Origin of the sequence: Actinocatenispora sera (genome assembly GCF_018324685.1) — a bacterium.
Taxonomy (GTDB): Bacteria; Actinomycetota; Actinomycetes; order Mycobacteriales; family Micromonosporaceae; genus Actinocatenispora; species Actinocatenispora sera.
Genome location: NZ_AP023354.1, coordinates 3056913 through 3114583 on the forward strand (window position 1 = coordinate 3056913; position 57671 = coordinate 3114583).

Consider the following 57671-nt stretch of genomic DNA (forward strand, 5'->3'; position numbering starts at 1 on the left):
ACCGGCGCGCGGACCACCAGCCCGGCCGCGCCGTGCTCGCCCAGCTCGGTCAGCAGCGCGGCGACCTCGGCCGGCTCGTGCACCCCGACGCCGAGTACCAGCGCGCGCCGGGGAGGTGCCGGCTCGTCGAGCGGGTCGTGGATGACCACTCCGCCGACCTCGTCGACCGGCTCGGGGTCACCGGCGACGAGCTCGAGCAGGGTGGCGCCGAGATCCTCCAGGATCCGGCCCAGGCTGGCCCGCGGTCGTCCGGCGGTCACGGCGACAAGCACGTCCCAGACGGTAGGGCCCGCGACCGGGACAGGGTTTGGGCGAGCATGACGAAATCCTAGGGGGATTTCGTCGACTCCGACAGGACCCGAACGTGTTCGAGTCCTGTCGGGAGCCCCGGCCGACGATCAGACCGCGATCCACTCGGTACTGGTAGTGACCGCGTCGAGCGCCTCGGCGATCGGTTCCACGCCGATACCCGGCCCGGTCGGTACCGCCAACTGCCCCCGGTCGAGCCGGAACGGCTCGGTCACGTCGCGGGCGTAGTAGCGGTCCGAGGCCGACGTGTCGCCCGGCAGCGTGAAGCCGGGCAGCGCCGCGAGCGCCAGGTTCGCCGCCCGCCCGATCCCCGACTCCAGCATCCCGCCGCACCAGACCGGTACGTCGTGGGCCACGCACACGTCGTGGATGCGCCGCGCCTCCAGGAACCCGCCGACCCGGCCCGGCTTGATGTTGACGATCGAACAGGCGCCCAGTGCGATCGCGTCGGCCGCCGCTCGCGCCGACACGATGGACTCGTCCAGGCAGATCGGGGTGGTCAGCTGCCGGGCCAGCTGGGCGTGGCCCAGCACGTCCTCCTCGTCCAGCGGCTGCTCGATCAGCAGCAGGTCGAACGGGTCGAGCCGGGCCAGGTGCCGGGCGTCGGTGCGGTGGTAGGCGGTGTTCGCATCGACCTGCAGCGCCACGCCGTCGCCGAACCGCTCCCGTACCGCGCGGACCGGTTCGAGGTCCCAGCCCGGCTCGATCTTCAGCTTGATCCGCAGGTACCCGGCGTCCAGGTAGCCGGCGACCGCGTCGAGCAGCTGCGGGATGGACTCCATGATGCCGACCGACACGCCGCAGTCGACCCGGTCACGTACCGCGCCCAGCTCCCGGGACAGCGGCATCCCGCGGGCGCGCAGCTCGGCGTCGAGCACCGCGATCTCCAACGCCGCCTTCGCCATCCGGTGCCCCTTGAACGGCGCCAGCGTCGGCGCCACCCGGGTCGCATCCAGGTCCCGGATCCGGCCCAGCGCCGGGATCAGGAACCGGCGCAGCACGTCGGCGCATGCCGAGGCGTACTCCGAGGAGTACAGCGGGTCGCTCATCGCGACGCACTCACCCCAGCCCTCCGCCTCCGGCGTCACCACCCGCAGCAGCAGGATCTCGCGTACCTGCTGGGTACCGAACGACGTCCGGAACGGCGCCACCAGCGGCATCTCGACGGTGCGCAGCTCCACCCCGGTCAGCTTCATCAAAGTCCTCCTGTGTCGACGATGTAGCAGTCGCCGCGGTCGAACCCGCGGATGCGCCCGCCGGCCGCGAGCAGCCCACCGAGCACCTCGCGTACCGCGCCGCGCCAGCGGGCCGCGCACGCGGGGTCGGTGGCGCGCAGTCCCTCGATGTCGCGCGGTACCGCCACGAGCACCGTCGGCGCGTCGGCCGCCGCCGGTAGCGGCTCACCGGACGGCGAGCGGCGCAGCGCGTACCGGGCGCCCGCCGCCTCCTCGGCCGCCGCGTCGAACCGGCCCGGCGTACCGGCACAGGCGGCGACCACGCCTGGATCGTCGAGCCGCCACTCGATCAGCAGCCGGTCGGTCTCGTCGGCGCCGTTGAGTCCGTCGTGCATCGGCCCGTAGAAGTTCGTGAGGTACTCCACCGGCCGCGCGCCGAGCTTGCCGATGTTGAAGTACGCGTTGCGCCCCACCAGCGGATCGTAGGTCCAGGCGATCTCGGTGACCCCGTGCCGCAACGCCCACGCCCGCTGGTGCACCTTCAGGGCGAACCCGATGCTGCGGCCCCGGGTGCGCGGCGAGACGCCGGCGATGTGGCTGTGCAGCGACCGGTGTGCCGGCGGGGCGAAGAACCCGACGCAGGCGCCGACCAGCTCGTCGCCGTCGAACGCGCCCGCGATGTAGTTGCCCGCCTTCGACATCGCCCGCATCAGCTCCACGCTGAGCGGCATGCTGCCGTCGCCGAACCGCCAGATCCGTTCGTACAGCTCGCACATCCGGTGCAGCTCGGCCATCCCGTCCAGCGCCCGGATGTAGACCCCGGCCGACCGCGCCGCCGCCTCCGCCGCGACCACCGCGGCAGCCTCGGCCCGCGACGCCGAGTCGTCCGCCGCCGCACCGTGGTGCCGCGCGGCCTCCGCAAGATCGGTCGCCGCGCTCATCGACGTTCCTCCTTCGTCGGAACGACGATGAGGCACCAAGGCACACGATGCCCATGATTCGCTCGCTCACGCTCGCTCATCGACGTTCCTCCTTCGTCGGAACGACGATGAGGCACCAAGGCACACGATGCCCATGATTCGCTCGCTCACGCTCACTCATCGCGGACCCTCCGTACGCAGGAGGTCGGCGACCAGCTCGCGGACCAGGGCGGTGCGCCGGGGCAGCTCGTCGACGCGGACGTGCTCGTGGTCGGCGTGCGCGCCGCCGCCGACGGCACCCAGCCCATCCAGGGTCGGGGTACCGACACCGGCGGTGAAGTTGCCGTCCGAGGCGCCGCCGACCGCGGCGCAGGACAGCGGGCCGACGCCGATGCGGTCGGCGAGTGCCGCGGCCCGCGCGTACAGCTCGGCGGAGGCGTCGGCGGCGAGCGGCGGCCGGTTCGGCCCGCCGGTCACCACGATCCGCGCCCCGGCCAGCCGCGGGGTCAACGCCCGCATCGCCTTGTCGACCCGGTCCTGCTCGGCGGCGCTGCGCACCCGCACGTCGACCGCGAACCGGCCGTGCGCGGCGACGGTGTTGGTGGTGGTACCGGCCTCGATCCGGGTCGGTGTCACCGTCGTACCGGCCGCCGCGTCGCCCAGTTCGGCGACCGCGAGCACCTGGTACGCCGCCTCGATCGTCGCGTTCACCCCGCGTTCGGGTTCCAGCCCGGCGTGCGCGGCGCGCCCCTCGACGGCCACCTCGTACAGCGAGACGCCCTTGCGCTCGGTCTTCAGCGCGCCGCCGTCGGCGGAGGCCTCCAGCACCAGGGCGGCCGCGCAGCCGCGCGCCTCGTCCTCGATCAGCGACCGGGACGACGGCGAGCCCAGCTCCTCGTCCCCGGTCACCAGCAGCGTCACGCCGTCCCGGTCGGGCAGCGCGGCGAGCGCGTGGAACGCCATCACCACCCCCGCTTTCATGTCGAAGCAGCCCGGACCGCGCAGCACGCCGTCGCGCACCTCGAACGGGTGCGTGGCCAGCGATCCGTGCGGCCACACCGTGTCGTGGTGGCCGAGCACGAGTACCCGCCGGGAATCGCCGAACCGCCAGCGCAGGTGGGTACGGCCGGCCAGCACCAGCCGTTCGGGCTCGGCGCCCAGCAGCCGGGTACCCAGCGCCGCCACCAGTTCGGCGCTGCGGGCGACGGCATCGAGGTCGTCGGACGGGGATTCGCAGCGCACCAGCTGCTCGATGTCGGCGATCATCCGGACACCTTCGGGGTGGCGCGGGCACCGAAGTGCAGGTACGGCTCGCCGGTGGGCAGCTGGTAGAACACCGCCGACATCCACGTCTGGGTGCCGGGTGCGCGCAGCGCGAACAGGTCCTCGGTGACCGGCACCAGCGGGTACTCCTCGGTCTGGTCGGCGGCGAGTTCGGCCAGCGGGCCGGTGACGGTGTGCCGCAGGCGCAGCTCGCCGTCGGCCCGGCTCACCTCGAGCCGGGCACCGGCCCGTTCGTACACGCCGACGTGCCGGCCCGGGTCGTACGACGGGGGCCGCGCCGGCGGCCCGAACGGTGCGGGCAACGCCACCCCGGCCAGTTCGGCGAAGATCTCCCGGTACAGCTCCTCGTACAGGTCGCGGGTGTGGCCGCCGTTGGTGAGCAGGGTGACGGCGAGCCCCTGCTCGGGCAGCAGCCGCAGGAACGCCGACTGCCCGATGGTGTTGCCGTCGTGGCCGATCAGCCGGTGCCCGTTCCACCCGAACCGGATCCAGCCCAACCCCCACGAGTCACCCAGCGGGTACGGGTCGGGCACGTCGGTCTGGTGTTCGGTCATCGCCGCAGCCCACCGCTCGCCCAGCACCCGCGTACCGTCGGCGGCCACGCCCCCGTCGAGGTGCATCGCGGCGAACGCGAGCACGTCGGCGGCGGAGGCGGTGATCAGCCCGGCCGGGCCGAGCGCCCGCGGCAGTCCCCACACCGGCGCCGGCTGCGGATCGGCGTCGCCCTCGGCGACGTGCCCGACCGCCGCCCGGAACAGCAGGGCCTCCTCCGGCAGGGTGGTGGTGTGGGTCAGGCCCAGCGGGGTGAACAGTCGTTCCCGCAGCGCCTGGTCCCAGGTGAGTCCGGTGAGCTTCTCGATCACCCGGCCGGCGAGCACGAAGCCGGCGTTGCAGTAGGAGAACGTCACACCGAGCGGGTGGTTCTGCCCGACGGTGTCGAGCTGCTCGACGTAGCGGGCCACGCAGTCGTCGCCGCGCCCGGTGTCGGTGAACACGTCGCCGTCGATGCCGCTGGTGTGGGTGAGCAGGTGGCGCATCGTCGCCTGCTTCGCCACCTCGGGGTCGCCCAGCCGCAGCTCCGGCAGTACCTCGGCGATCGGGGCGTCGAGGTCGAGCTTGCCCTCGTCGACCAGCTGCATGACCACCGTGGCGGTCCACACCTTGCTGACCGAACCGATCTGGAACAGGGTGTCGTCGCGTACCTCGACGCCGGTGCTGAGGCTGGTGACGCCGTGGTGCGCGAGTACCGGATCCTCGCCGAGGCGCAGGATCCCCAGCGTGGCCCCCGGTACCTGGTGCGCGGTGGCCAGCTCGGTGAGCCGGCGCTGCCAGTGCGCGGCGTCCAGTGCCGGGCGGCCGCGCCGCGCCGGCGGAGCCGCGTACCGCTCGACCCAGTCGACGATGCGGCTGTTCCAGTCGGCCCGGTGCGACGGCGCGCCGTCCAGGATGAACAGGTGCGACTCGTCCGGGTAGCGCACCAGCCGGGTCGGTACGCCACGGGCGCGCAGCGCGCCGAACCACTGCTCGGCCTGCCCGACCGGGCACCGGTCGTCGTTCTCGCCCTGTACCAGCAGGGTCGGCGTCCGCACGTCGTGCACCCGGGCCAGCGGGGACAGTCGGGCGTAGCGGTCCGCGTCCTGCCACGGATCGCCGGACAGCTCCGCCGCGGCGAGATAGTGGCCCATGTCGGAGGTGCCGGTCATGCTGGTGAGGTCGGCGACCACACCACCGGCGACCGCCGCGGCGAACCGCTCGTCCCGGCTGGTCAGGTAGCAGGTCATGTAGCCGCCGTAGCTGTAGCCGGTGACCGCCAACCGGTCCGGGTCGGCCAGGCCCTCGGCGACCAGCTCGTCGATCGGGGTCAGGAAGTCCGGCGCGTCCGCCTCGCCCCAGGCGCCGAGCGCACCGGTCAGGAACGCCTCGCCGTACCCGTCGCTGCCGCGCGGGTTGAGCAGCAGCACCGCCCAGCCGCGATCGGCGAGCACCTGGTGGTACAGGTGGGCCGGGTCGGCGGCGCCGTTCCACGCGTTGTGCGGGCCACCGTGGATGTCCAGCAGCAGCGGCAGCGGGCCGGAGCGGTCCGGGTCGCGTACCAGCCAGCCGTGCAGCACAGTGCCGTCCGGTGCGGCGAACTCGCGCTCCTCGCGCGGGTAGCCGACCGCGTCGGCGGGGCAGTGCCCGGTGTGTACGGCGATCTCGCCGGTGGCGCGGTCGACGGTGCCGACCTCGCCGTACGAGCTCGGGCCGGCGAGCACCACCGCCACCGTGTCGCCGACCGCGGACATCCCGGCGACGCTGCGGTCGCCACCGACCAGCAGCCGCGGCGCTCCGCCGGCCAGCGGCACCTCGTAGAGGTGAGTGGATCCGTTGTCGCGCACGCAGAACAGCACGCCGGTGCCGTCGGCGGTCGGCTGCGGCAGCGCCCCCGGATAGCCCGGCCCGCCGGGCATCACGTTGCGATCCAGCGGCCCGGCCAGGTTCTGCGGCTCGCCGCCGTCCAGCGGGATGCGCAGCAGGCCGGCGTTGCCGACCCGGGTGTCGGTACGCCCGACCGCGAGCAGCGCGTCACCGGCCGGGGTGAAGGCGGCCGTACCCAGCTGCCAGTCGGCGCCGCCGACCAGCACCGGCTTGGCGTTGCGCGCCACCGCATCCACCACGTACGCGCCGATGCGCAGGGTCAGGTCCGCGTCGGCGTCCCGGGCGGCCGGAAACGCCAGCCGGGTACCGTCCGGCGACCAGGCCGGATCGCCGGCGTGCCAGTCGCCGCTGGTGATCCGGCGCACCTCGCGGGTCGCCACATCGACCACGTGCACGTGGGTACGCAGGGTGCGCAGCAGCCCCGCCCCGTCGGCCTTGCCGTCCAACCGATCGGTGACGATCGGCGCGCGCCGCCGCGCCGCCGCCGCGTCGGCGTCCTCGCCGGGTACCGCGTGCAGGTCGATCGGTGCGCCGAACGCGATGCGGGTACCGTCCGGGCTCCACACCGGGGTGCCGGCGCCCAGCGGCAGCGAGGTCAGCTGCTCGGCCTCCCCGCCGGCCACCGGCAGCAGCCACACCTGCGCCGGGCCGTCGGCGGCGCGCAGGAACGCCAGCCGGGTGCCGTCGGGGGAGAACACCGGCGCGGCGTCGGCCTCGCCGAACGTCAGCTGCCGGGCCGGTTGCCCCGGCCGTACCAGCCACACCGTGCGCCGGTCCCGGTCTGCGTCGCGCCGCACGGTACGCAGCACGTACGCGATGCTGCCGTCCGGCGCCACGGCCGGCTGCTCGGGTAGCGCGATCGCGTACAGGTCGTCGATGCTCGGACGTCCGGCCATCTGGTCCTCCTCGTCAGCTGGCGTCGGCGGCTGCGACCCGGGCGCCGCCCACCCACTTCCGTGCTACTCCAGCGTGTCGCCTCGCGCGCCCGGAAACCCTGTCCGGACAACCGAATTCGGTACCGGAGAGTCGGTGTGTTCGACAGCCGCGGCGAAGTGACAGGCGGCGCGGTGCTCGCGCGAGGGGGCGACGGTCGCCGGGTCGACCGTCGTGCAGATCGACCGTCCCGGGTCGACCAGCGGGCCGACCGGGCAGCGCGGATGGAACCGGCAGCCGGCCGGCGGGCGGTGCGGATCGCCGGGCTCGGCGTCGGCGACCGGCGAGTCCGGCGCCGCCAGCAGCGAACGGTGCGCCGAGGGCGCCGCGTCGACCAGCTCCCGGGTGTACGGGTGCTGCGGGTCGGCGAGCAGCCGCTCCGCCGGGCCCATCTCGACGATGCGGCCCAGGTACAGCACCGCGACATAGTCGCTGACGTAGCGCACCACGGCCAGGTTGTGCGAGATGAAAAGCATCGTCAGCCCCAGCTCGCGTTGCAGCTCGCGCACCAGGTTGAGCACCGATCCCTGGACCGACACGTCCAGCGCGGAGGTGATCTCGTCGGCGATGACCACCTCGGGCCGCGCCGCGAGCGCCCGGGCCAGCGCGATGCGCTGCCGCTGCCCGCCCGACAGCTCGCCCGGCAGTACCCCGGAGCGGCCGGCGTCCAGCCCGACCAGCTCCAGCAGCCGCGCCACCTCGCCGCGGCGCGCCGGCCGCCGCCGGAACACCTCGCGCGGCAGCGCCTCGGCTATCGATTCGCCGACCGTCATCCGCGGATCCAGCGACGAGTACGGGTCCTGGAACACCAGCTGGATCGGCCGGCGGCCGCGCGGCAGCCGGCGTACGTCGGTGCCGTCGAGCAGTACCCGCCCGCCGGTCACCGGCGCCAGCCCGACCGCGGCGCGGGCCAGCGTCGACTTGCCCGACCCGGACTCGCCGACCAGCCCGACCACGCTGCCGGACGGGACCCGCAGGTCGACGCCGTCGACGGCGGTGAGCCCGGACCGGTGCGTGCCGTACCGCACCTGCACGTCCTCGAAGGCCAGCTCGGTCATGCGGTTCCCTCCACCGGGATGCGATCGTCGGCGGTGTCGTCGGCGCCCGGGTCGGTGACTGGATGCCAGCAGGCGACCCGGTGGTCGTCGGTGACCGGCGCCAGCTGCGGGTCCGCCGAGCGGCACCGGTCGGTGGCGTACCGGCAGCGCTGCGCGAACGCGCACCCGGCCGGCAGCGCGGTCGGCTCCGGCGGCCGGCCGGCGATGACCCCCAGCGGCCGGTCCCGGTCGGCCGCGAGATCCGGTACCACCGCGAGCAGCGCCCGGGTGTAGGGATGCTGCGCCCGCTCGGCCAGCTCGGCGGCCGGCAGGTCCTCCACGATGCGTCCCGCGTACATCACCAGCACCCGCTCGCAGGTCTGGGTCACCACGGCGATGTCGTGACTGATCAGCAGGACCGCCGCGGCGGTGTCCCGGCGTACCCGGTCGAGCAGCCGCAGCACCTGGCGCTGCACCGTGACGTCCAGCGCGGTGGTCGGCTCGTCGGCGATGATCAGCCGGGGCGTACCCATCAGACCCATGCCGATCATCGCCCGCTGCCGCATCCCGCCGGAGAACTCGTGCGGGTACTGGTGGGCCCGCTTGGCCGGGGCCGGCACCCGCACCTGCGCGAGCCGCTCGATCGCCCGTACCAGCGCGCCGCGGCGGCCGAGGCCCTGGTGCTCCTGCGCCACCTCGGCCAGCTGCCGGCCGATCCGCCGGGTCGGGTTGAACGAGGTGGTCGGGTCCTGGAACACCATCGCCAGCGAGGTACCCAGCAGGGTGCGGACCTCCCGCTCCGGCACCGACAGCAGCGGCCGGCCGGCGAAGTCCAGCCGGCCCGCGGTCACCTCACCCGGGCGTTCGATCAGCCGTGCCGCCGCCAACGCGGTGAGGCTCTTGCCCGAGCCGGACTCGCCGACCACGCCGACCGCCTCGCCCGCGCCGAGCGTGAACGTCACGCCGCGCACCGGTTCGGCCCAGCCGGTCGGGGTCGGGAACCGTACCGACAGGTCCTCGACCCGCAGCACCGCATCGGGGTCGTCGGGCCCGGTGGGCGCCGCAGCGGGGCGTCCCGGCGCGCGCGACAGCAGCCGGCGCAGCGGCGTGCGGTGCCCCAGCGCCGCGGCGATCGTCTCGCCGCACAGGTTGAACGCCAACCCCGCCACCACCACCGCGACACCCGGGCCGAGCGCCGCCGCCGGGTTGGTGTAGATCCGGTTCAGCCCGTCGCCCAGCAGCCGACCCCAGTCGTACGACGGGGCCTGCACACCGATGCCCAGAAACGAAAGGCCGGCGAACGACAGCAGCGCCGCGCCGGCGCCGATCGTCGCGTTGACCACGAGCGGCTCGGCGATGTTCGGCAGCACGTGCCGCACCAGCACCCGCAGCCGGCCGGCACCGGCGATCCGGGCCGCCGCCACGTAGTCGCGTCCGGCGACCGACGCCGAGAGGGTCTGCGCCACCCGGGCGAACCCCGGCGCCGTGGCGAACCCGATCGCGAGCACCGCACCGGTGGTACCCACGCCGAACACGACCGCGAAGAACAGCGCGAGCAGCAGCCCGGGGAACGCCACCGCGATGTTGACGACCGCCACCACCACCCGGCCGGCTCGGCGGGGCAGCACGGCCGGCGCGGTACCCAGCACGGTGCCGACGGTGACGCCGATCAGCATCGCCAGCAGCGCCAGCCCGATCGACAGCCGCGTGGCGACCAGGGTGCGGGCGAACAGGTCGCGGCCCAGCGCGTCGGTGCCGAGCAGGTGCGCGCCGGAGGGGCCCTGCTGGATCGCGTCGGTGTCGACCGCGGTCGCCTGGGCGCCCCAGACGATCGGTGCCACCACGGCGAGCGCCAGTACGAACAGCAGCAGGATCGCCGCGCACGCCCCGAGCGGCGTGCGCAGGACCGCGCGAAGCCGGCGCATCACGCCTCCCGGATCGTCGAACGCGGATCGAGCACCCCGAGCAGGACGTCCACGACCAGGTTGACCAGCAGCACGCCGACCCCGTAGACCAGCACGATGCCCTGCACCATCGGATAGTCCTTGGCCAGGATCGACGACACGATCTTCGCCCCCAGCCCCGGCCAGGCGAACACGTTCTCGACCAGGATGGTGCCGGCCACCATCGAGGTCAGCATCAGCCCGGCCAGCGTCAGCGTCGCGGTCACCGCGTTCGGCAGCGCGTGCCGCAGGTAGATCCGGCGGGGCCGCAGCCGCTTCGCCCGCGCGGTACGCACGAAGTCCTGGCCGAGCACCGCGAGCATCTCCACCCGCACGATGCGCGCCAGCACCGCGGCCGGGCCGACCGCGAGCGCCACCACCGGCAGCACGAACGACAGCGGACCCTGCTGGCCGGCGACCGGGAACCAGTGCAGGTTGACCGCGAACACGTACACCAGCGCCACCGCGAGCAGGAACTCCGGGATCGCGGCCAGCACCACGGCGCCGATCGCGAACCCGAGCTCGCCGCCCCGCCGCCGACCGGCCCGGGTGGCGACCGCCATCGTCACCCCCAGCGGCACCGCGACCAGCAGCACCAGCAGGAAGGCGAGGATCGCCAGCTGCGCGGTGGCCGGCAGTCGCTGGCCGATCACGTCGGCCACCGACTCGTTGCTGGACACCGACACGCCCAGGTTGCCGTGCACGAGGCCCTGCAGGTAGTGCCAGTACTGCACCACCAGCGGGTCGTCCAGGCCGAGCAGCTCCCGCCGTGCCCGGACCACCGAGGCCGGCGCGTTCATCCCCAACGCCGCCCGTACCGGGTCGCCCGGCACCAGGTGGATCATCAGGAACGACGCGGTCACCAGTACCCACAGCGAGATCGCGAACCGGCCGAGGCGGCGCAGCGCGAACAGCAGCCAGGGGCTGCGCCACACCCGTACCGCGGTGGCCGGCAGCGCCGGTCGCAGCTCGGTGGTCATCCTCTGGACCTCACTGGTACATGCGGATCGACGCCGGGTCGATGCCGTCGTTGGAGATGAACTTCGCGTTCTTGCCGAACGTCGGCACCATGGAGTCCACATAGGACACGACGTCGACGTTGCGGTAGAGCGCCTTCTCGGCGGCCGCCCACTCGCCGCAGCCCTTGTTGCCGGCCATGGTCATGGCCTGCTGCACGTGCTTGGCGTAGTCGGCGTTGTCGATGTGGGAGAAGTTCGTGCCCTTGGGCGGCACCGCGCCGGAGACGAACGGGACGATGGTGCTCGGCAGCCCGGTGGTGATCGGCGACATCGACACGTCCCAGTTGCCGGAGCTGAACAGCACCTCGTTCAGCCCGGTACTGTCGATCGCCTTGAGCTTGACGTCGACACCGAGCTTGTGCCAGGTCTGCTGCACCAGCTCCGCCGCGGCCGCCGCGGTCGAGCCGATCCCGGTCTGGTACAGCACCGTCAGCGACAGCTTCTTGCCGCCCTTGACCCGGGTGCCGCCCGGGCCGACCGTCCAACCGGCCGCCGTGAGCCCCGCCTTCGCCGCCGCCGCGTCGAAGCCCGGCACGGTGCCCTGCACCGTGTTCACCCGGCACGGGTTCGGCGCCACCGTCACCAGCCCGGTCGCGGGCGTGCCCCGGCTGTCGGTGAGTACCTTGCCGACCCGGGCCAGGTCGAGCGCCTGCACCAGCGCCTTGCGGACCGCCTCGTCCTTGGTGGCCCGGCCGTCGGCCTGGTTGAAGAACAGCTGGCCGAACGGGGACCGTACGTCGGCGTGGAACAGCTTCTGCGCCGACAACCGCTGCTGGTCCGGGCCGTTGACCGACACCGCGTTCAGCTCGCCGGACAGCATCAGGTTCGCCGCGGTCGTCTCGTTGCTGATGACCTTGACGACGACCTTGTCCGGCAACCCCTTCTGCTTCGGGTTCCAGTCGCCCGGACCCCAGGTGAAGTCCTTGCGCCGGGTCAGCGTGTAGTGGTCGTTGGGCACGATCTCGGAGACCTTGAACATGCCGGTCCCCGCACCGCCCTTGGCGAGCAGCTTCGGATCGTGCAACCCCTTGCCGCACACGATCGACACGGTGCCGATGTTCAACAGCAGGAACGGATCCGCGCTGCCGCTCTTGACCGTCACCGTGCGGCTCGCCTCGTCCGCCGTGGCCGTGGTCCCGGGCGTGACCCACAGCCCGGTCAGCGGCGACTTGTTCTTCGCATCGCCCAGGTAGCTGATGTTGTCGGCCACGTCCTTGGCGGTCAGCGGCGACCCGTCGTCGCAGGTCAGGCCGCGGCGCAGGGTGAACGTCGCGGTATGCGTGTCGGCGGTCCACTTCGCCGCCAACCCCGACTTCACCGACCCGTCGTTCTGCACCTCGACCAGCCGGCTGTACAGGAAGCGGTCCACCCCGCGGGTCACCGACAGCACGGTCTGAATCGGGTCCAGGTTGCCCGGGTCGGTGGCGACCGACATCGTGAACGTCTTGCCGTCGACGAGCGTGCCGCCCGATCCGGCGGCACCGCCGGTCGAGCATCCGGCGAGCGCGAGCGCGCCCACCCCGAGCAGACACACGACGGTACGTGCGGGCCTCATCGGCTACCTCCAGCCAGGTCCGGAACGGGTACGGGTTGTTCCTGCCGCAGGTGCTCGACCGCGAGCCGCCCGGCGGTACCGATCGCGGCGTCGATCGCCGGTTGCCGCTGCGCCAGGCTGCTCGCCCGGGTGAACACGGCGACCGCGTACGCGCGCCCGTCGGGGTAGCTGACCACGCCGGCCTCGTTGCGGATCGCCGGCAGCGTGCCGGTCTTGGCCGCGATGCCGACGCCGTCGGGGAAGCCGCTGCTGAGCCGGTGCGGCCAGATCTGCTCGGCCATGATCGCCCGAACCTGCGCGCAGGCTTCCGGCGACGCGGCCCGGTCGGTCCAGATCGCGTCCAGCAGCGCGGTGATCTCGGCCGGCGTCGACGCCGTGGTACGGGTCGGGTCCAGCACCGTGAGCCCCCGCAGCTGCTCGGCGCTCGCCGCCGCCAGCGCCACGTCCGGATCACCGTTCGGGTCGGTGCCGAGGTCGTCGGCCACCGAGGCGAACAGGTCGGTACAGCAGCCGCACAGCCGCGTGTGCGTCAGGCCGAGGTCGGCCAGCACGGCATCGACCGCCGCCTGCCCGACCCGGTGGAACACCACGTCGGTGGCGGCGTTGTCGCTCATCGTCAGCATGTTGCGGGCCAGATCGCGCCAGCTCATCTGCACGTCGTCGCCGCACCCGGCGGTACCGATGCCACCGATCCGGTAGCCCACCGTCACCGTCGCCCGCTCACGCGGATCGAGGCGGCCGGCGGCGACCTCCCGCGCGTACGCCACCGCCACGACGATCTTGAACACCGAGGCGAGCACCACCGGTTCGTCGGCAGCCACCGCGACGCTCGGCCCGTCCGGCACCCCGATCTCGCGGGCGTGCACGAACCCGGTCGCGCCGGCAGCGGTGAACACCGAGCGGATCTCGTCCGCGATCACGACGACACCCGCGGGTCGGCCCGGCCGGTGTGCAGGTACCGGGCCGGACCAGCACCGGCACCGACGAACGCGTGCGGTGTGTGCAGGCCGTGCTCGGGTTCGCGCGGCAGCATCGTGTCCCCGCGCCAGCTCACCAGCTCCAGCTTGGTCACCGGCTCGCCCAGCTCGACGAAGATGCCCTTCGGGGTGCGCTCCAGCCAGATCCGGCCCTCGTCGTCCTGGCTGACCACCTGGTCGGCCACCGACGAGGAGTAGGTGCCGAGATACCGGCTCGCGTCCACGGCCGGAGGCTCGTCCGCCGGCACCGGCATCGCCGGCAGCTCGACCCCGGCCAGCTCCCGCAGCACGGTGCCCACGAGCTCGGTGTACAGCGGCATCGGGTTGCCGCCGTTGGTCAGCAGCGAGACCGCGACGTTCCGGTCCGGCACGATACGCAGGAACGCGTTCTGCCCGATGGTGCCGCCGTCGTGCCCGATCACCGGGCCGCCGGGGAAGTCGAACAGTTCGAAGCCCAGTCCCCACGCGTCGCCCATCAGGCCGAGCTCCGGTAGCTCCACCTGCCGCGCGCGCATCGCCCGCGCGCTCGCCGCGCTCAACACGCTCGTACCGTCCGGGCCGGCGCCGTCGGACAGGTGCATCCGGGCGAACCCGAGCAGGTCGCGCGCCCGCATCGTCAGCATGGAGCCGGCCGGCGCGTTCGACGGCGCCAGCGCCCACACCGGCGCCGGTACCGGATCGGCGTCGGGGGCGGGCGGGATGTGCCCCACCGCGGCCCGGTACATGATCGCCTCGTGCGGGCCGTGCGCGGTGTGCGTCAACCCCAGCGGCGTGATCAGCTGCTCGCGCAGGCACTGCTCGTACGGCTTGCCGCGCAGCACCTCCACCACCCGGCCCAGCACGCAGAACCCGGCGTTGTTGTACGAGAACATCTCGCCCGGCGCGAACAGCTGCGGCACGTCGGCCAGCGTCGCCACGTACTTCTCGACGCAGTCGTCGCCGCGGCCGGTGTCGGTGAAGATGTCACCCTCGAACCCGGCGACGTGGCACAGCAGCTGGCGTACGGTGATCGCCGCGGCCGCGTCCTCGTCGGCGATCCGGAACTCCGGCAGGTAGCTGCGTACGGTCGCGTCCAGCTCCAGCCGGCCCTCGTCCACCAGCTGCATGATCAACGTCGAGGTCCACAGCTTCGTGATCGACCCGACCTGGAACACCGAGTCGGTCGTCGCCTCGACCCCGGTGGCCTTGCTCAGTACGCCCGACGCGGTGTCGACGATCTCGTCGCCCGCCATGATCGCCACGGCCGCCGCGGGAACCCCGTTGTCGGCGAGCAGCTTCGGCAGCCGCTCCTCGACCCACCCGCCGACCTCTGACAGCTGGGACATGTCCGCTCCTTCGTCGCAGGATTCACCGACCCTAGGCGCGCCCAGCACGGCGGAGTTCGTGCCGCAAGACAGGAGTCGCGGATCCGTTTGGTGCCCGACGACGAGGCGCGAGCTCCACCGGTACGGCGGGGTCGGCCCCGGCCCCGACCGGGCCGGCAGGCCCGGCTCGCGGCGACCGACGCCGCCCGCCCGCGGCCCCTCGCGGCCCGCGGACGGCTCCTCCCGGGCGGCTCTGCGGGATGGCTGTGTGGTGCGGTTCAGCGGGGCTCGGCGCGCAGCGGCCGGCCCGGGTACGCGTCGGTCCGCAACGCGCCGTCGCGCACCACCGGCACCCCGCCGACCAGCAGGTGCACCACGCCCACCGATGCCCGCACCGAGTCCAGGTACGTGGCGGTGTCGGTGATCCGAGTCGGATCGAGCACCACCACGTCCGCGTCCGCGCCGACGCCCAGGTGCCCCTTGGCCCGCGCCGAGGGCGCCGTGTCGTCCAGCACCCGCGCCGGCAGGTACGCGCAGCGCCGGAACGCCTCCGCCCAGCTCCAGGTGCCCGACTCGCGCACCATGGTGCGCAGCGACCGGGCGAACGTCCCCGCGGTGCGCGGGTGCGTCGAGCCACCCGGCGGCAGCGGCCACTGTCGGGAGTCCAGCACCCCGTCGCCCCACAGCACCGGCATCGCGTCGCTCGCCACGATCGCATCCGGGTAGGCCAGGGATCGCCGCAGCAACGCCCGGTCCGTCGCGTCGCGCTCGTCCAGGAACTCCACGATGCACTCGGCGCCCGGATCGCGCTCGCGCACCTCCCGCAGCCGCGCCTCGTCCGCGATCCGCTCGCCGGTCTCGACCAGTACCAGGTTCGAGGCGGTGATGCCCCAGGCGCCCAGCCGTTCGGGCGCCAGGAAGTACGCACCCACGCCGGTGCTGCCCGCCCCGTACGGGTAGGCCTCGACGGTGACGCGCGATCCCGCGGCCCGGGCGCGGTCCAGCGTGGTGAGCACCCGGTCGATGTGCCGGCGCGAGGTGCTGTTGACGTGGCAGTGGTGCATCGCCGCACCGGTCTCCGCCGCCGCGATCGCGATCTCCTCCGACCCGTCGACCGGCGTGGACGGGTCGGCCTCGACCAGCTCCCGTACGTGCGTGTACGTCGGCACCCCGGCCGCCGCGGCCAGCCGCGCCACCGCGCGGAACTCGGCCGGGTCGGTGCGCGGCGCGTACCCGAGCAGCACGCCGATGCCGAGCGCGCCGTCGGCCAGCTCCCGCTCCAGCAGTCCCAGCCAGGTGCGCCGCTCCTCGGTCGACGAGGTGCGCTGCCAGCCCGGATCACCCAGCAGCGCCAGCTGCGTCTCCAGCCGGGCATCCGGCTCGACGCCCAGGTGCGCCTGCGCGCGGGCCGCGCCCCAGGACGCGGAGAACCCGTAGTTGAGCGGGCGGCCCGCCGCCGCGGCGTCCGCGTACGCCCGCGCCACCGGCAGCAGCCCGGCCTCCAGGTCCAGCGCGGTGGTCACGCCGTCCATCGCCTGCAGCCGCTGGCCGGCGATCGAGTGCACGTGGCTGTGCAGGTCGACGAAGCCCGGCCCGACGATCAGCCCGGTCACGTCGAGCACCGTCGCACCCTCCGGCGCGGCCAGCCCGGTCCCCACCGCGGCGACCGTGCCGTCGCGGACCAGCACGTCGGCGACCCGGTCGAGGCCGGTACCGGGATCGATCACCCGCCCGTTGCGCAACAGCGTCTGCATCGCGCCAGTCTGCCCCGATCCGGCCCCGCCACACCTCGGTGCCGCCGACGAATTCCGCCCCGCCGCTCCGTCCCGCCGGACGAACGGTTCACGTCCTCGACGTTGCGGTACGACAGCGTCGATCGCACGGTGGTGCGCACCCGGCCGGCGGAGGTGTGCACGCAGCCGACCGTCACGTCGTCGCGGGACGCCCGTACGTCGATCCGGGTTCAGTTGTCCGGCAACGTTTTCTCGGTGGTCGTGGGATGCGCGCTCGCCGCCACCCCGGTGCGTGGTCAGCGCGCCCGAGGTGCGGGCGGCGTGATGGTCGGTGTAGAGCAGGACGGTCGCCACCACGTCCCGGTCCCGCATCGGTCAGACCTGAGCCGACTCCGTGACCCCCGCATCCCCGGGCGCACTGGCCGCGGGGAACCCCTTGCGGGGCAACGGCTCCCGCCGCAGGTCGGCGACGGTGGCACCGATCGACTTGCGTGAGGTTGCCGGTGGGGTGCATCATCTGGGCATGATCTTCACCAGGAAGGGCGGCGACGCCCAGGCGCGATGAGCGCCCCCGCGCGGTTGGACGCCGCGCTTCGTTTCCCCGCCTCCCGCACCATCGCTGCCGGCCTTCGGCCGGAAACCGGCGACAGCCCGCGAGCGGGCGCCGGGAACAGCCTTCGGCTGTGGCGGGAGGCAGTCGACATCCGCCAGGAATGGCTCGGCCACGCGCTGTGCACCGATCCCGCCGACCGGCTCACCGCCGAACGGGCGCTGGCCCGGATCTACGCCAGGATCGGCCGGCCCGTACCGCGGTTTCGTTGGGTCGACTCGCCGCACGCGGCGCTGCCGTACCTCGACGGGCTGCCCACGATCGACGACCTCTACCAGGTGATTCGCCGGCCCGGTTCGGTCTCGCCACCGCTGGCCAGCGATCTGGCCATGGCCGCGTCCGGGTTACGCGGCGCGCTCAGTGCAAGCGTCGACCGGGGCGACCCCGAACTGGCACCGGCACGTCCGCCCAAGTCCAAGAACCCCTGGCCGATGTTGCCGCCACGCGATGCGCTGGCCGCCGGCACACCGCTGAACGTGGTGCTGCACCGCAGCGTGCACGGAGCGCTGCAGCGCAGCATCGCCACCGGGTTCCGGCAGCCGATCCACGCCGCGCTGGCCCCCGGCCGGCGGCTGCCGGTCTGCTGGTACGGGCAGCACGACGTGCCGTGGATCGGCTACTACGACATGCTGCGCCGGGTCGGCCTCGCCCGCTACCAGCCGGGCCCGCTCGACCAGTTCGCCGACTGGGTCGACCTGGCCCGCTCCTGCGGCTGGTGGTGGCCCGGCGAGCGGGTCTGCGTGCTCACCGAACGCCCGGAAACCCTTCGTACCGAACCGATCCCGGGCGCCTGGCACGACGAGGTGCGGCTGCGCCCCGGCGGCGTCGCCTACCGCGACGGCTGGCACCCGCTGCTGCACTGACCCGCACCCGCCGGCCGGATCCCCGATCCGGCCGGCGCAGGGTCACCCACCTTCCCGGCCGGACACACCGACGCGGGCGGCTGCTGCCCCGACCCAGTCGGTACGCGTACGGTGCTGCCGGCCATGCGCGCTGGCCGTCGTCGGGCGACAACCGTTGTGTCCCAGCAGGCTTCAGGCGGATGGTATCCACGCCACCGGCGGTGCCCCGGGGGCGCCCTAGCCTGCGGTGCGGCTGAAGACGGTGAGTACCGAGCCGTCCGGATCGCGCAGCCAGGCCACCTGAACGCCCGCGGTGTCCGCCGAGACGCCGTCGTCGTCGAGCTCGAACGGCAGCTCCGCCGGGCCGAGGAACGCAATGCCACGCGATCGCAGCTCCCGTACCGTGGCCCGTACGTCGACGACCCGGAAGCTCGCCACCGGCCAGCTGGCCGTACCGGCGTCGGAGAACCCGGCGAGCAGGTAGATCACCGTGCCATCGTCGGCGTGCAGCAGCCAACCGCCGGGCGTCGGCTCGCCGGCCAGGCCCAGCCCACCCTCGTAGAACTCGCGCGCCCGGTCCAGGTCGCTCACGGCGATGACGGGTCCTGCGTGCATGGTTGCTCCTCTCGCGCCGTCGCGGTCGTCAGTGAACGTCGTAGATCAGGTGGGTCGCGGTCGTGGTGGCGACGACGCTGCGTTGCGCCAGGCTGCGCGCCGCGCCACCGGTGAACAGCGGGGTACCGGCGCCCAGTACGACCGGGGCCAGGTGCAGCGACAGCGTGTCGACCAGGCCGGCGGCGAGCGCCGAACCGACCGTGGCGCCGCCGCCCATCACGACCACGTCGAGGTCCGCGCCGCGTTCCGCCGATGCAGCCTCGGCGCGCTGCCGGGCGGTGGCGACGGCGTCGGCCAGGCCGGTGGTGACGAACGTCCAGTCGAGGTCGGTCAGCCGTACCGACGGGGGAGGGGTGCTGGTCACGACGACGAGCGCGGGCTTGCCGACCTCGCCGGCGCCGTACCCGACCTCGTCGTTCCAGCCGCCCGGCCCGTCGACCACGTCGAACAGCCGGCGGCCGAGGACGACCGCACCGGACAGGTTGGTCGCCTCGCGCAGGATCCGCCGGTCGTCCGGGTCGTCGGAGAACGCCCAGGCGTGCAGGGCGTCGCCGCCGGTACCCATCCCGTTGTCCGGGCCGGGATCGGGGCCGGTGACGAAGCCGTCAAGCGACATCGAGATGTCCGCAACGATTCGTGTCATACCGGTACCGACGATGCCGGCGCCCCGAACTCATCGGCCGGCCGCAGGGGTACCGGCATCCGAGGGGCTCGGGACGCGGTCGTGCCGGTGTCCGACGATGCGGGCACCGGCACGGCTGGTTGTCGGGTCGCGGGTCAGACCACCGGCAGTTGCCACCGCTGCCACTGACCACCGTTGCAAGGGGCGGCCTGCAACCCCTTGCCGCTGGTGTCGTCCAGGCAGCGGCCGGTGTTGACGTTGCGCAACTCGGCCCAGGCGCCGTACCAGGTGACCTTCCACTCCTGGAAGGTTTGCCCGTTGCAGGTGACCAGCCGCAGACCCAGGTTGCTGTCATCCAGGCAGGTGGCGGTCATGGCGTTCTTGAACGTGTCCACGCCCGTGTGCACGGTGGTGGTCACCCAGGACTGGGCGCTGCCGTAGGCGCAGGTACTCGGGTACGGCGCCGTCATGCTGCTGGCCACCCCGACGCACCGCCCGGTCCACTCGTTGCGGAGCTTTCGTACCGAGGACGCGTGCGCGGCCTGGCTGGTCACCACCATCATGGCGACGAACGCGACCGCCGCCAGCATCGTGAGCCGCAGCAACCTGCCACCCATCCTGGTCGGCGCCGTCAGACGAAGCTGCATAGCTACTCCTTCGTGGTCGTACGGGATCCGTGCGCTCATCCTGTGCGCCGGCCATGCGCGACTCCAGCTGCTTCAGCCAGGCCGGAAACAGGACAAGACGCCGCCCGTACGAACGAGGGTCAGCCGCCGAACAACAGCGCATCGAGCCCGCACCGTACGCCGGGACGCTCGGCCACCCGCCGCGCGGCTACTTGACGGGGTAGGTACCGCGTCCGGGCAGGACTCGCACGAGACCCATCTTTGCTAGTTCGGCGATCGCACGTCGCACGGTGACCCGGGCCGTCCCGTACTCCTCGGCCAGCTCAAGCTCGGACGGCATCCGGCCGGGGTAGTCCCCATGGCGGATCCGCTCAGCCAGGATGTCCCGGAGCTGTGCCCACAGGTACTCCCCAGCGTCCGGATCAAGCGTCATGCATCCATCGTGATCACTCAACCCGCCTCGAGTCGACGAACTACCTCTTAATACTACCTAGGGAAGCCTAGGACCTCATAGGCCCGGAACGTATACTCAGACGCACAGAGATGAGGCTACGGTGCCGCGTGGTGGCACGTCATCCGCTCGACAGCTGGACTGATCGAGGGGCACGCCTACGTCACGGCCGGGCCGCTGGCCGCCAATGCCAATGCCGAGGCCATCAGCGGCGACTCGCATGTCTTCTACGTCCGCCTCGCGGACACCATGGTCATGGACCCCTGCTGACGCGGGCTGGCGGTGGCGTCGGGGAAAGAAGGCGCTGGGGTGCCGTTCGGGCCTGTCGACGCAAGCAGGCACGGTCAGAGGTGGATGCCGATGCCGCCGCGGCGGGGGTCGCCGCCGGCGCCGGTGCGGCCCACGGCGGAGGCGCCGCCGAAGTAGTGGTCCAGGTCGGGCCAGCGGTGGATCTGGTAGCCGGCGTCGGCGAGGGCGGCGAGTTCGTCGTCGGGTACGCCGGGTTCGGCGTGCGCGGTGCCGGCGACGACGTGGAAGCGGGCGCGGGCGATCGCGGTCTCCGGGTCGAGCCCGTCGACGAGCACCCCGAGCAGGGTGTGCGCCAGCGCTGTCCGGATCCGGGACGCGCCGGCGGCGCCCACGGCGAGCAGCAGGTCCCCGTGCGGCCCGGGAGCGGGCGACGACTCGGCTGCTGACCCGGCCCCGGTACCGCTGCCGGGTACCGGGACCGGGGCGGTGACGTCGCCCAGCTCGGCGACCGATTCGCGGGCGGTGGGCTGGTCGGGGCCGAGCACCGTACTGACCTCGACCCGGGTGTCGTCGGGCAGCCCGGCGCCGGGCTGGCCGGCGCTGCCGGTACCGGTGGGTACCTCGGCGGCGGCGCCGGTGTGCGCCCGGCCGGCCTCGGTGGCGGTGACCACCAGCGGGCACATCATGCTGTTCATCCGGGCGCCCGGCGGCAGCGCGCCGATGATCAGTTCGCCCTCGCCGAGCATCGAGTTGAGGTGGACGCCGAGGCCGGGCAGCCAGACGGCGGAGCCGAGGCCGAGGGTGGTGGTGACGACGCAGGCGTTGCCGTCCGGGTCGACCACGGAGATGTTGGTGGTGTCGCCGAGCCGTTGCAGCGCATGGTCGCGCAGCGCGTCGGCGAGCAGCACCGCCCGGCGGGTACGGTCGGCGCCGAGCACCGCGCCGTCGAGGGCGGCGAGGGTGTCGATGGTGTGGTTGAGGTCGTCGCCCCGCCCGTACACGTGCGCGTCGGCGAACCCGGCGTGCCCGACCGGCAGCTCCAGCACCCGGTACTCGGCCAGGTCGGCGGGGCCGAGCGCGCCGCCGCCGGCGCGTACCGCGTCGATCATGGTGTGTCCGAGGGGGCCGGTGTAGAAGGCGTCGGGTCCCTCGTCTCGCAGGATGGCCATCGCCTTGTCCAGGCCGGGGTGGTGCAGCACCTCGCCGCCGTCGAGCAGCCGGCCGCGCGGCGCGTACGCCTGGGCGCCGTCGGCGGGCAGCATCGCCGGGGCGAGCGCGCGCAGCGTGTGTGCCTGCGCGGCGGGCAGTTCGGTGCCGTGCCGGGCCAGGTCGACGGCCGGTGCCACGACGCTGGACCACGGCAGCCGCCCCCACCGGGAGTGCAGCGCGCCGCAGCCGGCGGTCACGCCCGGGACGGCGACGCTGGAGGCGCCGATCTCGTACGGGATGGGCACACTGCCGAGCGTGATCGACACCGGTGTCATCGGCGTCGGGGTCACGTCACCGTCCAGCCCAGGTACCGCGACGAAGAAGTCCAGGCAGGTCACGGTGCGGTGTTCGGCGTCGTAGTAGGTGGCGAAGCCGCCGCCGGCGAGGCCGGTCAGCACGGTCTCGGCGGCGCAGCTGGCCAGCACCGCGGCAACCGCCGCGTCGGCGGCCGAGCCGCCCGCGGCCAGGATGGACAGGCCGGCCTGCGCGGTGGCCGGATGCCCGGCGGCGATCCCGGCTGGCGTCGCTGTCACCCCCTCGAGGTGCGGCGGCCGGCGAGGCGGTGCGATCGCCGCACCGCCCTCGGGGCGCGGTCGCGCCGGCAGGCGTGGCTGCCGATGATTCCCGATCGGGGCACGCCCGGTCTCCGGAGGAGACATTGCGTGCCCTGGCAAGCACGATACGTGCAGTGGATGGCGCGCGCGGCCTGGTGGCCATAACATCGGCGGCCGGACGCGAAGCATGAAGAATTCTCACGAACGAGCGAGCCAGCGAGCAGCGGGAGGTGACGGTGGTCGACGATCGGCTGCCCACCCGGGTACGGGTCGGCTACGCGCTCGGCTCCCTCGCCACCGGCGCGTTCGGCACCGTGCCCGGGCTGCTCCTGCTGCCGTACCTGACCGACAGCCTCGGCGTCGCCGCCGGCCTCGGCGGCATCCTCGTCCTGCTGCCCAAGGCGTGGGACATCGTCGCCAACCCGCTGGCCGGCCGGCTCTCCGACCGCACCGTGACCCGCCTCGGCGCGCGCCGGCCGTACCTGATCGGCGGCGGGCTCACCGTCGCCGTGCTGTTCGCGGCGCTGTTCGCCGGGCCGGCCAGCGGCGCCGCCGGCGCCGGCTACGTCACCGTGATCTTCCTGCTCACCGCCACCGCCTACGCCGCCTACCAGGTGCCGTACGTGGCGATGCCGGCCGAGCTGACCGAGAGCGCCACCGAACGCACCCGGCTGGCCGGCGCCCGCATCGTGGTCCTGGCGCTGGCGATCCTGGTCAGCGGCGCGCTCGCGCCGGCCCTGGTCGACGCGGTCGGCGGGCTCGCCGGGTACCGGGTGATGGGGGTCGGGGTCGGTGCGCTGATCGCGGTCGGCGCGCTGGCGGCGTTCGCGCTCACCGCCGGCGCACCGACCGGCCGGATCGCCACCGCCGCCGGTACGCTGCGCGCCCAGCTGAAGGTCGCCGCGGCGCACCCGCCGTTCGTGCGGCTGCTCGCCTGCTTCGTGATCCAGGCGGTCGCGATCGGCACGATGCTCGCCGGCGTCAGGTACTTCGCCGACCACGTGCTCGACCGGCCCGGCGCGAACTCCATCCTGTTCGCCTGCTTCGTCGGGCCGGCCCTGGTGGTCATGCCCCTGTGGACCCGGCTCGGCCGCCACCTCGGCAAACGCGCCGGGTACCTGCTCGCCAGCGTGCTGTTCGCCGCCGGCGGGTTGCTGCTCGCCGCGGCCGGCGCGCTCGGCGCCGGCTGGGCGTACGGGTGCACCGCGCTGGTGGGCATCGGCTACGCCGGGCAGCAGACGTTCGCGCTGTCGATGCTGCCGGACACCATCGCCGCCGCCTCCGCCCGTACCGGCCGGCGCCAGGCCGGCGTGTTCACCGGCCTGTGGACCGCCGGCGAGACGCTCGGCCTCGCGCTGGGGCCCGGTGTGTTCGGCCTGCTGCTGTCGGCGACCGGGTACGTGTCGTCCACCGGCGGCGGCGTGCCGCAACCGGCCAGTGCCCGTACCGGGATCCTGTTCGGCTTCACCGTGCTGCCCGCCGCGGTGATGCTGCTCGGCCTGCTGACGCTTCGCCGGTACCCACCGGGCGGCGGCGCCGAGCTCGACGGCCGCGCGCCGGGAGGCGGACGCGTTTCCCGCGGCACCGCGCCCGGCGGGGGACCGGATCGCGATCCGACCAGTACGAGTGATCAGGAGGAACACCGATGACGGCGTTACCGGACCGGGGCGTACCGGCCGAGCAGGTGCTCGCGGAGCTGGGCGCGTTGCGCGGCCGCGACCTGCCCACGCACGGCGGCCGGCTGTTCGCATACGTGTACGACGCGGCGGTGCCCGGCCTGGACCAGCTGACCGCCTCGGCGTACGCGCTCGCCGCCCACGTCAACGGGCTGGACCCGACCGCGTTCCCGAGCCTGCTCGCGATGGAGAACGACCTGGTCGCCGCCGCCGCGCAGGTCACCTCCGGCGCCGAGGCCGCGGCCGGGGTGGTCGGCAACGTAACCTCCGGGGGTACCGAGTCGCTGCTGCTCGCGGTCAAGGCCGCCCGGGACGCGCACCCCGACCTCGCCACGCCGCGACTGGTCGTACCCGCCAGCGCGCACGCCGCGTTCGCCAAGGCCGCGCAGTACCTGCGGGTGGCGCTGGACGTGGTGGAAATCGACCCGGCCACGCTGCTTCCCGATCCGGCCGCGATGGCCGCGGCGATCACCGCCGACACGGTGCTGGTCGCGTGCTCGGCGCCGGCCTACCCGTACGGGGTGATCGACCCGGTCGCCGAGATCGCCGCGGTCGCCGCCGACGCCGGGGTGCGCTGCCACGTCGACGCGTGCTTCGGTGGCTGGCTGCTGCCGTACCTGCGGCGGCTCGGCCGGCCGATCCCGCCGTTCGGCTTCGAGCTGCCCGGCGTCACCAGCGTCTCGGTCGACCTGCACAAGTACGCGTACGCGCCGAAGGGGGTGTCGGTGCTGCTGCACCGGGACGCGTCGCTGCGCCGCCCGCAGTACTTCGGGTTCGCCGGCTGGCCAGGCTACCCGTTGCTGAACGCCACGGTCGCCTCGACCCGCTCCGGTGGTCCGGTCGCCGGCGCCTGGGCGACGCTGCGCCACCTCGGCGACGACGGGTACCTGCGCCTGGCGGAGCGCACGTGGTCCGCGGTCACCGGCCTGGCCGCCGCGGTGTCCACTGTAGACGGTCTGCGGTTGCTGGCCGAGCCGCAGACCTCGGTGGTCGTGTTTACCTGCACCGACCCCGACCCGTACGTGCTGGCCGACCAGCTCGCCGCGCGCGGCTGGCACACCCAGCCGCAGCTGCCGTACCCGCCGCTGCCGGCGAGCATCCACCTGTCGGTCACCGCCGCCGTCGCCGACCAGGTCGCCGAGTTCGGCCCGGCGCTGCACGACGCCGTCGCCGCGGCCCGTGCCGCGCCGATCCAGGTACCGCCGGAGCTCGCCGCCGCGGTCGCCGACCTCGACCCGGCGACGCTGGGCCCGGAGACGATGGCCGGGCTCGCCGCCGCGGCCGGCTTCGGCCCGGACGGGCTGCCCGAGTCGATGGCGATCGTCAACACGCTGCTCGCCACGCTGCCGCCGGAGCGCCGCGCCGCCCTGCTCGTCGAGTTCCTCAGCCTGCTGCAGACCCCGGCGCACCGGCCGGCGTGATCCGCCTGGCGCGCCCTACGAAGACGTCACCGCCCAGCCGTGTGAACTGACGCGGCCCGGGTCGCGCCCGGTTTCGGGGTCCGCAGCCAGCAGCCGGGTGGAACCTCCGGGGCGTTTGCCGGCGAGCGGTCCGCGGCGTTTGGCGGCGAGCGGATCGCGTCGCCTGGCGGCGACCGGCCACGAGACCGGTCGCCTCCCGGTCCCGGGACCGGTCGCCTCCCGGTTCCGGCCCGCCCGCGTGCCTCGCGGTCCCTGCCCGCTCGGCGTTGCGTTGCGTCTGGCGCGATGCTGCGTTGGATGGGTGTGGCGCTTGGCGGCGCCGGCGGGCGGCAGGTCGTACCGCTGCGGCGGCGTATGATCGCCGGCGCGGTGTCCGGTTCGCCCGGGTATCGTCGACGGGACCCCTCGGGCCGGCGCGCGCCGGTCTTCCCGTCGCGCCACCTCTCCCGGCGGCCGTCGACCGGTCGCCGGAGCCGACACCGGGGCTGCGCCGCGTGCCTGCGCGGCGCGACGAAGGGGGACGACAGGGTGGCGGACACGACGGCGAGGCCGCGACACCGGGCCGCAGTCTGGTGGATACCGGCGATGCTCGCCGGGCTGATCATCGGCGTGCTGCTCGCCGGCGCCGGGCTCGCCGTGACCGGCCACATCGACCAGGACAGGTACGGCTGGCGGTGGCCCGCCGGCATCGGCGCGGGCGCGCTGCTCGCGGCCATCCTGCTGGTACTGGCCGCCACGCTGCACGAGCCGCGGCGCGCGCCGCGCCCGGTGCCGACCTCGGCCGACCCGGCCGCGAGCCGGCCACCAGCCTCCGCCGAAGGCCCTACCGGCCGCCGGGACCGGGCCGAAGCCGGCGCAGACCGGAGCCGCCCCGGCTCGCACCGCGCGCACCCCGGTACGCCCGGATCGCACGCCGCCGGTGCCGACACAACTCCCGACTCCGCCCGGCCCGACGCCATCCGGTCCGCCGGGTCTGACGGTTGGGCCGGCTCCGCCACGCAGGGCTCCGCCGGTACCGATCCGGTCGGCCGCGACGCAGCGGGACACGGTGGCGCCGGGGCCGGGACGGCGGCCGGTGCACCGGCCGGCGACGCCGGGCCGCGCGGCTCCAGCGGTCCCGATGTGGGTGCCGACGGCGACGGGCGTGGCGCCGGCCTGGTGGGTGACGCCGGTCCGTTCCGGCAGCTCGCCGCGGTCGAACCGGCGGAACTCGACGCGGCCTGGCTGGGCCGGCCGCCGGGCAGCACCGGCGCGGGCCGCCCCGGCGTCGCCCGGGACGGCGCGTCGTTCTTCGGCGGTACCGTGCCGGCCGACGCGATCACCAGCTCGGTTGCCGGCGACACGGATCGGGGTGTCGGTGCCGAGCCGGGCGGGACCGACGTACCCGCCGTACCCCGTCATCCCGCCGCGACCGCTGAGTCCGGCGTGACCGACGAGCCCGCGGCAACCGACGAGCCCGCCGAAACGGGTGGGTCGGCACAGGACGCCGCGCCTGCCGGGATCGGGTCGGTGGACTCGATGGCCTCGTTGGACGCGGCGCCGGAGCGGGCCGCCCGCCACATCGCCCGCTCCGCCGGCCGCGGCGGCGGGGAGGCCCGGCCCGGTGACTCGCGCGGGAGTGGCGTGGACAGGCACCTGACGCCGTTGGCCGCCTCGGGCGCCGCGCCGGGTGGCCGGGCCGCGCGCCCGGCGAGGCCTGCGGAGTCGGCTCGACGTGACGCGGTACCGGGGCCACGCGACGGGGCCGCCCGGCCGGTCTCCGCGATACCCGTACCTGCCTGGGCGGCGGCCGACGCCGAGCACCCCGAACCCGTACCGGCGTCGCCGGCCGCCACCGATGCCGAGCACCGCGGCCCCGTAGCGGCCGGGTACGCCGCCGAGGCCGAGTGTTCCGAGGCTGTGCCGGGCCGGTTGGTGACCAGTGTTGAGCACCGCGGCCCCGTAGCGGCCCGGTACGCGGCCGACGCCGAGCATCCCGAGACTGTGCCGGCCGGGTCCGTGATTGATGGCGAGCACCGCGAGTCTGTGGCGGCCCGGGACGCAGCCAACGCCGAGCGTTCCGACGCTGTGCCAGGCCGGTCGGTGACCGAGGGCGAGCCCGAGTCCGCGGCGGCGTCGGCGGGCGCGGGCCGCCGCCCCTCGTCGTCCGCACGAGGCGAACCGGCGGCGGCCGAGGGCGGCCGGTACGAGGCACCGGCCGGGGCGGACGAGGCGACGGTACCGGGGCTGCTCCCGGACGAGGCCGAGCGCATCGCCGCGGTACGGGCCAAGCTCGCCGGCGTCCTCCCACCCGGCACGGTGGGCTGGCAGGTACCGGGCGGCACGCCCGGTCCGGAGCAACGCCGGGCCGTGCCGGGCCCCGCGCAGTCGTCGACCGGCAGCGCGCGGCGGCCCGTCGGCGGTACGGCGCGGTCGAGCCACACCGCGCGCGACGCGGCGGTGCTGCGGCTGGCCGACGCGCGACAGGCGCCGGCGGACTGGGATCCGCACATCGACACCGACCCGGAGCGCACCACGGACCTGCGCCGCGGGTCGGGCACGCGGGTGCGCGGGTACGTGCGGGCCGGTGCGACACCGGTACCGCAGGCGGCGGTGACGGTGATCGACCTGGCCGGCCGGCAGGCGGACCGGGATGTCAGCGGGACGGACGGCTGGTACGAGCTTGCGGTGCCGCGATCCGGCACGTACACGCTGATCGCGCGGGCGCGCGGGCACCAGCCGCTGGCGTCGGTGGTGGCGGTGGACGGTGCGCCGGTGCAACTGGACCTCACGCTGGTCGGTACCGCCGCGATCGCCGGCAGGGTGCGGCTGTCCGGCGGCGCGACCGCGGTACCGGCGGCGGTCGTCTCGCTGATGGATTCCTCCGGGGCGGTACTGGGCGCGGTCACGGCCGGCGCGGACGGCACGTTCCGGTTCGCCGAGCTGATCGGCGGCGGGTACACGGTGGTCGGCAACGCGCCCGGGTACCGGCCGGTCGCGGTGCCGGTGGCGGTGCCCTCGACGGGTACCGCGGCGGTGGAGGTGGCGCTGGTGGGCGACGCCGTGCTCGCCGGCATCGCGCGCGGCGGCCGGGACCACCTGCCGCTGGCGGATGCGCTGGTGACGCTGCTGGACGCCGACGGAGAGGTGGCTGGCCGGTGCCGGACCGGCCCGGACGGCGGCTACCGGTTCACCGGGATGCCGCCGGGGGAGTACACGCTCGTCGCGTCGGGCTATCCGACCGTCTCGAACGCGCTGCACCTGACCGCCGGTTCCCGGCACGATCACGACATCCTGCTGGGCTACCGGCCGGACGACGCGACGCCCGGCGGATGACCGGCTGACGGACACGGTCCGGCCGCTACTCCAGGCCGGGCCGCTCGTGCTGGGTGAGAAGGACTTCCCCAGGCTCGGCACGCTGTCGGCGATGGTCAGCCGGGCCGCTGAGCTCGGTCTGCCCCCGGCCCGTGGCGCTCGGCGAGCCGGGCCGTGGCGGGTGTCACCGGGCCGCCCCGGGGTTCGCGGCGCGGGCGCCGAGACCGGCGAGGACGGTGTCGAGCAGCCGGTCGAACTCGGTCGCCGTCCCGTAGTCGTGCTGCAGCGGCGTGACGCTGGCCAGTGCCGGGTACGCGGCGGGGTCGACCGCCGGCGACGCGCCGGGCTGCCCGTTGAGTACGGCCAGCAGGTAGCCGTTGAGGAAGCCGAACAGCGTCATCGGTGCGTCGGCGACCACCCGGTCGGGCAGCCCGGCGGTACGCATCGCGTCGACCAGCTGGTTCAGCGCCGTCAGCGCCACCGGGTTGAGCTGCGCGCGGGTGACCAGCAGCGGGAACACCTCGGGATGCCGGTACGCGAGGTCGCGGTAGTGCTGCGCGATCCACCGGGCGGTCTCGACCCAGCCGCCCGGCGGGTCGCCCGCGCCGGACATCATCTCGACCAGTACCGCCTCGGACATGGCGTCCAGCAGCGCCGCCTTGCCCTTGACGTGGTGGTAGATCGACATCGGGTCGACCTCGAGTTCCTGGGCGAGGCGGCGCACCCCGAACCGGTCGAGTCCGTCCCGGTCGACCAGGGCGACCGCGGCGCGGGCGATCTTGCCGCGATCCAGCCCCGCCGAGGTGCCCTGCGTGCGCCTGGCCACGTCCGCCGCCTTTCTCGTTGGCAATCCTACGCCGTAGAACGTATCGTACGAGCGGTAAACCTACGGCGTAGATTTCGGGAGGATCAGCCGTGACCGCAACCATCGACCGATCGCCGGCGACCGGCACCCGCCGGCCGCTCTGGCTTTACGTCGGGCTCGCGCTGACACTCGTCGCCACCGTCGCGCCGCTGCTCGACCTGGCCACCACCGGCCTGCTCGCCGAGCACGTGCGCGCCGCGTACCCGCACTGGAGCGCGCACGACGTCTCGCTGGACCGCAACGCCATCGCGATCTACCTCGCAGTGACCTCGGCGCTGGGTGTCCCGCTGTGGCTGCTGACCATCCGCGCCGTGCGCCGGGGCCGGCGCTGGGGGCTGGTGGTCGGCGTCGTCGCGTTCGCCGCCGGCATCCTGATCGCGCTGACCAACCTGTCGGTGGGCGGCGAGCACTACCAGGTGATCGTTCCGTACCTGTTCGGGACGCTGACCCTGCTGCCCTGCATCGCCGGTGTCGTCGGGCTGGTCCAGGCCTGGCGCCACCGTCCGACCACCCGCGGCTGACCACGCTTCCCCGCGCGGCTCCGTGCCGGCCGCCCGGCACGCGAGGCCTGCCGGCTGCCGGGCCCGCGTCCGGTGCGGGCGGCGGCGTGATCCGCGGGCGGCGGGCAGTCGCTGTCCGGGTCGCCCGCGGCTCGGAAGCGCTGCCGCGCCGCTCGACCGGCCGGCGTGGGCCGCGCGCCCGGGCGGGTCCGCCGGTCGGGCGTGGCCGGTGGGTGGCTGTCGGACCGGCATGGTCTGATGGCGGGGTGAGCGCAGCGTGCCGGGACATCCGGCCGTGAGCGGTCCGAGCGTCGAGCGGGGCGGCCCCGCCGATCCACCGCTCGGAACCGCCGGGGGGTTGAGACTCGTCCGTCCGGCGATGCCCGATTCGGCACCGCTGGGGCCCGACGCTGCCCAGCGCCAGGTGATCGAGCACGCTGCCGGCCCGCTGCTGGTGCTCGGCGCACCCGGTACCGGCAAGACCACCACGCTGGTCTCCGCGGTCGCCGCCCGCGCCGCCGCCGGCGACGCCGAACACGTGCTGGTGCTCACGTTCGGCCGGCGGATGGCCGACCGGCTGCGCCGCGGCATCGCCGCCCGACTCACCACCGGCCCGACCGCGGCGTCGACCCGGCCGCGGTTCCGGGCCGAGCCGACCGTGCGGACCTTCCCCGGGTACGCGTTCGGGCTGCTGCGCCGCGCCGCCGTGGCGCGCGGTGGACCGCCACCGCGGCTGCTGTCCGGCCCGGAACAGGACGTGACGATCCGCGAGCTGCTGGCCATCGGCCGCGCCGAGGCGGTGTACGACGCGGGGTGGCCGGAGCCGCTGCGCGCCGCGCTGGCCACCCGCGGCTTCGTCGGCGAGCTGCGCGACCTGCTCGCCCGCGCCGCCGAACGCGGCGTCACCGCGTGGCAGCTGGCCCGCTGGGGGCGCGAGCTGGGGCGTGGCGAGTGGACCGCCGCGGCCCGCTTCGCCGACCAGTACGCCTCGGTGCTGGCGCTGCGCGACGCGACGCCAGGCGGCTCGGTCGCCTACGACCCGGCGGAGCTGACCCGCGCCGCGATCGACCTGCTGGCCGGCGATCCGGAGCTGCTCGCCGCCGAACGCGACCGGTACCGGTGGTGCTTCGTCGACGAGCTGCACGACACCGACCCGGCGCAGCGCGAGCTGCTCGAACTGCTGGCCGGCGACGGCCGGTTCCTGGTCGCGTTCGGCGACCCGGACTCGTCCACGTTCGCGTTCCGCGGCGCCGATCCCGCCGGCGTCACCGAGTTCTGCGACCGGTTCCCGGCCGCCCCGGGGGTACCGGCGCCGACGGTGACGCTGCGCACCGGCTGGCGGCAGGCGCCGCAGTTGGCCGCCGCCACCGGCCGGATCACCGCCCGGCTGCCCGGCCCGGCCCGGCACCGCGCGATCGCCCCGGCCGGTCCCGCCGACGGCAGCGTCGACGTGCGGGTGTTCGCCTCCGCCGCGCACGAGGCCGCCTACCTCGCGCACGCGCTGCGCCAGGCGCACCTGCTGCACGGCGTGCCGTGGTCGAGGATGGCGGTACTGGTGCGCTCGACCGCCCGGCAGCTGACCCCGCTGCGCCGGGCGCTGACCCAGGCCGGCGTGCCGATCCGGGTCGCCGCGGAGGACCTGCCGCTGTCCGCGCAGTCCGCGGTGGCGCCGCTGCTGCTGTTGCTGCGCTGCGCGCTGCGCCCGGAGACCCTGGACGAGGAGTCCGCGGTGGCGCTGCTGCATTCGCCGCTGGGCGGCGCGGACCCGTTCACCGAGCGTCAGCTGCGGCAGGGGTTGCGTGCGCTGGCGCTGCCCGGCGGCGACCGGCGCCCGTCCGGGGTGCTGCTGCTGGAGGCGCTGCGCCGGCCGGTCGAGCTCGCCGCCGTCGACCGCCGCTGGGCCGCCCCGGCGGTACGCATCGCCGAGCTGCTCGCGATTGCCCGGCGCTCCGCCGCGCAGCCCGGTGCCGGCGCGCTGGACGTGCTGTGGGCGGTGTGGTCGCACAGCGGCCTGGAAGGCTCCTGGCTGCGGCTCGCGGCGGCCGGCGGGCAGCGCGGCGCCGCCGCCGACCGCGACCTGGACGCGGTGCTGACGCTGTTCGACGCGGCCCGCCGGTTCACCGAGCGGCTGCCCGGCGCCGCACCGGTCGCGTTCGCCGATCACGTTGCGGCGCAACAGCTTCCGGGCGACTCGCTGGCGCCGACCGCGGAGCGCGGCCCGGCGGTACGGATCCTGACCGTGCACGCGGCCAAGGGTGCGGAGTGGGACCTGGTCGCGGTGCCGGGGGTGCAGGAGGGCGCCTGGCCGGATCTGCGGCTGCGCGGCAGCCTGCTCGGTTCCGAGCTGGTGGTCGACCTCGCCGCCGGCCGCCGGCCCGAGCCCGGTACCGAGGAGCCGGCCGACCCGCCGGTCGTGGGCACGGCGGCGCAGCGCGCCGCGCTGCTGGACGAGGAGCGGCGGCTGTTCTACGTGGCGGCGACCCGGGCCCGGCGCCGGCTGCTGGTGTCGGCGGTGGCTGCCGGCGACGGCGAGGAGCTGCCCAGCCGGTTCCTCACCGAACTGTCTACTGTAGACACCGAGCGGGTCGCCGCGGTGCCACGGGCGTTGACGTTGCCGGCGCTGGTCGCCGAGCTGCGCACGGTGCTGGTCGACCCGGCCGCGCCACCGGTCCGGCAGCGGGCCGCCGCCCGCCAGCTGGCCCGGCTGGCGGCCGCCGGGGTGACCGGCGCGCACCCGAACTCCTGGTGGGGGATGGGCGAGCTGTCCGACGCCCGGCCGCTGGCCGGGGTCGGCGAGACCGTCGAGGTCTCACCGTCCACTGTGGAGAACGTGCGGCGCTGCGGGCTGCGTTGGGCGCTGGAACGCCACGGCGGCGCCAACCCACCCGGCGTCGAGCAGAGCGTCGGTACCCTGGTCCATGCGGCCGCCGCCGAGGCCGACGACCTGGGCGCGCTGCGCAAGTTCCTGGACGAGCACTGGGACGAGGTGGAGTTCCCGGCCCGCTGGGTGGTCGGCAAGAAGCGCGCCGAGGCCGACCGGATGCTCGACAAGCTCGCCGAGTGGCTGGCCGACAACCCGCGCCGGCTCGCCGCCACCGAACGCCGGTTCCGCACCCGGCTGCCGTCCCGCGACGACGCGCCCGATGTCGAGCTGACCGGCGCGGTCGACCGGTTGGAGGTCGACGACGCCGGCCGCCCGGTCATCATCGACCTCAAGACCGGCGGCAGCGCACCCACCGACGCGCAGGCCGCGCAGCACCCGCAGCTCGGCGCGTACCAGGTGGCCGCGGAGCACGGCGCGTTCGACGACCTGCCCGGCGTCACCCCCGGCGCCGGCCCCGGCGGAGCGGCGCTGGTGCAGCTGGGCGGTTCCCGGGCGCACCCGCGCGAGCAGCACCAGCCGGCGCTGGCCGACGCGGACAACCCGGCCTGGGCGCAGGAGATGGTGCACGACGCGGCCCGCCGGATGGCCGCGGCCACCTTCGATGCGGTGATCAACGAGCACTGCCGCTCCTGCGCGGTGCAGACCAGCTGTCCACTGTCGACACACGGGCGGCGGGTGACCGACCCGTGAGCGTACTGACGCCGCACCGGCTGGCCGAGCTGCTCGGTCTGCCGCAACCCACCGACGAGCAGGCGGCGGTGATCGGCGCCCCGCTCGGCCCGCTGCTGGTGGTTGCCGGGGCAGGCTCGGGCAAGACCGAGACGATGGCGTCCCGGGTCGTCTACCTGGTGGCGAATCGGATGGTACGGCCCGACCAGGTGCTCGGCCTGACCTTCACCCGCAAGGCCGCCGGCGAGCTGTCCACCCGGATCCGGGCCCGGCTCGGCCAGCTCGCCCGTATCCCGGAGATCGCCGGCGAACCCACCGGCGGCGCCACCCGGGACCCAGCCGGCGGGAGTGCCGGGGTACCCGCCGATGGCAGCTCCGGTGCGCCGGCCGGCGGCATCGTCGGCGCCAGCCCGGAGCGGGCGGAACCGGCTGCCGCGCAACGCGATCCGGACACGCTGGGCGGTGAGCCCACCGTGGCCACCTACCACTCGTACGCGGCGCGGGTGGTCACCGAGCACGGGCTGCGCGCCGGGTACGAGCCGACCACCCGGCTGCTGAGCGAGGCGGCCTGCTGGCAGCTCGCCGACGCCGTGGTCCGGGCGTACGACGGTGACATGTCGGCGGTCGACCTCGCGCCGGTGACCGTCACCGGCGAGGTGCTCGGCCTCGCCGCCGAGCTGTCCGAGCACCTGTGCGAGCCGGACCGGCTGTACCGCTTCACCGAACGGCTGATCGCCGGCCTGCAGGCGCTGCCCGGCGCCATGTCCGCCGACACCGCCCGGATGGTGGCCCGCCAGCAGGCACGGTTGCAGCTGCTTCCGCTGGTCACCAAGTACGTCGAGCGCAAGGTCGCCGCCGAGGCGATGGACTACGGCGACCAGCTGTCCCGGGCCGCCACCGTCGCCGTGCAGCACCCGGTCGTCGGGGCCACCGAACGCGACCGCTACCGGGTGGTGCTGCTCGACGAGTACCAGGACACCTCGCACGCGCAGGTGGTGCTGCTGCGCGCGCTGTTCGGCCGCGGCCATGCGGTGACCGCGGTCGGCGACCCGGCCCAGTCCATCTACGCCTGGCGCGGCGCCAGCGCCGGCACCCTGGAGCGGTTCCCCACCGACTTCGCGCTCGCCGACGGACGCCCCGCCCGCCGGCTCGCGCTGACCACCAGCTGGCGCAACCCGCCCTCGGTGCTGTCGGTGGCGAACGAGGTCAGCCGCCCGCTGCGCGATGCCGGCAGCGCCGCGGTGGTGCTCTCCGCCGCGCCGCACGCCCCGTACGGCCGGGCGGTGCGGTGCGCGTTGCTGACCACCGCCGCCGACGAGGCGTCCTGGGTCGCCGAGTCGATCGCCCGCCACTGGTCCACCAACGCCACGATGGACGATCCGCCCACCACCGCGGTACTGGTGCGTTCCCGCCGCCAGATCCCGGTACTGGAGCAGGCGTTGCGGGCCTGCGGCCTGCCGGTCGAGGTGGTCGGGCTGGGTGGGCTGCTGGACACCCCCGAGGTGCGCGACGTCGTCACCACCCTGCAGGTCCTGGCCGACCCGGCCGCCGGCGCCGGGCTGCTGCGGCTGCTGACCGGGCCGCGGCTGCGGATCGGACCGCGCGACATCGTCGCGCTGCACCGGCGCTCCCGGGAACTGTCCCGACGCGACCGGCCCGACCTGGCGGAGCTCGCGCTGCCCCCCGAGGTCACGCTGGTGGAGGCGCTCGACGATCTCGGCGACCCCGCCCTGTACTCGCCGACCGGCTACCGCCGCCTGACCGCGTTCGCCGCCGAGCTGGCCGTGCTGCGGTCCCGGCTCGGCCAGTCGCTGCCCGACCTGATCGCCGACGTCGAGCACACCATCGGCCTGGACGTCGAGGTCGCGGTCCGGGCCGGGGCGGCGGGCGGCTCGGCGGGCGTGGCGGGTGCCGCCGGGTCGGGTGCGGCCGTCGGGCTGGCCCGGGCCCACCTGGACGCGTTCGCCGACGTGGCGGCGCAGTTCGCCGCCGACTCCGACACCGCGACGCTGGCCGGGTTCCTCGCCTTCCTCGCCGCCGCCGAGGAGCAGGAGCGCGGCCTGGAGCCGGGCCACGTCGAGGTCGTCACCGGCGCGGTACAGGTGCTGACCGTGCACGCGGCCAAGGGGCTGGAGTGGGACGTGGTGGCGCTGGCCGGCGCCGCCGAGAACGTGTTCCCGGCCCGCTCGCAGGGCGACCACTGGCTCAACCGGCCCGGCGTGCTGCCGTTCGCGCTGCGCGGCGACCGTACCGGGCTGCCCGAGCTGGAGCTGTCCGCGGTCGGCGACCACAAGGCGTTCAACCGGGCCCGCCGCGACTTTCTCGCCCGCTGGGCCGAGCACGACGCGGCCGAGGAGCGCCGCCTGGCGTACGTGGCGGTCACCCGGCCGCGCCGGCTGCTGCTGTGTTCCGGGTACTGGTGGGACGGCGACGCGCAGGGCCGCCGCGGCCCGTCCGCACTGCTCACCGAGGTACGTGAGCGGTGCCTGGCCGGTGCCGGGTACGTGGACGAGTGGGCCGACGAGCCGGAGCCCGACGCGCCGAACCCGGTCAAGGCGAACCCGCTGCGCGCCCACTGGCCGGACGACCCGCTGGGGGAGCGCCGCCGCGACCTCACCGCCGCCGCCGAGCTGGTCCGCACCGAGCTCGCCGCCCTCCGCGCCGCCACGTCGCCCGGCAGCGTCACCGCCGACGCCGACGCGCCGGCCGGCCACGCCCCTGCCGACGCCGACACCGAAGCACCGGCCGGCGACGCCGTTGCCGACGCTGACGCGCTGGTCGGCGGGGGCGCGGACGGGGCGGGCGCGGAGGAGCGGCGCTGGGCGTACGAGGTGGAGCTGTTGCTGGCCGAGCGCGACACCGAGGCGCGCGGCGTCGGTGAGGTGGCGCTGCCCGCCGCGCTGACCGTCACCGACCTGGTCGGCCTGGCCGACGATCCGGGCGCGCTGGCGCGCCGGATCCGCCGGCCGCTGCCCCGGCCGCCGGAGCGCGCCGCGAGCCGCGGTACCGAGTTCCACCGCTGGCTGGAGCAGCGGCTCGGCAGCCAGGCGCTGCTGGACCTGGACGAGTTGCCCGGCGCCGCCGACCGGGACACCGGCGTCGATGCCGACCTCGCGCAGCTGCAGCGTCGGTTCCTGGCCAGCGAGTGGGCGACCCGTACGCCGCTCGCGGTGGAGGTGCCGTTCGTGACCGTCCTGGCCGGGGTGGTGGTCCGCGGCCGGATGGACGCGGTGTTCGCCGAGCCCGGCGGCGGGCTGCGGGTGGTCGACTGGAAGACCGGCCGGCAGCCGACCGGCGACGCGGCGCGCTCGGCGGCGGTCCAGCTCGCCGCGTACCGGCTGGCCGCGGCCGAGCTGTTCGGCGTGCCGCTGGCGGACGTGGGGGCGGCGTTCCACTACGTGGCGACCGGGGTGACCGACAGCCCGGCCGACCTGCTCGACGCGGACGAACTTGCGGCGCTGGTCACTCGGTTGCCGCCGGCCGCCGGGGAACCGGTTACCGAGCAGTAATATCAGCGGCGTGACAACCGAACCGTTCCGCGTCCGGGTGACCGTCCGCGGCTATGAACTGGACACCCAGGGCCACCTCAACCAGGCGGTCTACCTGCAGTACGCCGAGCACGCCCGGTGGGAGGCGCTGCGCGCGGCCGGCGTCGGCCAGGACGCGCTGATCGCCTCCGGCGCCGGTCCGGTGGTGCTGGAGACCACGGTGCGCTACCTGCGGGAGCTGCGCGGCGGCGACGAGGTCGACGTCAGCTGCGCGTTCGAGTACACGCCGGGCCGCAAGACGTTCCGGCTGGTGCAACACCTGGTCCGCGCCGACGGTACGGCGGCCGCCGAGGTCACCGCGGTCGGTGGGCTGCTCGACCTGCACACCCGCCGGCTGGTGGCCGACCCGCAGGCGCACCTGCGCAAGCTCGCGACCGACCCGGACCTGCTCGGCCTGTCCTGACCTTCGCCGCGACGGCGTCCGTCCCGGGGGCTCAGGCGGCGGGCTTGAGGGCGTCCGCCCCCGACGGTGTGCTCGACCGGCGGCCTGGAGGGTGTCCGCTCCGGGGCGGTGAGCTCACCCGGCGGGCTTGAGCATGGGGGCGTCCCGGGAGATCTCCCGGAACCCGAGGCCCTGGTACAGCCGGGCAGGACCGGAGTCGTGCGCGCCGCCCTCGGCGACTACCGTCGCGTGCCGGGCGCCGGCGGCGACCGCCCGGTGCATGCCGGCGAGCAGCATCGCCCGGGCCAGCCCGAGCCTCCGGTGCTTCGGATGCGTACCGACCGGCTCGAACTCGACGGTCTCGTTGGCCGGGTCGAACCACATGATCGTCGAGGCGGCCATCGTCTCGTCCGGCGCCTCCACCAGCAGGTGCAGGTCGCCGCGGTAGGCGGCCGTCCGCCGCACGTCGGCATAACTCCGTGCGGTGTAGGACGTGCGCTCCCACGCGTCCACGTGCGCCTGGACGGCGGCGTCGGGACCCACCTCGTCGGCGGTACGGAGCCGGTACCCGTCCGGCAGCCTCGGCTCGTCGAGGCCGGTGAGGTCGCGCCCGTTGAGCTGGGTCCATTCGCCGTCGTCGGCGTCCGGCTCGTAACCGTGCGCCGCCCACCGGGCCAGCGCGAACCGTTCGGCGTTGGTCGGTGTCACCGCCCGCTCCAGGCCGGCCGCGACCCCGTCGTACCAGTCGATGATCTCGTCGACGAGGTGCAGGTGGCCGGGATGCACCTGGTAGCTGAGCGACGAGCCGGTGACCTCGGTGGTCGAGCCGTCGCGGCGGCGCACCGTGCGGGGCAGGAACGCCCAGCCCCACGCCACCAGCTCGTCCCCGGCGTACCAGTGGCGGCGCGGCCAGGTCGAGCCGTACGGCGTGCAGCCCTGACCCCAGACCCAGGCCAGCTCCCCGTACGAGGCGCCGGCGCTGATGTGGTCCGGCCGCAAGGCGGTGACCCGCTGCGCGAGCCCCTGCATCAGCGGGATGTCCGCGGCCGTCAGCAACTCGGAGTCGGTCATGGGGCGCACTGTGCCAGCGCGGGCCCGGACGCGTCGAGTGACTTTCCCCGCCGCGCTCGCCGACCGAGTCGGGCATGTCGGACGTCGTGGTGGTCGAGTACGGCACAATGCGCGCCGCCGACTGGACGGCGGGTGGTGTAACGCTCCTAGTCTGGGGACTCGGATGTCTGTGGAGTGTGTGCCGGGTATGCCGCCCGGTGCGCCCGATGCGGGTGGGGTGCGGCGTGAGTCTTTCTCGGTACCGGCGTTCTCGCCTCGCGCTGGTCGGAGTGCTGGCGGCGGCCGGCCTCGCGCTGTCGGCCTGCTCGTCCGGCGGTGGCGGTGGGCATGACGCGTCCGGCCCGTCGAGAGCGCCGGCCGGCAAGCACTCGCCGAGCCCGTCGCCGAAGCCGACCGGGGCGCCGGTGCACGTGTCGCTGCTGGAGGGCGACGGCAACACCTACGGCGTCGGGATGCCGATCATCGTCTACTTCAACAAGGCGATCACCGATGCCGCCGCGTTCGAGAAGGCGGCGAAGGTGACGGTGAACGGCCAGCCGGCCGGCGGCGCCTGGTACTTCCAGCACAGCGGTCGCTCCGACCAGGCGCTGGAGGGCCACTACCGGCCGGAGAAGTACTGGCCCGGGCACGCGAAGATCGAGATGAAGCTGCCGGTCAAGGGGCTGTCGGCGGGGCCGGGGCTGGTGTTCGACGACAGCCTGACGCTGTCGATCGCCACCGGCCCGGCGAACGTGTCCGCCGTGGACTGCTCGGCCGAGAAGATGGTGGTCACCTCGGACGGGAAGACGGTCAAGACGCTGCCGACCTCGTGCGGCGCGGCGAAGACCCCGACGTACTACGGCACCAAGGTGGTCATGCAGAAGGGCGAGGCCGACCCGAAGACCGGCAAGATGCGCCCGGACGGCACCGTCAACATGGTCTCCGACAACCCGGCCGACCCGTACAACCTGATGGTGCCGTGGTCGGTGCGCATCACCAACTCCGGCGAGTACGTGCACTCGGCGTCCTGGAACGGCGGCAACATCGGCCGCCGCTCCACCTCCAACGGCTGCACCAACCTCAACGTCGACGACGCGAAGTGGTTCTACGGTTTCGCGCAGGTCGGCGACGTGGTGACGTACAAGAACACCGGCGGCAACGAGATGCGCGAGTGGGACGGTTACGGCGACTGGAACGTGCCGTGGTCGACCTGGCAGCAGGGCGGCTCGGTCAAGTCCGCGCACTGAACGCCGCCCGCCGGACCGAGATCAGGCCGCGTCGGTACGCCACCAGGCGAGGTTGGCGGCGACGTCGGCGAGCGGCTCCACCAGCTCCCACGCCTCGGCGATCAGCCCGTCCTCCAACCGCCAGATGTCGACGGCGGCGACGCCGGGCCCGCCGCCGTCCAGCCAGCGTCGGGTGGACAGCACGACGTGGTCGCCGTCGGCCAGCAGGTGCAGGATCTCCACCCGCAGCCGGTCGATCGGCACTGCCCGCACGTCGGCGAGCCACTCGGTCTTGGTCGACGAGGTCGAGTCCGGCTTGTGGTGGACGAAATCGTCCCGCAGCAACGGCTCCAGCGCGTCGGTGCCGCCGGTGGCGACCATCTGCTGCAGTGCCTGGGTGACGATGGTCTTGTTGTCCGTGGTCATGCGGCCAGTGTCGCGGTGCTGCCGCACGGTTGTCGATGACATGGCATTTCATGGCGCCGGGCTGCGTAGTCTTGCCGACCATGGACACCGTCGGGGAACTGCTGCGGCAGTGGCGGCATCGGCGACACCGCAGCCAGCTCGACCTCGCGCTGGCTGCGGACGTGTCGGCCCGGCACGTCAGCCTGGTCGAGACCGGCAAGACCCGGCCGAGCGCCGCGATGGTGCTGCGACTGGCCGAACAGCTCGACGTACCGCTGCGGGAGCGCAACCGGCTGCTGCTCGCCGCCGGGTTCGCGCCCCGGTATGCCGAACGACCGCTGGACAGCGACGCGCTGGCCGCCGCCCGCGGTGCGCTGGAGCGCGTGCTGCGCGCGCACGAGCCGTACCCGGCGATGGTGTTCGACCGACGGTGGAACATCGTGCTGGCCAACCGCGCCGTCGACGCGTTCCTCGCCGGGGTCGCGCCGGACCTGCTGCGACCGCCGGTGAACATGGTCCGGCTGGCGCTGGACCCGCGCGGGTTTGCCGAAAACATCGTCAACCTGGCCGACGTCCGGTCGGTGCTGCGGGCCCGCATCTCCCGGCAGCTGGCTGCCGCCCCTGACCCCGAACTCGCCGCGCTGTACGAGCGGTACCTCGCGCCGGGCGATCCGGACGACGACGGCGCCCGGATCGCCTCCGACGTGCTGACCCCGATGCTGTTTCGCTTCGGTGCGGCGCACCTGCGGCTGTTCTCCACCATCACCACGTTCGGCACGCCGCTGGACATCACGCTCGACGAGGTCTCGATCGAGTCGTACTATCCGGCCGACGACGAGACCGCCGCCCACTTCGCGGCCCGCTGAGCAGCCGCCAGGCGGTTGGCCGGGTGAGCGGCCGAGCGCGAGGCCCCGAAGCCGAAGTCCCTGACAGCCGAAGTCCCCAACAGCCTCGGGGCCGATCCGGTGGTTCAGGGCAGCAGCTGGATGCCGCCGATGGTGCGCCGGTCGGCCAGCTCGGTGTGCGCCGCCGCGGCGTCGGCCAGCGGGTACTCGGCGTGCAACCGCGGGGTGAGCTCGCCGCGGGTGGCGGCGGCCAGCGCCTGCTCGGCGTCGGCCCGCTGCTCGGCGTCCGACTTGGCGAACACCAGGCTCAGCGGCCCGGACACCGCCTGCCCGCTGCGGACGATCGCCGCGGTGTCCAGCGGCGTCCAGTCGCCGCTGGCGAAGCCGTAGATGCCGATCCGGCCGCCGGGCCGTGCCGCGGCCTCGATCGCCTGCGCGCCCAGCGTGCCACCGATCGCGTCGAGCACCACGTCGGCGCCGCGGCCGCCGGTGGCCTCGCGTACCTGGTTCGGCCAGTCTGCGGTGGCGTAGTCCACCGCGTGCTTCGCGCCGGCCTCGCGGGCGGCGGCGACCTTCGCGGTACCGCCGGCGGCGGCGACCACCGTGGCGCCGGCGGCCTGGGCCAGCTGGACCAGCAGCAGGCCGATGCGCCCGGCGGCGGCGGTGACCAGTACCGTTTCGCCGGGCCGTACCTGCATCGCGGTGAGCAGGCCGAGCGCCACGGCGCCCGCCTGGAACACCCCGATCGCGACCTCCAGGCCGAGCCCGTCGGGTACCGGGAAGGTGTAGGCGGCCTTGGCCCGGGCCAGTTCGGCGTAGCCGCCGGCGTTCCGGGTGGTACACGCGACCACCTGCCGGCCGACCAGGGTGGCGTCCGCGCCGTCGCCGACCGCCACCACCCGGCCACCCACCTCGACACCCGGCACGTACGGCAGCTCGACCGGGTAGCTGCCCGCCCGCACGATCACGTCGCCGTAGCTGACGCCGGCGCGCTCGACCGCGACGAGTACCTCGCCGGAGCCCGGCACCGGGTCGTCGACCTGCTCGTACCGCAGGACCTCGGGCGGGCCGAACTGGTGGATCCGGCTGACGTGCATCTGTCCTCCTCGGCGCGGTCCCGCCACGTGTCGCTCGCGGGAACCGCTGATCTGCGAGACACTATGTCTCGTTCGAGCACTAGTGTCTGCCCGGTGCGGTGCGGCGGACAAGCGTCGGTTCGCCGGCGCCGTCCCAGTCGAGACAGGGAGCGGGAAATGTCTCAGCAGACCGGCGATCTGCGGGTGCGACGAACCCGGAAACTGTTGCGCGAGGCGCTGATCGGGCTGATCGAGGAGCGCGGCTTCGATCGCGTGACGGTCGGCGCGATCACCGAGCGGGCGATGATCAGCCGCGCGGCGTTCTACCGCAACTACCGCGACAAGTACCAGCTGGTGGAGCAGATCTTCGACGAGGCGATGGCCGAGGTGCGCGGGCACGTCGCCGACGGCGACCCCGACTCGCGGCGGGCCCGGTGGGTGGCGTTCCTCGAGCACGTCGACGAGTACCACCGGCTCTACGCCGCGCTGCTCGGGGCGCGCGGCAGCGCCTGGTTCGCCAGCCGGATGCGCTCGGCGCTGGCCGAGATGACCGCGCCGCACTTCGCGCCGGACGCGCCGGTGCCGGGGTTGCTGCCCTCGGTGCTCTCGGCGGTGTTCGTCGAGTCGATCGTGTGGTGGCTCGACCACGACCGGCCGGTACCGGCGGCCGAGATCGCCGACCGGTCGGCGGATCTGGCCGGCGCGGTGATCGCCGAGGCGAGCGGCTGGCCGCCGCGGCGGCGCTCGTCGCGGCGACCCGCTGGGAAAAAGTGATATCAGTTTGCTAGCCTGGGTGCAGGCCGGGGCGCCAAGCCGGCCGGGAGGAGTGGAGATGTCCACGACACGCACCCGCGTCGACGACGAGACCGCCGTGCAGATGCCCAGCCCGCAGGTGACCGAGCGCACCGCGACCAGCACGTCCGGCTGGCCGCTGCTGGCCCTGCTGATCGTGCTCGTGGTGCTCGGCGTCGCGCTGATCGCCGCCGGCGGCAACGGTTCGGGCATCCGGGTCGCCCTGGTGCCGATCGGCGTGGTCGCCGCCGTGGTGGGGGTGCTCATCGCGCCCGGGCTCACCGCGGTGGCGCCGGGCGAGGCGCGCGTGGTGCAGCTGCTCGGCAGCTACCGCGGCACCGTGCGCGAGCAGGGCTTCCGCTGGGTGAACCCGTTCACCAAGCGGCACAAGGTGTCCACCCGGATCCGCAACCTGGAGACCGAGACCTCCAAGGTCAACGACGCCGACGGCAACCCGATCGAGATGGCCGCGGTGGTCGTCTGGCAGGTGGCCGACACCGCCCGGGCGGTGTTCGAGGTCGACGACTTCACTGCCTTCGTGGCGATCCAGAGCGAGACCGCGGTGCGCCACATCGCCGGCAGCTACCCGTACGACTCGCACTCCGACGGCGCGCTCTCGCTGCGCGACAACGCCACCGAGATCACCGGCAAGCTCACGGAGGAGATCTCCGCCCGGGTCTCCGCCGCCGGCGTGCGGGTGGTCGAGTCGCGCATCACCCGCCTGTCGTACGCGCCGGAGATCGCCCAGGTCATGCTGCAGCGCCAGCAGGCCGGTGCGGTGGTCGCCGCCCGCCAGCGCATCGTCGAGGGTGCGGTGGGCATGGTCGAGTCTGCGCTGGAGAAGCTGGCCGAGCACGACGTGGTCGAGCTCGACGAGGAGCGCAAGGCGACCATGGTGTCCAACCTGCTGGTCGTGCTGTGCGGCGACCGGGGCACCCAGCCGGTCGTCAACACCGGCTCGCTCTACCAGTAGCCACACCGGATCCGTACGGTCCATTGTGGAGGGTAGGGGAGGCCGGGATGGCGACCGAGCGCAAGAAGCTGCTGCTGCGGCTCGATCCCGCCGTGCACGACGCGCTCGCCCGGTGGGCGGCGGCCGAGCTGCGCAGCACCAACGCGCAGATCGAGTTCCTGCTGCGGCGCGCGCTGTCGGACGCCGGCCGACTGCCCCGCAACGTCGGCGAGCAGCGCCGCCCTGGCCGCCCGCCCGCACGATCCGAACCCACCGACACCGATGCGGAGGACTGACGATGTCGTTGCCCGACGAGCTGCCGGAGCGGGTCTACCTGCTCGCCGTCGACCGCGGCAAGCGCCGGCTGGTGGCCCGCGACCGCATCGGGTACGCGTTGCGCGGCGCCGCGCTGGCCCAGCTGCTGCTGGCCGGCGCACTGCGGGACGACTCGGGGCGCGTCGAGCTGGTCGGCCGCGGCGACGCGGGCGGCCTGGCCGGCCTGCTGCGCGACGAGATCGCCGCCGACGCCCGCCCGCGCCGCTGGCGGCACTGGGTGCGGGCCGGGGCCCGCCGGGCACGTACCGAAGTGCGGGATCGGTTGGTGGCAGCCAGAAACATCACAGTCACCAAAGATCGGGCCCTTGGTCTCTTCTCGGTCGAGCGGATCGATGTTACCGACGTCCTGCCCTTCCAGCGGTACGGCAGCACCATCCGCGGCGTGGCCGGCGGCTCGGCGCTGACCTCCCGGGTCGACCCGTCGGACGCCGCCGCGGTCGCGATTGCCGTCGCCGCCGAGATCGGCACGGTACTCAACGGGGGCGATCGACGGCGAAACACCGCGCGGATCGAGGCCCTGGGCGCCGAGATCGCGCCGGTGGTGACGGCGATCCGGCAGTGCGTGCGCTCCGATCGCGCGGCCCGTTCCTCGGCCAGCGGCTGAGAGCTGAACGCCGCACGGTAGCCCGACCGAAACTGTGCGTCGAGGGTCGACCGGAAGCTTGCCGGAAGTTCCTGTCGAATTCTTGACCGATCCCGCAGGAACGCCGGGACCAGGGGCTGACTGGCGGCCGGATCCGTGCGAGGCTGCCTACGCAACGGAAGCCGGCCTCGACCGCCGGCACGGCGCGGATGCGATTCGACCGCCCCGCTGCGCGCATCGCCATCACGGGGAAGGACACCACCATGCTCGCCGGTACCGGCGCCTCCGGCCGTACCGAACTGCTCCTCGTCCTCGCCATCGCGGCCGCCGGGGTGGCCGTCGCCGCGGCGATCACGCTCGCCCCGTGGCACCCGTCGAACTCGCGCCGGCACCCCGAGACGAGCACCGTGATCGAACTGCGCTCACCCGGTCACCACCATCACCCGGCGCGCGAGGTCCGCCGCACCGTCGACGAGCGCTGACCCGGCGCCTCGTACCCGCCGCCGGGCGGCTGTCCGTGAGCTCGATGCCCGGACGCTGGAATCTTGCTGGACGCGCCGGGTTGCGCCGCCCGGGGGTCGGGCGCCACGATCCGCCGGGGTAGCCGGGGCGTGTCCCGACCGCCGGGCCGCCGCCCGCTACGGTTGCGGTAGCAAGGCCGGGGCCCACCAGCACCCGATCACGCCGGAGAGAGCAGGGGATGACCGAGCACAGCGATCGGGAGAGCACCGGGCGACGCGGCCCGGAACACGACGTGTGGTCCCGCCCCTCGGGCCAGTCCGACCACGTCGTCGTGGTGCCCCCGAGCGCCGCCCGGTCCGGGTCGCTGCCCGGCAGTACCCCGATCGTCCGGCCCGGCCATCCCGCCCACCACGACGCCGAGACCGGCCTGATCACCGCCTCGCACGACCTCGGCGCGCCGCATGCGCCGGACGCCGGCCGCGGGCGGCTGCGCCGCCGGGCGCCGATCGCCCTGGGTGACCCGGCCGCCCCGGCCACGGCGCCGACCGGCGGCCGGCGGCCACCGCGGTTGGGGCTGTTCCTGGGCGTCGCCGGCGGGCTGCTCGGCCTCGGCCTGGTCGTGGTGCTGGTGCTCGCGCTCACCGGCTCGTTCGCCGGTGGCGGCCTCGGCGACAAGCTGCCGTTCGGTGGCAAGGACAAGCAGACCGGTCCGCCGCTCGCGCAGGCCTGCCCGCCGCCCACCGCCACCGCGAACCCCGGCTACCGGGAGGGCCCGCCGCCACCGCCCGGGCCGCGCACCACCGACCCCAAGGCCGGCATCTCGTACCAGCGGTTCGGGTCACCGTGGCAGGACTGGCACGACGACTGGTACGCCGGCCAGCTGAAGGTCCACTACGTCACCGGCCAGTCGTTCGTGACCGAGCGCTACAGCAGCGGCGAGTACCTCGCCTCGGTGCTGTCCGGGTCGGTGCCGGCCACCGTCAACGACGGCAACATCCTCGACCTCAAGTGCGTCGGCCAGCAGATCGTCGCCGACGTGCGCAAGTCGTACTACCCGCAGCCCAACCAGATGGACTCGATCGAGAGCAAGCAGACCACCGTCGGCGGCCTGCAGGCCTGGGTGTCGATCTTCCGGCTGCACTTCGACGACAGCGCGCAGGGGCTCAAGGCCAAGAGCGAGCTGGTCGGGGTCGCCACCTTCGATGTCGGGAAGCCGACCGCGGCGGTGCTGTACGTGTCGATTCCGGGCACCCACCAGCAGTACGACTCGGTGGTCAAGGACGCCATCGACTCGGTACGGGCGGCGAACTGACCCGCCGACCGAGCCGGCCCTGTCGGGGTCCGCTGACGATTCGGGCCAATGGCGGATAGGGTCGCACTCGTGCCCGCTCTCAGCGCCCGCCGCGTGCGGATCCCGACGACAAGCTTCCCGGTCGAACAGTTCACCCTGGCCAACGGCCTGCGGGTGGTGTTGGCGCCGGACCGCAGCGCGCCGGTGGTGGCCGTCGCGGTCATCTACGACGTCGGCATCCGGTCCGAGCCGGAAGGCCGTACCGGGTTCGCCCACCTGTTCGAACACCTGATGTTCCAGGGCTCGGAGAACCTGGAGAAGCTCGCCCACTTCCGCTACGTGCAGGGGTCCGGCGGCACCTTCAACGGCTCCACCCACCTGGACTACACCGACTACTACCAGTTCCTGCCGTCCAACGCGCTGGAGCGCGCGCTGTTCCTCGAGGCCGACCGGATGCGCCGGCCGAAGATCACCGAGGAGAACCTGCGCAACCAGATCGACGTGGTCAGCGAGGAGATCCGGGTCAACGTGCTGAACCGGCCGTACGGCGGGTTCCCGTGGCTCAAGCTGCCGCCGGTCATGTTCGACACCTTCCCGAACGCCCACGACGGCTACGGCTCGTTCGTCGACCTCAACGCGGCGACCGTCGCCGACGCCGAGGACTTCTTCACCACGTACTACGCGGCGAGCAACGCCACGCTCGCGCTGGCCGGCGACTTCACCGTGGAGCAGGCCACCGAGCTGGTGCAGCGGCACTTCGCCGACGTGCCGGCGCGCCCCCGGCCGGTGCGCCCCAGCTTCGCCGAGCCGGACCTGACCGCCGAGCGCCGTGACTCCTATGTGGACGAGAGGGCGCCGCTGCCGGCGTTCGCGTCGGCCTGGCGGGTTCCCGACCCGATCACCGACTTCGACGCGTACCTGCCGTATGTGGTGCTCGCCGAGGTGCTGACCGACGGCGACTCGTCCCGGCTGGTCGAGCGGCTGGTACTCAAGGACCGCGCGGTGACCGGCATCGGCGGCTACCTCGGCTTCATGGGCGAACCGTTCGAGGTGCGCGACCCCACCGCGCTGCTGCTGTCGGCGCACCTGCCGCCCGGCGGCGCGATCGACGACGTGCTGCGCACCGTCGACGAGGAGCTCGACCGGCTCGCCACCGACGGCCTGGCCGCCGGCGAGCTCGACCGCACCAAGGCGCGCATCGCCACCCAGCTGCTCCGCGACCTCGACCCGGTGCTCGGCCGCGCGCTGCGGATGGGCACCATCGCCCAGCAGCGTGGCGACGCCGCGCTCACCAACGAGCTGCCCCGCCTGCTCGGCGAGGTCACCGAGGAGTCCATCGTGTCCGCTGCCGCCGCCCTGCGCCCCGCCCGGCGCGCCACCGTCGAGGTCGTACCGGGGGGTGCCGCGTGAGCCGCCCGGTTCCGGCGCTGACGCCGGCGCGGAAGCTGAAGCTGCCGCGTACCGCGGAGCGCACCCTGGCCAACGGGCTGACGGTGATCGCCGCCCGGCGCCCCGCCGTACCGCTGGTGGAGTTGCGGCTGCGCATCCCGTTCGCGAAGACCAACGTGGCGCGCGGCATGCTGCTGGCCGAGACGCTGCTGTCCGGTACCTCCGAACTGTCCAATGTGGAGCTGTCGGCGCAGCTGCAGCGGATCGGCGGCCACCTCGGCGCCAGCGCCGACCCGGACCGGTTGCTGCTCGGCGGCGCGGCTCTGACCTCCGGCCTGCCCCGGCTGCTGGAGCTGCTCGGGCTGGTGCTCACCGACGCGGTGTACCCGGCCGGTGAGGTCGCCGCCGAGCGCGACCGGCTCGCCGACCAGATCCAGGTCGCGAAGACCCAGCCCGCCTACCTGGCCCGCGCGGCGCTCAACCGCCGCGTCTACGGCCGCCACCCGTACGCGAACCAGACCGCCGAGCCGGCGCAGGTCGCCGCGGTCCGGCCGACCGTGCTGCGCTCCCTGCACGCCGAGCGGGTGCACCCGGCCGGTTCGGTCCTGGTCATCGTCGGCGACGTACCGCCGACGAAGGCGCTGGACGCGGCCGAGGCGGCGCTGTCGTCCTGGAACGGTGGCGGCAAGACCGTCGAGCTGCCGCCGGTGCCGCCGATCGACGGGGGCCCCGTGCTGCTCGCCGACCGCCCCGGCTCGGTGCAGTCCTCGCTGCGGATCGGGCTGCCCGCGGTCGGCCGCACCGACCCCGACCACGCCGCGCTGCAGCTGGCCAACCTGGTGTTCGGCGGATACTTCTCCTCCCGGCTGGTGGAGAACATCCGGGAGGACAAGGGATACACCTACTCGCCGCGCTCGGCGATCGAGCACAGCACCGCCGGCTCGGCGATCGTGGTGTCCGCCGACGTCGCCACCGAGGTGACCACCCCGGCCCTGGTCGAGACCTGGTACGAGCTGGGCCGGCTCGCGTCCACCCCGGTCGGTGCGGACGAGCTGGAGCAGGCCCGGCGGTACGGGATCGGCACGCTTCAGCTCAGCCTCGCCACCCAGGCCGGCCTGGCCGGGCTGATGTCGTCGCTGGCCGGCTCCGGGCTGCGGCTCGACTGGCTGACCGGGCACGCCGAGCGGATGGCGTCGGCCACCACCGAGCAGGTCAGCGCCGTCGCGGCGCGGTACTTCGCGCCGGCGCGGGCGGCCACCGTGGTGCTCGGCGACGCGAAGGTCGTGACGCCGTCGCTGTCGGCGGTCTTCCCGATCGACGACGGCGAAGACTGAGGGTGGCACCGGCCCTCACGCCGGCCCGGCACCGACCGGTACACGATCGGTGGATAGTCGTACCGGCCGGTGGGTACGCACAGTGACGTGACCGGGTCCGCCTCGTTGATCATCGAGCGGGCCCGGCTCGTCGACAGGGGGACACACACATGCCATGCGGGACAACGGAAATAGCCACCCAGCTCTACCGCGGCGCGATCGACCGGGCCACCGTCCGGCGCACCGACGCCGCCTGGCTGGCCGCCGCCTGGCCGACCGCCCGGGTACTGATCGTGCAGGGCGACCGGGCGCTCGTCGCCGGCGACCCGCCGCACCTGGTGTACCTGCCGGCGGCCGACGCGCCGCCCGGCGAGCGGCTGTTCCTCGGCATCGGCACCGACGACGTGCCGTACTTCGCGATCGCCGCGGCGCTGCCCGAACTGCCCGATACCCGGCCGCACTCGCTGCGCTCCGTCGGGCACCTGCTCGGTGACGTGGACGCCGACCTGTTCACCACCGCGGTGGCGCTGGCGAACTGGCACGCCGCGCACCGGTACGACCCGGCGACCGGCGCGCCGACCGAACCGGCCGAGGCCGGCTGGACCCGGGTCACCGCCGCCGGCGGCACCCTGTGGCCGCGTACCGACCCGGCGATGATCGTGCTGGTGCACGACGGCGTGATGGGGCCGGACGGGCGCTGCCTGCTCGCGCACAAGCCGGAGTGGCCGACCGACCGGTACTCCTGCGTCGCCGGCTACGTGGAGCCGGGCGAGTCGGTCGAGGCGGCGGTGGCCCGCGAGGTCACCGAGGAGGTCGGCGTCACCGTGCACAACGTGCGGTACCTGACCAGCCAGCCGTGGCCGTTCCCGCGCTCGCTGATGCTCGCCTACACCGCGCTCGCCGACCCGTCCGCGCCGGTGGTCGTCGACGGTGTCGAGATCGAGCGGGCCCGCTGGTTCCGCCGCGCCGAGTTCGGCACCCCGGCCGGGCCGGCCCTGCCGTTCACCACCTCGGTCGCCTACCTGCTGATCGACCGCTGGTTGCACGAGCGCCCCTGACCCGCCGGCGGCCCGGTGCCACCTGGCGGGAGCGCATCCGACCCGCCGGCGGCTCGGCGGCACCGGGCGGGAGCGCCCGACGGGGCGTCAGCCGGCGCCGGAGGCTGCCCAGGCTGGCGTCAGCCGGCCCGGCCGAAGGAACGGCGGTACGCGGCCGGGGTGGTGTGCACGATCGTCCGGAACCGGCGGCGCAGGTTCGCCGCCGAGGACAGGCCGGCCCGGGTGGCGATCGCCTCGACCGGCAGGTCGGTGTCCTCCAGCAGGGTCCGGGCGGTGAGTACCCGCTGGACGAGCAGCCACTGGCCGGGCGTGGTACCGAGCTGGTCGGCGAAGCGGCGCGCCAGCGTGCGCGGCGACACGTTGGCGCGGGCGGCCAGGTCGGCCACGCCGAGCGGTTCGTGCAGCCGTTCGGTGGCCCAGTCGAGCACGGGTGCCAGCGACTCCGCCGGATGCTCCGGTCGGGGCGGCGCCGCGTACTGCAGCTGGCCACCCTCGCGGTGCGGCGGCATCACCATGTGCCGGGCGATCTGCGCTGCGTGGGCCGCCCCGAGGTCGGCACGGGCCAGGTGCAGGCACAGGTCGATCCCGGCGGCGGTGCCGGCGCTGGTGGCGACGTCGCCCAGGTCGAGGTAGAGCGTGTCGGGCTCGACGTCGACGGCGGGGAAGCGGGCCGCGAGCTCGTCGGCCATCCGCCAGTGGGTGGTGGCGCGCCGCCCGTCCAGCAGGCCGGCCTCGGCGAGCAGGAACGCACCGGAGCAGATCCCGACGATCCGGGCGCCGCGGCGATGCGCCCGCCGCAGCGCCCGGATCGCCGCCGACGGTGCGGGACGGTCGCGCTGCTGCCAGCCGGGTACCACGACGGTGTCCGCACCGTCCAGGGCGCGCAGCCCCCGGCGGACCGCCATGTCGTAGCCGGCCAGCGTCGGCACCGCGCCCGGCCGCGGCGTGCACACCCCGAAGTCGTAGTACGCGGGGACGTCGGGGCGGCGGGTGCCGAACACCTCGGCGGCACAGGCAAGTTCGAACGTCGACTGCGGCGGCAGGACCAGCGCGACGACCCGATGTCGGCTCATGGCAGGAAAGTACCTGGTGGAGTCGTTACCGACACTGGCGCGCGGCCACTTCTCGTGGTGACGATGAGCGCATGACGGACGAGAACAGCGACGTGTGGGTGGTTCAGGTCGACGAGGTCGAGGCGGTCGAGGTGGCACCGGGCATCCGGCGCCGGCGCCTGTCGACCACCGAGTGGGCCAGCGGCTGGCTGTACGACTTCGCGCCGGGCGCGGAGTGGCCGGAGGTGGACGTGCACGAGGGCGAGGAGCGTTACTACGTGGTGTCGGGAGAGTTCGTCGACCGGGGCCGGCGCCTCGGGCCGGGCAGCTACGTGGTGTTCGCGCCGGGCAGCCGGCACCAGCCGCGGACCGATACCGGCGCCCGCATGCTCGGCATCAGCATCCTCAACCGCTGACGGGTCACCAGGTGTCGGGGAGGGTGTCGAGGGCGGGGAGCAGGGCGCGTTCCTCGGCCCCGAAGTGCTCGTCCAGCTGCCCGGCGAGCTCGGTACGGGCGGCGCCGAGGCCGGCGGCGTCACCGGCGGCGGCGAGCGCGTCGAGTGCGCGCAGGCGTTCGGCGACGAGCCGGTGTTCGGCCCGGAGCCGGTCGATCGTCCCGGCGAGGTCGGGGAGTGCGGCGAGCAGCCGCGGGAACGTCGTGTCCTCGCTGTGGTGGTGCTCGCCGACCTCGGCGCACCAGGCCAGACAGTGCCCGAACACGTCGCCCGCCGCGGCGGCGCCGGCGAGTTGGGCCCGCAGCGCGGTGTGGGCGCGGACCAGTTGCACGGCGACGGCGAGGCCGCGATCGCTGTGGTCCATCCGGTACAGCGCGACGACCGGGATCGTCCGGTCGGTGCCACGCTGGTACGCGGCGTAGGCGGGAACGCGCTCGCCCTGCTCGCGGTAGCACCGGTCCCGCTCGGCGCCGTGCAGCGGGGCGGCGACGACCCGGTACCGGTCGGTGCCGACCTCGACGTGGCCGACCGGGTCGGCGAGCAGCCGGCGGTACCAGCGGGGATCGTGGTCGCGGCCGGCGTTGGAGGCGTAGACGAGCAGCCGGTCGCCCTCGTCGTGGTGGCCGATGGGGCTGGTGATCCCGCCGGCGGTGAGCAGCAGCAGGTCGGCGCCGGTGAACGGGCCGCCGACGCGCCCGGCGTTGGCCCGGAACTCGTCGATCACCGCGCGGTTCGGGTTCGGCATCGGTCTCCTCGATACTGTCGACATTGTTTGACCACAGCACTGCTTTGACCACAGCACTGCTTTGACCACAGCACTGCTTTGACCACGGCACTGCTTTGACTGCAACGCTGCTTTCGCGACGATGCAGCTCCGATGACGAAGCTGCTTTGACGGCAAAGCATTTGCAAGCAAAGCTAATTTGGAGACGAACGTATGTCAACCCGATCCGGGCTCGACGTCGACGACGCCACCCGGCAGATGCTGCTGCTGATGCCGCGGCTGGTCGGCCGGGCCAAGAAGCTCGCGGTGCCGCCCTCGCTCGCCTCGTTCGGTCTGGCGCCGAGGCATCTGACGCTGCTCGCGCTGCTGCTGCTCGACGGCCCGATGACCGTGCGGGTGCTGGCCGACCGGCTCGAGGTGGCGCCCACGACGGTGAGTCTGATGGTCGCCGACCTCAGCCGGCAGGGGATCCTGCGCCGCAACGAGGACGACACCGACCGGCGTCGCGTCATCGTCGACATCGACTCCGGGCACCGCCGTGACATCGACGCCTGGCTCTCCGGCTCCGCCAATGCCTGGCGGGACGCGCTGGAACCGCTCACCGCGGCCGAGCGCGAGCTGGTCGTCTCGACGTTGAAGCGGTACGAGGAAGGGGTTGAAAGGACTCTTTCGAAAGAGCAGCTTCGACGCGTGCCCGACGACGACATCGACCACTCAGTGCCGAAACGCACGCTGCGCGATCCGCGCGAGCTGCGCGCCATGGCCCATCCCGTCCGGATCCGGATCATGGACGAGCTGTTCATCGCCGGCTCCCTGACCGCGAGCCAGCTCGCCGACCGGATCGGCGAGAGCCCCGCCAACTGCTCCTGGCACCTGCGCCAGCTCGCCAAGTACGGCTACGTCGAGGAGGCCGGCGGCGGTACCGGGCGCCAGCGGCCCTGGCGCCCGGTGATCGAGTCCCGCAGCTGGGGTGACCGCAGCGAGGGTGAGCTGGCCGCCGCCGGAGCGGCGATGGCCGACCTGATGTACCGGCACGAGTTCGCCGAGCACGAGGAGTACCGGCACCGCCAGGACAGCGAGCCCGCGGACTGGTACGACGCGGCGTACTGGAGCCAGTCGTTCGCCTGGCTGACCGCGGCCGAACTCACCGAGCTCAAGGAAACCATCATCGGCCTCGTGCTGCGCTACGCCGAGCGGTTCACCGACCCGGCCACCCGGCCCGCCGACGCCCGTGCCGTGCGCCTCGTATCCTGGGGTTTCCCGGCCAGGCCGTGGTCGGAGGACCGGAAGTGAGGCGGCTGCTGCGGGCGCCCGGCCCGGACAGCCTGTGGCGCAACCGGGACTTCAACCTGCTGTGGGGCAGCCAGGCGTTGTCGGGCCTGGGCAGCTCGATGTCGTCGCTGGCCTACCCGCTGGTGATCCTGGTCCTCACGCACAACGCGGTGCTCGCCGGCGCCGTCGGTACCGCCGCGATGATCGCCAAGACCGCGGTCCGGCTGCCGGTCGGGGTGCTGGTCGACCGGGTCAACCGGCGACGGATGATGCTGGGCTGCGACGCCATCCGGCTGGTCGCGTTCGCCGGGCTGACCGTGAGCCTGCTGCTCGGGTACGGCAACGTGCTGGTGATCCTCGTCGTGGCGGTGCTCGAGAGCGTGTGCGCGGCCGCGTTCGACACCGGGGCGATGTCGGCGGTGCGCAACCTGGTACCGCTGGACCAGGTGCCCACCGCGGTCGCCCGGGACGAGGCCCGCACGTACGCGGTGGGGCTGGTCGGGCCGCCGATCGGCGGCGCGGTGTTCGGCCTCGGCCGGGCCCTGCCGTTCCTCGCCGACGCGATCAGCTACCTCGTCTCGCTGGTCGGCCTGCTGCTGATCCGCCGCCCCATGCAGGAGAAGGCGACGCCGGCCGACACCGACACCTCGCCGCTGCACGACCTGCTCGAAGGGCTGCGGTACACCGTCACCACGCCGTTCCTGCGGGCCGCGATGCTGATCGCCGCACCGCTCAACTTCGCCATCAACGGCATGCTGTTCGGCATCATCATCCTGTTGCAGCGCAACGGCACCCCGCCCGTGCTGATCGGTACCGTGGAAACCATCGTGGGCATCGGCGGCCTGATCGGCGCGATCGCGGCGAGCAGCCTGATGCGCCGGTTCCGCTTCCCGGTGCTGCTGCGCGGCATCACCCTGATCGGTGTCCCGCTGATGCTCGCCGCGCTGCCGCTCGCCTCGTCCCCGCTCGCCGCCGCGCCGATCGCGCTGGTGATCCTGCTCGGGCCGCCGCTCAACGCCGGCCTGTTCGGGCACCTCGCCGTGATCACCCCGGACCGGCTGCTGGGCCGGGTCAACAGCGCCTTCATGACCGCGGCGATGGGTCTCGCCGCGCTGGCCCCGGTACTGGCCGGCATCCTCGCCGAGCACTTCGGCGCCGCCGGCGTGGTCCTCGCGTTCACCGCCGCGTTCGCCGTCTCCACGGTCGTCGCGTTGACCGCCAAGGGGATCCGCGAGATGGGCCCGCTCACCACGAACGAGACCGGTGACACCGAGACCGGCGAGACCGGGCCCGGCGCGACCGAGATCGGGGAGTCCAGGGAGTCCGAGGAGTCCGGGCTCGGCGGTGCCGGCGGTACCGAGACCGACGAGTCCGGGGCCGGCGGCGCCGGGCACCGACCGGGTACGGGGGAGGCGGGCTGATGCGCGCCCTGATGGCGAACCGGAACTTCCGGCTGCTGTTCGTCGGCATGGCAGCCAGCATGATCGGCGACTCGATGCTGATGCTGGTACTGGCGATCTGGGTGAACCAGCTGACCGGCTCGGCCAGCGCCGCCGGACTGACGCTGCTCGCGCTGGCCGCACCCACGCTGCTCGCACCGATCGCCGGCTGGCTGGTGGACCGGCTGCCGCGGCGCGGGTTCCTGTTCGGGGCCAACCTCGCCTCGGCGGCCATCATGCTGCCGCTGCTCGCGGTGCACGGGCGCGGCCAGCTGTGGCTGTTGATCGTGGTGACCGTCGCGTACGGGGCGTCGTTCGTGTTCGTCGATCCGGCCCAGACCGGCGTGATCAAGCACGTCGTCCCGGCCGAGGCGCTCGGCGCCGCCAACGGCATGCTGCAGACCGTCAAGCAGGGATTGCGGCTGCTCGGCCCGCTCGCCGGCGCCGGCATCTACGTCGCGCTCGGCGGCCCGGTCGTCGCCATGATCAACGCCGGTACCTTCGTGGTCGCCGCGGCCGCGGTGCTCCTGCTGAAGCTGGGCAGGGCGCCGGTCGCCGGCGCTACCGACACCGCGGTCGAGGAGGCCGGGGCGGAGCCGCCGGGCGCGCTGCTGCACGAGATCACCGCCGGGTTCCGGTACGTGCTGCACGACGTGCTGCTGCGCCGGCTCACCATCGGTCTGCTGGTGGCGATCTTCGCGCTGGAGTTCGTCGAGTCGGGCATCTTCGCGCTGATCGGCGACGTGATGCACCGGTCGACCACGCTGATCGGCGTGATCACCTGCGCCCAGGGGGCCGGCGCGGTCGTCAGCGGGGTGCTCGCCGCGCTCGGCATCGCCGCCCTGGGCACCGCCCGGCTGGCCGTCGTCTTTCCCGCCGCGACGGTGTTCGGGTTCGGGTTCACGCTGGTGCTCGTCGCCGCGAACACGCTGATCCAGCAGCGGGCGCCGCACCGCTACATCGGGCGCGTCGTCGCCGCCTCGGACGGGATCATCTCGGTCGGCCAGGTCACCGCGCTGGCGCTGGGCGCCGGCCTGGTCACGATCCTGGACGCCCGGCTGATCATGGTGCTGATCGGGCTAGGCCTGGCCGGCTCCGCGGCGTACCTGTGGCGCTCCCGGCACGCCGACACCGCGGCACCGGAGCCACAACCGGACCCGGTCGCCACGACGCCGTGACGCCGCCGCACCGACCGCTCGCCCACCGGCGGGCGGGCCGCTGGGGCCTGCCCAGATAATGGCGACCATGTCTGGGGGGAATGCGGCGGGTCGGCACGCGAGCTGGCTGGAACTGTTCTTCGATCTGGTCGTCGTGGCTGCCGTCATGCAACTGGCGCACCGGCTGCACGGCGAGCCGACGCCGGCGGACGTGGGGCTGTTCGTGCTGCTCTACCTCGCGGTGTGGCTCGCGTGGTCGTCGTTCACGCTGTACGCCAACGTCGCCGGCGACCGCACCAGCCAGCGCTCGATGCTCGCCGCGATGGCCGGCATCGCGGTCCTGGCCGCCGCGGTACCGGAGGCCACCGAGCAGCGCGTCGTGGTCTTCGTCGTCGCGTACGTGGTGGTGCGGGTGCTCGGTGCCCGGACGATGCGCCGTACCGGAACGAACCTCACCGCCTGGCCGACCGTGCAGGGGCTGCTCGGCGTCGTACCGTGGCTGGCCTCGATCTGGGTCGAGCCGCCCGGCCGGTACGTGCTGTGGACCGTGGGCGTGGCCATCGACCTGCTGCTGCCGCTCGGTGCGCGGGCCGAGGCCCGGGTACCGCGGTTCGCCCAGCGGATGATCGAGGCGCAGGCACGGCGGGAGGGCCGCCCGGTCGAGGACTTCGCCGCCCGGGTGCCGAAGCCGGCCAGGGTGGACCTCGCGCACCTGGCCGAGCGGCTCGGCCTGTTCATGATCATCGTGCTCGGCGAGGCGGTACTGCAGGTCGTCACCACCGCCGCGGAACTGCCGTGGACCGGTCGGCTGGTCGCCGTCGCCGGGCTCGGCTTCGTGGTGCTCGTCGGCATGTGGTGGCACCTGTTCAGGTACGGCCTGATCGCCAGCGAGGGCCGCAGCCTGCCGGTCTCGGTGGCGATGCCGCTGCACTTCGTCACCACGGTGAGCATCACCGCCGTCGCGGTCGGCCTCGGCGGCATCGTCGCGCACCCCGAGCACGTACCGGCCGCCGACGGCTGGCTGCTCTGCGGCGGCGTTGCCGGCTGGTTCCTCGCCGGCGTTCTGGGCGGGCTGCCCGATCCGGCCAACCGGCGCTGGCTGCTCGCCGCCGGACTGCCGGGAATCGCCGTACCGATCGCGCTCGCCGCGGTCGGCCGGTCGCTGCCCGG

Annotated in this window: 47 protein-coding genes (2 of these 47 cut by a window edge); 24 read left to right on the forward strand and 23 right to left on the reverse strand. The window is 74.1% G+C overall.

All coding sequences use genetic code 11. The features are described from left to right. The 12 genes from Asera_RS14765 to Asera_RS14820 form a co-directional block, all read right to left on the reverse strand. Window positions 1-272: the 5' portion of a helix-turn-helix domain-containing protein gene (locus tag Asera_RS14765; protein WP_030448479.1), read on the reverse strand. The gene continues 1405 nt to the left of window position 1, outside the view; the window shows 272 of its 1677 coding nt (coding positions 1-272); its start codon is at window positions 270-272; the stop codon falls past the left edge of the window. A gap of 126 nt (window positions 273-398) precedes the next feature. Next, window positions 399-1505 carry an o-succinylbenzoate synthase gene (gene menC, locus Asera_RS14770; RefSeq protein WP_030448478.1) on the reverse strand — a complete coding sequence of 369 codons (1107 nt, stop codon included), beginning with the start codon at window positions 1503-1505 and terminating at the stop codon, window positions 399-401. Further along, complete coding sequence (locus Asera_RS14775) at window positions 1505-2425, reverse strand: GNAT family N-acetyltransferase (protein ID WP_157035068.1); 921 nt, start codon at window positions 2423-2425, stop codon at window positions 1505-1507. The genes menC and Asera_RS14775 overlap by 1 nt, the downstream gene beginning before the upstream one ends. A gap of 156 nt (window positions 2426-2581) precedes the next feature. Next, window positions 2582-3670, reverse strand: a complete 1089-nt coding sequence (locus tag Asera_RS14780) for a M20 family metallopeptidase (protein ID WP_030448476.1) — start codon at window positions 3668-3670, stop codon at window positions 2582-2584. Beyond that, on the reverse strand, window positions 3667-7002 hold the full coding sequence (locus tag Asera_RS14785) for a serine hydrolase (RefSeq protein WP_030448475.1): 3336 nt from the start codon (window positions 7000-7002) through the stop codon (window positions 3667-3669). The genes Asera_RS14780 and Asera_RS14785 overlap by 4 nt, the downstream gene beginning before the upstream one ends. Before the next feature lie 63 nt (window positions 7003-7065). Beyond that, entirely contained in the window at window positions 7066-8097 is a 1032-nt protein-coding gene (locus Asera_RS14790) for an ABC transporter ATP-binding protein (protein WP_030448474.1), read from the reverse strand. Then, complete coding sequence (locus tag Asera_RS14795; protein WP_084132419.1) at window positions 8094-10001, reverse strand: dipeptide/oligopeptide/nickel ABC transporter permease/ATP-binding protein; 1908 nt, start codon at window positions 9999-10001, stop codon at window positions 8094-8096. Before Asera_RS14795 ends, Asera_RS14790 begins: the two co-directional genes overlap by 4 nt. Further along, a complete protein-coding gene (locus tag Asera_RS14800) occupies window positions 10001-10999 on the reverse strand; it encodes an ABC transporter permease (RefSeq protein ID WP_030448472.1) in 999 nt (332 codons plus the stop codon). Before Asera_RS14800 ends, Asera_RS14795 begins: the two co-directional genes overlap by 1 nt. A gap of 10 nt (window positions 11000-11009) precedes the next feature. After that, complete coding sequence (locus Asera_RS14805) at window positions 11010-12593, reverse strand: ABC transporter substrate-binding protein (RefSeq protein WP_030448471.1); 1584 nt, start codon at window positions 12591-12593, stop codon at window positions 11010-11012. Continuing rightward, complete coding sequence (locus Asera_RS14810; protein ID WP_051802749.1) at window positions 12590-13513, reverse strand: serine hydrolase; 924 nt, start codon at window positions 13511-13513, stop codon at window positions 12590-12592. The genes Asera_RS14805 and Asera_RS14810 overlap by 4 nt, the downstream gene beginning before the upstream one ends. Continuing rightward, on the reverse strand, window positions 13510-14895 hold the full coding sequence (locus Asera_RS14815) for a serine hydrolase domain-containing protein (RefSeq protein ID WP_030448469.1): 1386 nt from the start codon (window positions 14893-14895) through the stop codon (window positions 13510-13512). The genes Asera_RS14810 and Asera_RS14815 overlap by 4 nt, the downstream gene beginning before the upstream one ends. A 257-nt stretch (window positions 14896-15152) precedes the next feature. Next, window positions 15153-16628, reverse strand: coding sequence for an amidohydrolase family protein (locus Asera_RS14820; protein WP_030448468.1), 1476 nt, complete (start codon window positions 16626-16628; stop codon window positions 15153-15155). Between the two features lie 540 nt (window positions 16629-17168). Between Asera_RS14820 and Asera_RS14825 the strand changes: the two genes are divergently transcribed. Continuing rightward, on the forward strand, window positions 17169-18080 hold the full coding sequence (locus Asera_RS14825; protein ID WP_244843880.1) for a DUF6745 domain-containing protein: 912 nt from the start codon (window positions 17169-17171) through the stop codon (window positions 18078-18080). Window positions 18081-18296: 216 nt separating this feature from the next. Here Asera_RS14825 and Asera_RS14830 read toward each other — a convergent pair whose 3' ends face one another. From Asera_RS14830 to Asera_RS14850, 5 genes are all read right to left on the reverse strand, one after another. Continuing rightward, a complete protein-coding gene (locus Asera_RS14830; protein ID WP_030448466.1) occupies window positions 18297-18674 on the reverse strand; it encodes a VOC family protein in 378 nt (125 codons plus the stop codon). Between the two features lie 28 nt (window positions 18675-18702). After that, window positions 18703-19317, reverse strand: a complete 615-nt coding sequence (locus Asera_RS14835; RefSeq protein WP_030448465.1) for a dihydrofolate reductase family protein — start codon at window positions 19315-19317, stop codon at window positions 18703-18705. Window positions 19318-19451: 134 nt separating this feature from the next. Then, window positions 19452-19943 (reverse strand): RICIN domain-containing protein, encoded by a 492-nt coding sequence (locus tag Asera_RS14840; protein WP_169745894.1) that lies wholly within the window; start codon window positions 19941-19943, stop codon window positions 19452-19454. A gap of 187 nt (window positions 19944-20130) precedes the next feature. Next, window positions 20131-20355, reverse strand: a complete 225-nt coding sequence (locus tag Asera_RS14845) for a GntR family transcriptional regulator (RefSeq protein ID WP_030448463.1) — start codon at window positions 20353-20355, stop codon at window positions 20131-20133. Window positions 20356-20717: 362 nt separating this feature from the next. Continuing rightward, window positions 20718-22364, reverse strand: a complete 1647-nt coding sequence (locus Asera_RS14850) for a gamma-glutamyltransferase (protein ID WP_035297983.1) — start codon at window positions 22362-22364, stop codon at window positions 20718-20720. Between the two features lie 257 nt (window positions 22365-22621). Here Asera_RS14850 and Asera_RS14855 point away from each other — a divergent pair, with 257 nt between their 5' ends. The 3 genes from Asera_RS14855 to Asera_RS14865 all read left to right on the forward strand — a co-directional run bounded on the left by Asera_RS14855 (window position 22622) and on the right by Asera_RS14865 (window position 28797). Beyond that, window positions 22622-24034, forward strand: a complete 1413-nt coding sequence (locus Asera_RS14855; RefSeq protein ID WP_244843882.1) for an MFS transporter — start codon at window positions 22622-22624, stop codon at window positions 24032-24034. Continuing rightward, on the forward strand, window positions 24031-25482 hold the full coding sequence (locus Asera_RS14860; protein ID WP_030448460.1) for a pyridoxal phosphate-dependent decarboxylase family protein: 1452 nt from the start codon (window positions 24031-24033) through the stop codon (window positions 25480-25482). Before Asera_RS14855 ends, Asera_RS14860 begins: the two co-directional genes overlap by 4 nt. Before the next feature lie 528 nt (window positions 25483-26010). Then, window positions 26011-28797: a carboxypeptidase-like regulatory domain-containing protein gene (locus tag Asera_RS14865; protein WP_169745893.1), complete on the forward strand. Its 2787-nt coding sequence runs from the start codon at window positions 26011-26013 to the stop codon at window positions 28795-28797. Window positions 28798-28960: 163 nt separating this feature from the next. Here Asera_RS14865 and Asera_RS14870 read toward each other — a convergent pair whose 3' ends face one another. Beyond that, window positions 28961-29602, reverse strand: a complete 642-nt coding sequence (locus tag Asera_RS14870) for a TetR/AcrR family transcriptional regulator (RefSeq protein ID WP_030448458.1) — start codon at window positions 29600-29602, stop codon at window positions 28961-28963. 89 nt (window positions 29603-29691) lie between these two features. On the opposite strand from Asera_RS14870, the gene Asera_RS14875 reads away from it, so the two are divergent. The 4 genes from Asera_RS14875 to Asera_RS14890 all read left to right on the forward strand — a co-directional run bounded on the left by Asera_RS14875 (window position 29692) and on the right by Asera_RS14890 (window position 37645). Then, entirely contained in the window at window positions 29692-30162 is a 471-nt protein-coding gene (locus tag Asera_RS14875; RefSeq protein WP_051802747.1) for a hypothetical protein, read from the forward strand. Window positions 30163-30520: 358 nt separating this feature from the next. Then, window positions 30521-33715, forward strand: a complete 3195-nt coding sequence (locus tag Asera_RS14880; RefSeq protein ID WP_051802746.1) for an ATP-dependent helicase — start codon at window positions 30521-30523, stop codon at window positions 33713-33715. Further along, complete coding sequence (locus tag Asera_RS14885) at window positions 33673-37203, forward strand: ATP-dependent helicase (protein WP_425305977.1); 3531 nt, start codon at window positions 33673-33675, stop codon at window positions 37201-37203. Before Asera_RS14880 ends, Asera_RS14885 begins: the two co-directional genes overlap by 43 nt. A gap of 10 nt (window positions 37204-37213) precedes the next feature. Continuing rightward, on the forward strand, window positions 37214-37645 hold the full coding sequence (locus Asera_RS14890) for an acyl-CoA thioesterase (RefSeq protein ID WP_030448454.1): 432 nt from the start codon (window positions 37214-37216) through the stop codon (window positions 37643-37645). Between the two features lie 114 nt (window positions 37646-37759). Here Asera_RS14890 and Asera_RS33105 read toward each other — a convergent pair whose 3' ends face one another. Then, window positions 37760-38695: a GNAT family N-acetyltransferase gene (locus Asera_RS33105; RefSeq protein WP_030448453.1), complete on the reverse strand. Its 936-nt coding sequence runs from the start codon at window positions 38693-38695 to the stop codon at window positions 37760-37762. Between the two features lie 224 nt (window positions 38696-38919). Here Asera_RS33105 and Asera_RS14900 point away from each other — a divergent pair, with 224 nt between their 5' ends. Beyond that, the gene (locus Asera_RS14900) at window positions 38920-39921 is read left to right on the forward strand and encodes a L,D-transpeptidase (RefSeq protein WP_169745892.1); all 1002 of its coding nucleotides are present in this window, start codon (window positions 38920-38922) and stop codon (window positions 39919-39921) included. 21 nt (window positions 39922-39942) lie between these two features. Here the strand turns inward: Asera_RS14900 and Asera_RS14905 are convergent, their stop codons facing one another. Then, on the reverse strand, window positions 39943-40326 hold the full coding sequence (locus tag Asera_RS14905; protein WP_030448451.1) for a nuclear transport factor 2 family protein: 384 nt from the start codon (window positions 40324-40326) through the stop codon (window positions 39943-39945). An 80-nt stretch (window positions 40327-40406) separates the two neighbouring features. On the opposite strand from Asera_RS14905, the gene Asera_RS14910 reads away from it, so the two are divergent. Then, window positions 40407-41171: a helix-turn-helix domain-containing protein gene (locus Asera_RS14910; RefSeq protein WP_030448450.1), complete on the forward strand. Its 765-nt coding sequence runs from the start codon at window positions 40407-40409 to the stop codon at window positions 41169-41171. Window positions 41172-41275: 104 nt separating this feature from the next. On the opposite strand, the gene Asera_RS14915 is transcribed toward Asera_RS14910, so the two are convergent. Then, complete coding sequence (locus tag Asera_RS14915; protein WP_030448449.1) at window positions 41276-42247, reverse strand: zinc-binding dehydrogenase; 972 nt, start codon at window positions 42245-42247, stop codon at window positions 41276-41278. Between the two features lie 156 nt (window positions 42248-42403). Between Asera_RS14915 and Asera_RS14920 the strand changes: the two genes are divergently transcribed. From Asera_RS14920 to nudC, 9 genes are all read left to right on the forward strand, one after another. Further along, window positions 42404-43000 carry a TetR/AcrR family transcriptional regulator gene (locus Asera_RS14920; protein WP_051802744.1) on the forward strand — a complete coding sequence of 199 codons (597 nt, stop codon included), beginning with the start codon at window positions 42404-42406 and terminating at the stop codon, window positions 42998-43000. A gap of 58 nt (window positions 43001-43058) precedes the next feature. Further along, window positions 43059-43991 carry an SPFH domain-containing protein gene (locus Asera_RS14925; RefSeq protein ID WP_030448447.1) on the forward strand — a complete coding sequence of 311 codons (933 nt, stop codon included), beginning with the start codon at window positions 43059-43061 and terminating at the stop codon, window positions 43989-43991. A gap of 47 nt (window positions 43992-44038) precedes the next feature. After that, on the forward strand, window positions 44039-44266 hold the full coding sequence (locus Asera_RS14930) for a type II toxin-antitoxin system antitoxin (RefSeq protein ID WP_030448446.1): 228 nt from the start codon (window positions 44039-44041) through the stop codon (window positions 44264-44266). 2 nt (window positions 44267-44268) lie between these two features. After that, entirely contained in the window at window positions 44269-44910 is a 642-nt protein-coding gene (locus Asera_RS14935) for a GPP34 family phosphoprotein (protein ID WP_030448445.1), read from the forward strand. 188 nt (window positions 44911-45098) lie between these two features. After that, window positions 45099-45371 carry a hypothetical protein gene (locus tag Asera_RS14940; RefSeq protein WP_030448444.1) on the forward strand — a complete coding sequence of 91 codons (273 nt, stop codon included), beginning with the start codon at window positions 45099-45101 and terminating at the stop codon, window positions 45369-45371. 218 nt (window positions 45372-45589) lie between these two features. Further along, window positions 45590-46663: a hypothetical protein gene (locus Asera_RS14945; RefSeq protein ID WP_051802743.1), complete on the forward strand. Its 1074-nt coding sequence runs from the start codon at window positions 45590-45592 to the stop codon at window positions 46661-46663. A 69-nt stretch (window positions 46664-46732) separates the two neighbouring features. Continuing rightward, window positions 46733-48052 carry a M16 family metallopeptidase gene (locus Asera_RS14950; protein WP_030448442.1) on the forward strand — a complete coding sequence of 440 codons (1320 nt, stop codon included), beginning with the start codon at window positions 46733-46735 and terminating at the stop codon, window positions 48050-48052. Continuing rightward, window positions 48049-49365, forward strand: a complete 1317-nt coding sequence (locus Asera_RS14955; protein ID WP_030448441.1) for a M16 family metallopeptidase — start codon at window positions 48049-48051, stop codon at window positions 49363-49365. The genes Asera_RS14950 and Asera_RS14955 overlap by 4 nt, the downstream gene beginning before the upstream one ends. A gap of 149 nt (window positions 49366-49514) precedes the next feature. Next, window positions 49515-50402, forward strand: coding sequence for an NAD(+) diphosphatase (gene nudC / locus Asera_RS14960; protein ID WP_030448440.1), 888 nt, complete (start codon window positions 49515-49517; stop codon window positions 50400-50402). A gap of 119 nt (window positions 50403-50521) precedes the next feature. On the opposite strand, the gene Asera_RS14965 is transcribed toward nudC, so the two are convergent. Beyond that, on the reverse strand, window positions 50522-51475 hold the full coding sequence (locus tag Asera_RS14965; protein ID WP_030448439.1) for a helix-turn-helix domain-containing protein: 954 nt from the start codon (window positions 51473-51475) through the stop codon (window positions 50522-50524). A 71-nt stretch (window positions 51476-51546) separates the two neighbouring features. Here Asera_RS14965 and Asera_RS14970 point away from each other — a divergent pair, with 71 nt between their 5' ends. Beyond that, window positions 51547-51870, forward strand: a complete 324-nt coding sequence (locus Asera_RS14970; protein WP_030448438.1) for a cupin domain-containing protein — start codon at window positions 51547-51549, stop codon at window positions 51868-51870. A gap of 4 nt (window positions 51871-51874) precedes the next feature. Here Asera_RS14970 and Asera_RS14975 read toward each other — a convergent pair whose 3' ends face one another. Beyond that, entirely contained in the window at window positions 51875-52654 is a 780-nt protein-coding gene (locus Asera_RS14975; RefSeq protein ID WP_211255722.1) for a nitroreductase/quinone reductase family protein, read from the reverse strand. A gap of 192 nt (window positions 52655-52846) precedes the next feature. Here Asera_RS14975 and Asera_RS14980 point away from each other — a divergent pair, with 192 nt between their 5' ends. The 4 genes from Asera_RS14980 to Asera_RS14995 form a co-directional block, all read left to right on the forward strand. Next, a complete protein-coding gene (locus Asera_RS14980) occupies window positions 52847-53926 on the forward strand; it encodes a helix-turn-helix domain-containing protein (protein WP_084132412.1) in 1080 nt (359 codons plus the stop codon). Next, the gene (locus Asera_RS14985; RefSeq protein WP_244843884.1) at window positions 53923-55326 is read left to right on the forward strand and encodes an MFS transporter; all 1404 of its coding nucleotides are present in this window, start codon (window positions 53923-53925) and stop codon (window positions 55324-55326) included. The genes Asera_RS14980 and Asera_RS14985 overlap by 4 nt, the downstream gene beginning before the upstream one ends. Continuing rightward, window positions 55326-56522 carry an MFS transporter gene (locus Asera_RS14990; protein WP_051802741.1) on the forward strand — a complete coding sequence of 399 codons (1197 nt, stop codon included), beginning with the start codon at window positions 55326-55328 and terminating at the stop codon, window positions 56520-56522. Before Asera_RS14985 ends, Asera_RS14990 begins: the two co-directional genes overlap by 1 nt. Before the next feature lie 67 nt (window positions 56523-56589). Beyond that, window positions 56590-57671, forward strand: the 5' portion of a protein-coding gene (locus tag Asera_RS14995; protein WP_169745891.1) for a low temperature requirement protein A. Its footprint extends 100 nt past the window's final position; 1082 of the gene's 1182 nt are visible here — the first part of the coding sequence; the start codon lies at window positions 56590-56592; its stop codon lies beyond the right edge, outside the window.

What these genes read in the sequence shown, in the direction of transcription:
- Asera_RS14905 (WP_030448451.1), bottom strand. Translation starts at nt 40,326, where the DNA reads ATGACCACGGACAACAAGACCATCGTCACCCAGGCACTGCAGCAGATG.
- Asera_RS14970 (WP_030448438.1), top strand. Translation starts at nt 51,547, where the DNA reads ATGACGGACGAGAACAGCGACGTGTGGGTGGTTCAGGTCGACGAGGTC.
- Asera_RS14825 (WP_244843880.1), top strand. Translation starts at nt 17,169, where the DNA reads ATGAGCGCCCCCGCGCGGTTGGACGCCGCGCTTCGTTTCCCCGCCTCC.
- Asera_RS14965 (WP_030448439.1), bottom strand. Translation starts at nt 51,475, where the DNA reads ATGAGCCGACATCGGGTCGTCGCGCTGGTCCTGCCGCCGCAGTCGACG.
- Asera_RS14860 (WP_030448460.1), top strand. Translation starts at nt 24,031, where the DNA reads ATGACGGCGTTACCGGACCGGGGCGTACCGGCCGAGCAGGTGCTCGCG.
- Asera_RS14930 (WP_030448446.1), top strand. Translation starts at nt 44,039, where the DNA reads ATGGCGACCGAGCGCAAGAAGCTGCTGCTGCGGCTCGATCCCGCCGTG.
- Asera_RS14935 (WP_030448445.1), top strand. Translation starts at nt 44,269, where the DNA reads ATGTCGTTGCCCGACGAGCTGCCGGAGCGGGTCTACCTGCTCGCCGTC.
- Asera_RS33105 (WP_030448453.1), bottom strand. Translation starts at nt 38,695, where the DNA reads ATGACCGACTCCGAGTTGCTGACGGCCGCGGACATCCCGCTGATGCAG.
- Asera_RS14790 (WP_030448474.1), bottom strand. Translation starts at nt 8,097, where the DNA reads ATGACCGAGCTGGCCTTCGAGGACGTGCAGGTGCGGTACGGCACGCAC.
- Asera_RS14800 (WP_030448472.1), bottom strand. Translation starts at nt 10,999, where the DNA reads ATGACCACCGAGCTGCGACCGGCGCTGCCGGCCACCGCGGTACGGGTG.
- Asera_RS14780 (WP_030448476.1), bottom strand. Translation starts at nt 3,670, where the DNA reads ATGATCGCCGACATCGAGCAGCTGGTGCGCTGCGAATCCCCGTCCGAC.
- Asera_RS14915 (WP_030448449.1), bottom strand. Translation starts at nt 42,247, where the DNA reads ATGCACGTCAGCCGGATCCACCAGTTCGGCCCGCCCGAGGTCCTGCGG.
- Asera_RS14945 (WP_051802743.1), top strand. Translation starts at nt 45,590, where the DNA reads ATGACCGAGCACAGCGATCGGGAGAGCACCGGGCGACGCGGCCCGGAA.
- Asera_RS14785 (WP_030448475.1), bottom strand. Translation starts at nt 7,002, where the DNA reads ATGGCCGGACGTCCGAGCATCGACGACCTGTACGCGATCGCGCTACCC.
- Asera_RS14920 (WP_051802744.1), top strand. Translation starts at nt 42,404, where the DNA reads ATGTCTCAGCAGACCGGCGATCTGCGGGTGCGACGAACCCGGAAACTG.
- Asera_RS14845 (WP_030448463.1), bottom strand. Translation starts at nt 20,355, where the DNA reads ATGACGCTTGATCCGGACGCTGGGGAGTACCTGTGGGCACAGCTCCGG.
- Asera_RS14910 (WP_030448450.1), top strand. Translation starts at nt 40,407, where the DNA reads ATGGACACCGTCGGGGAACTGCTGCGGCAGTGGCGGCATCGGCGACAC.
- Asera_RS14980 (WP_084132412.1), top strand. Translation starts at nt 52,847, where the DNA reads ATGTCAACCCGATCCGGGCTCGACGTCGACGACGCCACCCGGCAGATG.
- Asera_RS14880 (WP_051802746.1), top strand. Translation starts at nt 30,521, where the DNA reads ATGCCCGATTCGGCACCGCTGGGGCCCGACGCTGCCCAGCGCCAGGTG.
- Asera_RS14940 (WP_030448444.1), top strand. Translation starts at nt 45,099, where the DNA reads ATGCGATTCGACCGCCCCGCTGCGCGCATCGCCATCACGGGGAAGGAC.
- Asera_RS14775 (WP_157035068.1), bottom strand. Translation starts at nt 2,425, where the DNA reads ATGAGCGCGGCGACCGATCTTGCGGAGGCCGCGCGGCACCACGGTGCG.
- Asera_RS14820 (WP_030448468.1), bottom strand. Translation starts at nt 16,628, where the DNA reads ATGCAGACGCTGTTGCGCAACGGGCGGGTGATCGATCCCGGTACCGGC.
- Asera_RS14975 (WP_211255722.1), bottom strand. Translation starts at nt 52,654, where the DNA reads ATGCCGAACCCGAACCGCGCGGTGATCGACGAGTTCCGGGCCAACGCC.
- Asera_RS14815 (WP_030448469.1), bottom strand. Translation starts at nt 14,895, where the DNA reads ATGTCCCAGCTGTCAGAGGTCGGCGGGTGGGTCGAGGAGCGGCTGCCG.
- Asera_RS14795 (WP_084132419.1), bottom strand. Translation starts at nt 10,001, where the DNA reads ATGCGCCGGCTTCGCGCGGTCCTGCGCACGCCGCTCGGGGCGTGCGCG.
- menC (WP_030448478.1), bottom strand. Translation starts at nt 1,505, where the DNA reads ATGAAGCTGACCGGGGTGGAGCTGCGCACCGTCGAGATGCCGCTGGTG.
- Asera_RS14835 (WP_030448465.1), bottom strand. Translation starts at nt 19,317, where the DNA reads ATGACACGAATCGTTGCGGACATCTCGATGTCGCTTGACGGCTTCGTC.
- Asera_RS14805 (WP_030448471.1), bottom strand. Translation starts at nt 12,593, where the DNA reads ATGAGGCCCGCACGTACCGTCGTGTGTCTGCTCGGGGTGGGCGCGCTC.
- Asera_RS14840 (WP_169745894.1), bottom strand. Translation starts at nt 19,943, where the DNA reads ATGCAGCTTCGTCTGACGGCGCCGACCAGGATGGGTGGCAGGTTGCTG.
- nudC (WP_030448440.1), top strand. Translation starts at nt 49,515, where the DNA reads ATGCCATGCGGGACAACGGAAATAGCCACCCAGCTCTACCGCGGCGCG.
- Asera_RS14830 (WP_030448466.1), bottom strand. Translation starts at nt 18,674, where the DNA reads ATGCACGCAGGACCCGTCATCGCCGTGAGCGACCTGGACCGGGCGCGC.
- Asera_RS14990 (WP_051802741.1), top strand. Translation starts at nt 55,326, where the DNA reads ATGCGCGCCCTGATGGCGAACCGGAACTTCCGGCTGCTGTTCGTCGGC.
- Asera_RS14925 (WP_030448447.1), top strand. Translation starts at nt 43,059, where the DNA reads ATGTCCACGACACGCACCCGCGTCGACGACGAGACCGCCGTGCAGATG.